The organism is Ruegeria sp. HKCCD6426 (assembly GCF_057221115.1).
This window is the reverse complement of the sequence record NZ_JBWVBF010000009.1, coordinates 115,343-170,543: the sequence shown is the minus strand read 5'-3', so window position 1 is coordinate 170,543 and position 55,201 is coordinate 115,343. Positions and strand designations below refer to the sequence as shown.

The following is a 55,201-nucleotide window of genomic DNA, read 5'->3' as shown; positions in this document are numbered from 1 at the left end:
AAATCGCCCTGATGACTGACAGCGAACTGCACCTGAACATCGTCGAAGTGCGCAAGCCCGAGCTTGACGCGCAGCTGGTTGCCGAGTCCATCGCTCAGCAGCTGGAGCGTCGGGTTTCGTTCCGTCGCGCGATGAAGCGGTCTGTTCAGAACGCCATGCGCATGGGCTCTCTGGGTATCCGGGTGAACGTCGCTGGCCGTCTGGGCGGCGCTGAGATCGCACGGACCGAGTGGTACCGCGAAGGCCGCGTGCCTTTGCACACCCTGCGTGCCGACATCGATTACGCACATGCCGAAGCGATGACCCCCTACGGGATCATCGGGATCAAGGTCTGGATCTTCAAAGGTGAGATCATGGAGCACGATCCGCAGGCACGTGACCGTAAAGCACAGGAACTCCAGGACGGCCCTGCACCTCGTGGTGCTGGTGGCGGTCGTCGCTAAGGAGGGAAAGATATGCTTCAACCAAAGCGTACTAAATTCCGCAAGATGCACAAAGGCCGGATCAAGGGTGAAGCCAAGGGCGGCTCTGATCTGAACTTTGGCACCTACGGTCTGAAAGCACTGCAGCCCGAGCGCGTCACTGCGCGTCAGATCGAAGCTGCACGTCGTGCCATGACCCGTCACATGAAACGTCAAGGTCGCGTTTGGATTCGGATCTTCCCGGATACTCCAGTGACCTCGAAGCCTACCGAAGTCCGTATGGGTAAAGGTAAAGGCTCCGTTGACTTCTGGGCAGCGAAAGTGAAGCCCGGACGCGTGATGTTCGAGATTGATGGCGTCAATGACGACATCGCCCGCGAGGCCCTGCGCCTGGCCGCGATGAAGCTGCCGATCAAAACCCGCGTCGTGGTTCGCGAAGACTGGTAAACGTTTGGGGGTGACCCCGTTCGCCAAAAGAAAAGCCCCCGCCGGGAAACCGGCGGGGGTTTTGTTTAAGCGGCGCTGCCCCCGGCGCGGCAGGCCGCGACTCGCAAAAAGTCCCCTCTCGCCTCGGACACAAGGCTGAGATAAGAGAGCACCATGTCACAGATTGAATCACTCTTTGTTACCCGGCTCTATCGCTCAGCTTTGTCCGAGTTCGATCCCAAGATCGACGCGGAGGAACTGGAAAGCTCATGCCTTGTCATCGCCGAGGACGATGAGGCCGGTCAGGACTGGTGCGAACAGAATGGCTATCCCGGTTATACCAGTTATGCCTCGCTGACCGATCTGCCCTGGCGGTTCCCGATCTTTGCCGATCTGGTCAAAGTGCTGGATCAGCATGTGGCCGCCTTTGCCGAGGACCTCGAGTTCGACCTTGATGATCGGCAACTGAAGCTCGAAGATTTGTGGATCAACATTCTGCCAGAAGGCGGAATGCATGCCAGCCACCTTCACCCGCACAGTGTAATCTCTGGTACAACCTATGTGGCTATGCCCGAAGGCGCCAGCGCGCTGAAACTGGAAGATCCCCGCTCAGCCCGCATGATGGCCGCGCCGGTGCGCCGGAAAGAGGCGCGGCGCGAGTTGCAGCCGTTCATCTATATGAAGCCCAAGGTGGGGGATGTCCTGCTGTGGGAAAGCTGGCTGCGCCACGAAGTGCCGATGAACATGGCAGAAGACGAGCGGATTAGTGTCAGCTTTAACTATCGCTGGGACTGACACGGTCGCCTTTGCGATCACGATTCAAGACTTTACGCGAATATTCCTTGCAATGTGCCGGAACATCAACGATGTGAGGCACGCTTTCGTTTTTCTTTTTCGACCACTGTCTTCCGGTTCTTCGGCGTTCAGTCTTTCGATCCAGACCGACAACGCCGAGCTGTCGCAATTCCGCGGGCAGCATTTCTTAGGAGACTATGGATATGGCCAATGGCACCGTAAAATGGTTCAACTCGACTAAAGGTTTTGGCTTCATCGCACCGGAGACCGGTGGCAAAGACGTGTTTGTACACATCTCTGCTGTCGAGCGCTCGGGTCTGACCGGCCTGGCCGACGACCAGAAAGTAACATTCGACATTGAGCCCGGCCGTGACGGTCGCGAGTCGGCTGTGAATATCGCTCTGGCGTAAGTCACTCAGACTTAGACAGTTGAAGACGCGGTCTCGTGCAAACGAGGCCGCGTTTTGCGTTTTCAAATAAAATCCAAAGAACTCCGGACAGTGTTACGACACTCCTCTGGCTGAATTTGTCAAATCTCAATCTGAGGGAATCTGAAGCCAACTCATATCCAATACTGTATTCCTTGTGGATCAAGGAGGTATTCAGCATGAAAGAAGCAGAAAGGGTGGTTCGCCAATTCCATGAAAGTTGGGGCATGCGGGATCCTGATCGTGGCGCGGAAGTGATCGCCGAAGATTGCCAGTTCGAAGATGTTGCTCGCGAAGAAAAGCAACTTGGCAAGCAGGCATATAAAGAGGATTACGAGCGTTGGCGAATGGCATTCCCAGATGGAGAATGCATCGTGGATAATGTGATTGTCAGCGAATGCGGTGAATGGGCAATCGTAGAGTTCCACAATACCGGAACCCACACCGGTGTTCTGCACTCGAGCGTCGGAGTTTTCGAACCAACCGGAAAGCGATACGAAGTTCGCTACTGCTCAGTAATGCGCGTGATAGGTGGCATGGTTGTTGAGGGGCGAGACTATTACGACAGCGCCACTATCGCACGGCATCTAGGCTTGGTGAAGTAACCAACGAGTAGCGTGTTGGGGTAGGCGGAAGATTCCTAAACTTTCCCTTGCCACCCACCCCCGAACCCCTTATAGAGCGGCATCTTGCGTTCCCCCGGCTGAGTCGGGGGATTCGTATGTCTATCATTCATCCACCAGGTCAAAGGTGACCCTGTAAGGGGCCTTCTGGTGTTTTGAGCAAAGGAAAAAGGCGATGAACGCCCAAGAACTGCGTGACAAGACCCCGGACCAGCTCCGCGAGGAACTGGCCAACCTGAAGAAAGAAAGCTTTAACCTGCGCTTTCAACAGGCAACCGGTCAGCTGGAAAGCACCGCCGGCATCAAAGCGGCCCGCCGCAACGCTGCCCGCGTCAAAACCATTCTGAACGAAAAGGCCGCTGCTGCGGCATCCGAGGAGTAATCAGATGCCCAAGCGTATCCTGTCCGGCACCGTAACCAGCGACGCAAACGAACAGACCGTAACCGTTTCGGTTGAACGGCGCTTCAAGCACCCGCTGCTGCACAAAACCGTTCGTAAGTCCAAGAAATACCGGGCTCATGACGAAAAGAACGCCTTCAAGGTCGGCGATACAGTCCGCATCATCGAATGCGCGCCGAAATCGAAGACGAAACGTTGGGAAGTTCTGGAAGCGTAAGCTTCCGGGATTTTTCATTTGTCGAAACCCTGGGGGATTTAACGAGACCAGCCCCCACAGGTCGGGAGAAACCACATGATCCAGATGCAGACCAATCTGGATGTCGCTGACAACTCCGGCGCACGCCGAGTTCAGTGCATCAAGGTTCTGGGTGGTTCCAAGCGTAAATACGCCTCCGTCGGCGACATCATTGTCGTCTCGGTGAAGGAAGCCATCCCACGCGGCCGCGTGAAGAAAGGTGACGTCCGCAAGGCCGTCGTCGTGCGCACCGCAAAAGAAGTCCGTCGTGAAGACGGCACCGCGATCCGGTTCGATCGCAACGCCGCCGTCATCCTGAACAACAACAATGAGCCGATCGGTACCCGTATCTTTGGCCCCGTGGTTCGCGAACTGCGCGGCAAGAACTTCATGAAGATCATCTCGCTCGCTCCGGAGGTGCTGTAATCATGGCTGCTAAACTCCGCAAAGGCGACAAGGTCGTCGTGCTGGCCGGCAAGGACAAGGGCAAAGAGGGAACTATCACCTCGGTTGACCCGAAAGCCGGTAAAGCTGTTGTTGATGGCGTGAATATCGCTATCCGTCACACGCGCCAGACCCAGAACTCGCAAGGTGGTCGCCTGCCTCAGGCAAACCCGATCGAGCTGTCGAACCTGGCTCTGCTGGACAAAAACGGCAAAGCAACCCGCGTTGGCTTCCGCATGGAAGGTGACAAGAAGGTGCGTTTCGCCAAGACCACGGGGGACGTGATCGATGCTTGATAACGCAACCTATACCCCGCGTCTGAAAGCTCAGTACGCTGAAACCATCCGTGCCGCTCTGAAAGAAGAGTTCGGCTACAAGAACGACATGCAGCTGCCAAAGCTGGAAAAAATCGTTCTGAACATCGGTTGTGGTGCAGAAGCTGTCAAAGACTCGAAGAAAGCCAAAGCAGCCGTCGAGGATCTGACTGCGATTGCTGGTCAGAAGGCTGTTGCAACGCTGGCGAAAAAGTCGATCGCGGGCTTCCGCGTCCGTGAAGACATGCCGCTGGGTGCGAAGGTAACCCTGCGCGGTGACCGGATGTACGAATTCCTGGATCGTCTGATCACCATCGCGATGCCGCGTATTCGTGACTTCCGCGGTGTGAAGCCGTCTTTTGATGGTCGTGGCAACTTTGCCATGGGCATGAAAGAGCACATCGTGTTCCCGGAAATCGACTTCGACAAGGTCGACGAGGTCTGGGGCCTGGATATCGTAATCACCACCACAGCGAAAACCGACGCTGAAGGTAAGGCATTGTTGAAAGCGTTCAACATGCCCTTCAACGCCTAAGCGCCGGGAGGATTGAGACATGGCTAAAAAAGCAATGATCGAACGCGAGAAGAAGCGCGAACGCCTGGTGGCCAAATATGCCGCAAAGCGTGCCGAGCTGAAAGAAATCGCGAATGACGAAAGCAAGCCGATGGAAGAGCGTTTCAAAGCGCGTCTGAAACTGGCGAAACTGCCGCGCAACAGCTCGGCAACCCGTCTTCACAACCGCTGCCAGCTCACCGGCCGTCCTCATGCTTACTACCGTAAGCTGAAGGTCAGCCGTATTGCGCTGCGCGAGCTGGGTTCTGCTGGTCAGATCCCCGGCATGGTGAAATCGAGCTGGTAAGGGAGAGACAGATATGAACGATCCTATCGGCGATATGCTCACCCGTATCCGCAACGCGCAAATGCGTGGCAAGTCCACCGTTTCCACTCCGGCTTCCAAGCTGCGTGGTTGGGTTCTGGACGTGCTGGCGGACGAAGGTTACATCCGTGGCTACGAGGCGACGACCGGTGAAAACGGTCATCCGGCCATCGAAATCAGCCTGAAATACTACGAAGGCACTCCTGTTATTCGCGAACTGAAGCGGGTCTCGAAACCCGGTCGCCGCGTGTACATGGGCGTCAATGACATCCCGCAGGTCCGTCAGGGTCTGGGCGTGTCGATTGTCAGCACTCCGAAAGGTGTGATGTCGGACCAGAACGCTCGCTCCAACAATGTTGGCGGCGAAGTGCTCTGCACCGTCTTCTAAGGAGGTCTGTCAATGTCTCGTATTGGTAAAAAACCGGTCGAGCTGCCCAGTGGCGTCACTGCTACTGTGTCTGGCCAGACCATCGAAGTCAAAGGCCCGAAAGGGACCCGCAGCTTCAACGCCACCGACGATGTGACACTCGCTGTCGAAGACAACGTAGTCACCATCACACCCCGTGGCATGTCCAAGCGTGCGCGCCAGCAGTGGGGCATGAGCCGCACTATGGTCGCCAATCTGATTGAAGGCGTGACCAACGGCTTCAAAAAAGAGCTGGAGATCCAGGGTGTTGGTTACCGGGCTCAGATGCAGGGCAACACCCTGAAGCTGAACCTGGGCTACAGCCACGATGTTGATTTCACTGCCCCGGAAGGTGTCACCATCACCGCACCTAAGCAGACCGAGATCGTTGTGGAAGGTATCGACCAGCAGCAGGTGGGCGAAGTCGCGGCCAAAATCCGTGAATGGCGCCGTCCCGAGCCCTATAAGGGCAAAGGCATCCGCTACAAGGGCGAATTCATCTTCCGCAAAGAAGGCAAGAAGAAGTAAGGACGCAAACAATGGCAAACAGCAAAAGAACCCTGTTTCTGAAGCGCCGCCTGCGCGTTCGGAACAAACTTCGCAAGGTCAACGCGGGTCGTCCTCGTCTGTCCGTACACCGTTCGAACAAGAACATCTCTGTTCAGCTGATCGACGACGTGCGTGGCGTGACCCTGGCCTCGGCCTCGAGCCTGGAAAAAGATCTGGGTATCGTTGGCAAGAACAACGTCGAAGCGGCCACCAAAGTGGGCGCGGCTATCGCCGAGCGTGCCAAGAAGGCAGGCGTCGAAGAGGCCTATTTCGATCGTGGCGGCTTCCTGTTCCACGGCAAGGTGAAGGCTCTGGCCGACGCTGCGCGTGAAGGTGGTCTGAAGATCTAAGACTTGAGGGCGGTTTTCGAACCGCCCCGATGATCCGGGGGCCTCGGCAACAGTCGGGGCTCACTTGGATTGAACAAACGGCGTCGATAGCGCCACTTAAGAAAGGGATGCCAAAATGGCAGAACGTGATAACCGCCGGGGCCGTGGTCGTGACCGCGACGAAACTCCGGAATTCGCAGATCGTCTGGTTGCGATCAACCGTGTGTCGAAAACCGTAAAAGGTGGTAAGCGCTTTGGCTTCGCCGCTCTGGTGGTCGTCGGCGATCAGAAAGGCCGCGTCGGCTTTGGCAAGGGTAAAGCGAAAGAAGTACCCGAGGCCATCCGTAAGGCGACCGAACAAGCCAAGCGTCAGATGATCCGCGTGCAACTGCGCGAAGGTCGGACCCTGCACCACGATATCGAAGGCCGTCACGGCGCCGGTAAAGTGGTTATGCGTACCGCACCTGAAGGTACTGGTATCATCGCCGGTGGTCCGATGCGTGCCGTGTTCGAAATGCTGGGCGTCAAGGACGTTGTGTCCAAGTCGCTGGGCTCGCAGAACCCGTACAACATGATCCGCGCAACCATCAACGGCCTGACCAAAGAGCAGAGCCCGCGTTCGGTTGCACAGCGTCGTGGCAAAAAGGTTGCTGACATCCTGCCCAAGCGGGACGAAGCCCCAGCTGCTGCTGAAGCAGAAGCATAAGGAGAGCGACCCATGGCAAAAACGATCGTCGTCAAGCAGATCGGTTCCCCGATCCGTCGTCCCGCCGAACAGCGCGCAACCCTGATCGGTCTGGGCCTGAACAAGATGCACAAAACCCGTGAGCTGGAGGATACTCCCTCGGTCCGCGGCATGGTCAACAAGATCCCGCATCTGGTTGAGATTATCGAAGAACGCGGCTAAGCGCGAATTCTTTGAAAGAAAAGAAGCGCCTCCGATCCAGTCGGGGGCGTTTTTGTTGCGACCGCAGTTTTGCGCATTGTCAGCTCAGAAACAACGGAATGCTATTCGATGAAACTTCTTTGCGCCTTAATAGCTTCTTCTTTTGAGGGCCACGTCCCGTCCACCTATTGTCTTGAACAGCCGGTTCCTGTTCGTTGTATACGAGTAATTGGAGTACGCTTTTCCGTATGCCATTTATGCCATACCCTTTCCTCTGCCGCATAAAGATTCTTGTCATGTTTGCGACGACTGGCGTTGCAAGCGAGATGTCGCGTCGCGGCATCTCGGATGTCAGAGGACGACTATGACTATCGATCGTTCAGTCTCTACAGACTCGGGGCTAATTCAGCTTACCACCGAGCCGCCGCTCTCGGTGTCCTACCTTCCGGGCCAGGGTGACACTCTGGTGATAAGTCTTGCAGGCGTGGGCAGCAAGCGCGGTGAGCAACCGCCGTTAGAGTTCTTCGAAATGGCGTCCCAAAACAGGACACACCACGTTCTTTTTGTATCCGACGCCTCACGCAGTTGGCTGAATGGCCCCGGCTTGGCCGAGAGAATAGTAAGAGTGATCGAAGAGACTGCCCATAGGATAAATGCAAGGCAAATAGTAGCTCTGGGAAATTCCATGGGCGGCACGATGGCACTGCTTTTGGCCCAGATTACACGGATCGACATTGTGGTTGCCATTGTGCCGCAGTTTTCCGCTCATCCGCAACGTGTGCCCGAGGAAACCCGCTGGATGTTCTTTCGGAAAAAGATCACCCACTGGCCCTTCGAAGCTGTCGAAAAACTTCCCACCACTACCACGCAAACCGTCATTCTGCACGGCGGAACGCCTGACGAACGAGTGCATCTCGACCAATTCCCACGCGATCAAAAAGCGGCGCATTTCGTCTTTCCCGAGATAGGGCACCGGCTCGCTTCGCAGTTACACTGTCAAAAAAAGCTCAGCCCAATCATTGAATATGCGATTGCCGGCAAGATGATGAAGCTCCGCCGCGCCGTAGAAGGGGCCGGAGGCATTCCGCGCGATGTAATTGACGCGATACATCAGCAATAAAGGCCATCCGAGTAAAAGCAGACTTTGGGAATCGGACACCTTGCTGATGTCGATATTGCGCCCGTGAGGCAAAGGTCCGGGCAACCCCGCATCGCGTCCGTTAGTTAAATGTCGCATCTTGCACTGTGTTCGCTCTGCCATTCGCCAAACGCATACCGGCTAGACTAAAACTTGCGTTGTTAGCGATACCGCCTAGGCCTATCTCAGCCTTGTCCAAACAAGGAACAAACAAGTGACATCGGGGAATACGCCCCGACATTCGAAAGGAATAGAGATATGGCACACACAGCAACACTGACACATGGCGGCTTCAACCTGACCGCCCGTATTGCAAACCTGATCGAGCGCGTGAAAGAAAACCGCGCCCGGGCGAGCGAATACAACCGCACTTACGCCGAGCTTCAGCGTCTGTCCAAACGCGAGCTGGACGATATCGGGCTTCGCCGCTGCGACATCGCGGACATTGCGCGTCAGCACGCATATTGCTCGTAAATCAGCGCAGCTGATATCCGAACAGTGAGGCGCCGTTTGGCGCCTCTTTTGTATCCTGCATTCTGATCATGAGATGACTGTCGCTAGGTCGGAAGTCACAACAAACCTTGCAACCGATGTCGCAAAGCTGTATCGGGCTCCGGTGGCATTGTGTCCACGAGAATCAAAACCAAGAAATGCCGTGTCTGACCCATCACGCTTCGGGGTCATTTCCGGCGAAGGAGAAGCGATATGAAACTGCACGAATTGCGCGACAATCCTGGCGCCACACCGAAACGCACCCGCGTTGGCCGTGGTCCGGGTTCCGGCAAAGGTAAAATGGGTGGCCGTGGTATCAAGGGTCAGAAATCCCGTTCGGGTGTGGCCATCAACGGTTACGAAGGCGGCCAGATGCCGCTGTACCAACGTCTGCCCAAGCGTGGCTTCAACAAGCCGAACCGCAAGGAATTCGCCGTCATTAACCTGGGCCTGATCCAGAAGTTCGTCGATGCCGGCAAGCTGGACGCCAAGGCTGCGATCACTGAGGACGCACTGGTTGCATCCGGTCTGGTCCGTCGCAAGCTGGATGGTGTCCGCATCCTGGCAAAGGGTGAAATCAGCGCCAAGGTGAACCTGGAGGTCACCGGTGCTTCGAAAGCTGCCGTTGAGGCAGTTGAAAAAGCGGGCGGTTCACTGAAAGTCACAAAAGCTGCTGCGGCAGAGTAAGCGCTTGTGAGCGGGCAAAGACCCGCTTACATAGACTTCAGAGTTTTCCAAGACGCCGTCCGAGCCGGAAAACGGTTCCGGGCGGCGTTTGCATAAGAGAGACCGATTTATGGTATCAGCAGCAGAACAAATGGCAGCCAACACTAGCTGGGCTGCTTTGGGCAAAGCCACCGATCTGCGCAACCGCATCCTGTTCACGCTGGGTTTGTTGATCGTCTACCGTCTGGGCACATTTATTCCGGTGCCGGGGATCGATGGTGCGGCCTTGCGCGAATTCATGGAGCAGGCGGGGCAGGGCATCGGCGGCATGGTTTCGATGTTCACCGGCGGAGCGCTGGGAAGAATGGGTATCTTTGCCCTTGGCATCATGCCCTATATTTCGGCCTCGATCATCGTACAGCTGCTGACGTCGATGGTTCCCGCGCTCGAACAACTCAAAAAAGAGGGCGAGCAGGGGCGCAAGAAAATCAACCAATACACCCGCTTCGGGACTGTGGCTCTGGCCACTGTTCAGGCCTATGGTCTGGCGGTGTCCTTGGAATCGGGCGATCTGGCGACCGATCCTGGCCTCTATTTCCGTATGTCGACCATGATCACTCTGGTCGGTGGTACTATGTTCCTGATGTGGCTGGGTGAACAGATCACCGCGCGCGGCATCGGCAATGGTATCTCGCTGATCATTTTTGTTGGTATCATCGCCGAGGTTCCCGCTGCACTGGCGCAGTTCTTTGCTTCTGGTCGTTCCGGGGCAATCAGCCCGGCTGTGATCGTTGGCGTGATCCTTATGGTGATCGCAGTGATCACTTTCGTGGTCTTCATGGAACGCGCGCTGCGCAAGATCCATATCCAATACCCTCGTCGTCAGGCCGGTATGAAGATTTATGAAGGTGGTTCCAGCCATCTGCCGGTTAAAGTTAACCCCGCGGGCGTTATCCCGGCGATCTTTGCAAGCTCGCTGCTACTGTTGCCTGTGACGATATCGACCTTCTCGTCAGGCGCGACCAACGGTCCGATCATGTCCTGGCTGCTGGCCAATTTCGGCCCGGGACAGCCGCTGTATCTGCTGTTCTTCGCCTCGATGATCGTTTTCTTCGCCTATTTTTACACCTTCAACGTTTCGTTCAAGCCGGACGATGTCGCGGACAACCTGAAGAAGCAGAATGGTTTTGTGCCCGGGATCCGTCCCGGCAAGAAGACCGCCGAGTATCTGGAGTATGTGGTCAACCGCGTTCTGGTTCTGGGTTCGGCTTATCTGGCGGCGGTCTGTCTGCTGCCTGAGATCCTGCGGGGTCAGTTCGCCATCCCGTTCTATTTCGGCGGCACCTCGGTTCTGATTATCGTCTCTGTGACCATGGACACGATCCAACAAGTCCAGAGCCACCTGCTGGCGCATCAATACGAAGGGCTTATTGAAAAGTCCCAGCTGCGCGGCAAAGGCAAGAAACGTGGCAGAAAGGGAGCTGCTCGTCGATGAACATCATTCTTCTTGGCCCCCCGGGGGCCGGCAAAGGTACGCAGGCGCGGCACCTCGTTGAAACACGCGGCATGGTGCAACTGAGCACCGGTGACATGCTGCGCGAAGCCAAAACCTCGGGCACGGAAATGGGCAAGAAGGTTGCCGCGATCATGGATGCCGGAAAACTGGTGACCGACGAGATCGTGATTGGTTTGATCGAAGAGAAACTAACCACCGAAACAGGAGCAGGGTTCATTTTTGACGGGTTCCCGCGTACTTTGGCTCAGGCGGATGCGCTGGCTGCACTGCTTGCTAAACTAGGTCAGTCACTGCACACCGTGATCGAAATGCGTGTGGACGATGACGCGTTGGTCGACCGTATCACTGCGCGTTCGACCTGCTCGGGCTGTGGCGAGGTTTATAACGACAAGACTAAACCGATTCCTGCGGATGGTATTTGCACCAATTGCGGTCAGAGGACAGAGTTCACCCGTCGGGCAGATGACAACGAAGATAGCTTGCGCACACGTCTGATGGAATACTACAAAAAGACGTCTCCTCTGATCGGCTACTACTATGCCAAGGGTGATCTGCGTCCCGTCAATGGGCTTGCCGACATCAAGGAAGTTACGGCTTCGATCGAGGCTATTCTCGGCTAAATTGTATATGGGCTTGACGGCACGGTCAAAAGCCCATATCGACCCACATCCCTTTGGGAATCACTACCGCGTACGGGATTCGTTCCGCGCGCATTTACTACCTCGTACAAATACTGGGCCCGCTGGCGTCACTGCCAAGGTCAAGTGTTGTGAAAAAAGGTTCCGGAGCTACGGAACCGCAACAAAAAGGAAAGTGACACGTGGCACGTATTGCCGGCGTAAACATCCCGACTGCAAAGCGGGTACCTATCGCCCTCACATATATCACCGGTATCGGCAACACCTCGGCTAAAGCGATCTGCGAAGCCGTGGGCATTGAAGCGCACCGTCGCGTCAATGAACTGTCGGATGCCGAAGTTCTGGCCATCCGCGAGCACATCGACGCAAACTTCACCGTTGAAGGTGACCTGCGTCGTGAAGTTCAGATGAACGTTAAGCGCCTGATGGACCTGGGCTGCTACCGCGGTCTGCGTCACCGCCGCAACCTGCCGGTTCGCGGTCAGCGTACCCACACCAATGCTCGTACCCGCAAAGGCCCCGCAAAGGCCATTGCCGGTAAGAAGAAATAAGGGAGGGTCTGACTGATGGCACGTGATAAGACTCGCGTTAAGCGCAAAGAGCGCAAGAACATCGCATCGGGCGTCGCCCATGTGAACTCGACCTTCAACAACACCAAGATCCTGATCTCGGACGTGCAGGGCAACGCCATCGCATGGTCGTCCGCCGGTACCATGGGCTTCAAGGGTTCGCGGAAATCGACTCCCTACGCCGCTCAGATGGCTGCAGAAGACGCAGGCAAGAAGGCTCAGGATCACGGCGTCAAGACGCTGGAAGTCGAAGTTCAGGGCCCCGGTTCAGGTCGTGAATCGGCTCTGCGTGCGCTGGCTGCAGTGGGCTTCAACATCACGTCGATCCGTGATGTGACACCGATTGCTCACAACGGCTGCCGTCCGCCGAAGCGTCGCCGCGTCTAAGCGATTTTGAATTGAGCTGGGGCCAGTGTTTTTGCACGGCCCCAGCACGTCATTTTAAACCTCGGGCGTCTGCACCTTGTTGGTCATGGGGCGCGGACAGGAATGGAGGGATTACATGATCCATAAGAATTGGGCTGAATTGATCAAGCCGACCCAGCTGGATGGTAAGCCGGGCAACGATCCCGCACGTCAGGCGACTCTGGTTGCCGAACCGCTGGAGCGTGGTTTTGGTTTGACTCTGGGCAACGCGCTACGCCGCGTTCTGATGAGCTCGCTGCAAGGCGCAGCCATCACCAGCGTTCAGATCGACAACGTCCTGCACGAGTTCAGCTCGGTCGCGGGCGTGCGTGAAGACGTCACCGACATCATCCTGAACCTCAAGCAGGTTGCCCTGCGCATGGAAGTCGAAGGCCCAAAGCGCCTGTCGATCAATGCCAAAGGTCCCGCAGTTGTCACCGCCGGTGACATTAGCGAAAGCGCCGGCATCGAGGTTCTGAACCGCGATCACGTCATCTGCCACCTGGACGATGGCGCCGACCTGTTCATGGAACTGACCGTCAACACCGGCAAGGGCTATGTCTCGGCTGAGAAGAACAAGCCAGAAGACGCACCCATCGGCCTGATCCCGATCGACGCGATCTATTCGCCGGTCAAGAAGGTTGCCTATGACGTTCAGCCGACCCGTGAAGGTCAGGTTCTGGACTATGACAAGCTGACCCTGAAGATCGACACCGACGGTTCGATCACGCCGGAAGACGCGCTGGCCTTCGCCGCACGTATCCTGCAGGATCAGCTGTCGATCTTCGTCAACTTCGACGAGCCGGAATCGGCTGGCCGCCAGGACGAAGATGATGGTCTGGAGTTCAACCCGCTGCTGCTGAAGAAAGTGGACGAGCTGGAACTGTCGGTCCGTTCGGCAAACTGCCTGAAGAACGACAACATCGTTTACATCGGCGATCTGATCCAGAAGACCGAAGCCGAGATGCTGCGCACCCCGAACTTCGGCCGCAAGTCGCTGAACGAGATCAAGGAAGTGCTGTCCGGCATGGGTCTGCACCTCGGCATGGATGTCGAGGACTGGCCGCCCGACAACATCGAAGATCTGGCCAAGAAATTTGAAGACGCGTTCTAAGCGCGTCTTCCCCAATGCCCGGTCTGCCGGGGACAATAGGGCACTTCCGCCCCAAGGAGAGCCGGTGACACGCATCGCCGGCCAGACAAAGCAAAACGCGAAAGAAGGAACTAGAAAATGCGTCACGCACGTGGTTACCGCCGCCTGAACCGTACTCATGAGCACCGTAAGGCTCTGTTCGCGAACATGGCTGGCTCGCTCATCGAACATGAGCAGATCAAAACAACTCTGCCCAAGGCAAAAGAACTGCGCCCGATCGTTGAAAAACTGATCACGCTCGGCAAGCGCGGCGACCTGCACGCCCGCCGTCAGGCCGCATCGCAGCTGAAAGAAGACAAAGACGTCGCCAAGCTGTTCGAAATTCTGGGCCCCCGCTACGCTGAGCGTCAGGGCGGTTATGTCCGTATCCTGAAAGCTGGTTTCCGTTACGGTGACATGGCTCCGATGGCGATCATCGAATTCGTTGACCGTGATCTGGACGCCAAAGGCGCGGCGGACAAAGCCCGCGTTGCCGCCGAAGAGGCCGCAGACGAAGAATAAGAAAGCCCGGCTTTCTGAATTTGGCCCCCGCGTTTCAGACACGGGGGCTTTTTTGACTCTGAAAGGCGTCATATTTGGATCATTCGCGCTGATCCAAGGAAATGAAACCCCCACTGTCCCGTGCCACGCTGTAAGATAAGCATGGAGGAGACGATGGCGATACTATCTGAGATACCTAATGAACTCACGGGACCATCAGTTTGGTCTGGAAGCGAGATGGTTATGCGGCAAGACGATTGGATTTTCGATCTGACGCCGGACTGTGTAGCCGACCTTGAGCAGGCTGCCCGCCACTACCTTAGCCTGGATCGGGATATCGGTGAAATTACAAAGGCCGATTTCCCGCTGCAACGGCTGGATAGCCACCTGGCGCGGTTGCGCGAAACATTGATCAACGGGGTCGGTTTCGAGGTGATCAGGGGCCTGCCGGTGCAGACATACACTCAGGAAATGGCGGCGGCGATCTTTTGCGGAGTGGGCACCCATCTTGGGTCGGCGCGCTCGCAGAATGCTCAGGGGCACATACTGGGGCATGTTCGCGATACCGGCGCAGATGCGAGTGATCCCAATACCCGGATCTATCAAACCCATGAGCGGCAGACCTTTCATACCGACAGCGCGGGTATCGTAAGTTTGCTGTGCTTGCGAGAGGCGAAGCAAGGCGGCGACTCCCTGCTTGTCAGCGCTGAAACCATCTACAACAGGATGCGAGTAGAATGTCCGGACTTGCTGGAGCGTTTGTTCGACCCAATCGCGACCGACCGCCGTGGCGAGGTGCCGGAAGGGATGCAACCTTTCATGACCATCCCGCCTTTCTGCTGGTATGATGGCAAGCTGACAGTGTTCTACCAGCGGCAATATATCGACAGCGCGCAAAGGTTTCCCGAGGCCATGCGGCTGACGCCGGACCACGTCGCGGCATTGGACCGTTTCGACGCACTGGCCAATGACCCCGACCTCTACCTTTCGATGCGATTGCAACCGGGTGACATGCAGTTTGTCTACAACCATTCTCAATTGCACGACAGAACCGCGTTTACTGACTGGCCCGACCCGGCAGAGAGACGCCATTTGCTGCGCTTGTGGTTATCGCCCGTGGGAGACCGAAAGTTGCCAGAAGTGTTTAAACAACGCTACGGCACAATTGATGTGGGCAATCGGGGGGGATCATAACCAAAGGCACTCGGCTGCACGCACCTCTCGATTAATCACTACGCCTCATTCACCACGAGCTTGCATTACGTTTCCTGTGGACGCATATCCAACTGAGCTTTGCAAGTTGAGGTATCAATGTTTCGCGCGACACTTATCGCTCTTTCTTTTGCATGCGCCACAGTAGCCTCTGCTGAGACCCGTGTGCCGGAATCTCAGGTCGAGATTTCTCTGGGTTTCGCACCAGTCGTAAAACAGGCTGCTCCGGCGGTCGTAAACATTTACGCCAAGATCGTTCGACAGGGTCGGGCAAATACTTTGTTCTCCGATCCGTTCTTTCAGGATTTCTTTGGCAGAGGATTTGGGGCTCCTCGACCGAGAGTTCAGAACTCGCTGGGTTCCGGTGTGATCCTGTCTGACGATGGCTATATCGTGTCCAACTATCACGTCGTCGGCGCCGCGACTGAAATCCAGATTGTCACTACAGATCGGCGTGAGTTCTCCGCGAAGGTGGTTCTGGGCGACAGGGAAAGCGACATTGCGATTCTCCGGCTGGATGAGGCTCAGGATCTGCCCTTCCTGCAACTTCGCGACTCGGATCAGGTTGAAGTTGGTGAGCTGGCTTTGGCCATCGGTAACCCGTTTGGTGTAGGGCAGACGGTGTCTTCGGGCATTATCTCGGGATTGGCGCGCACCGGAACGGCGACTGGAAATGCCCGGGGTTATTTCATCCAGACCGACGCGGCCATCAACCCCGGAAATTCCGGTGGCGCGCTTATCGACGTGAATGGGCAGCTGATCGGGATAAACACCTCGATCCTGACGCGTTCGGGGGGATCGAACGGCATCGGTTTTGCCATTCCAGCCAATCTGGTCGCCGAGTACCTGCAGCAAGCACGGGCTGGAAACGAAAGGTTCGTCAGCCCATGGGCCGGAATGGCAGGGCAGCATATGAGTGCGGACATTGCAGAATCCCTTGGTTTGACGCTGCCGGAAGGGGTCGTGATTTCGGATCTGCACGCGCTTAGTCCGTTAGGTGAGGCAGGGCTGAAAGTTGGCGACGTGGTCACTCATGTCGACGGGAAAGAAGTAAACTCACCGGCCGAGATGAAATTCCGCATGTCTATCGCCGGGGTTGGCGGAACGTCTGTCCTGACACGCCTGCGTGGTGATGCGCGATCCGAGGTTGAGGTCGCGCTGATCCCGGCGCCTGAATCGCCCGCCGCTGAAGAGACGGAATTGGATGCCAGCACTGTCCTGCCCGAATTGGTCGTCGCGCGGATAAACCCGGCTTTGATAACGCGGCTGGGGCTGGGTCTGTCGCAGACAGGTGTCGTCGTGGTCGAGCCCGGCCCCTACGGCGCGCGAGCCGGGTTGCGAACCGGCGATTTGGTGAAGGCCATCAATAGTAAAACAGTCGAGCGACCCGGGGATATAGTGGACGCCCTGACTGAACCGGGTCGACGGGTTCAGATTGAGTTGGAGCGCGACGGACAAGCGGTATCTCTGCGGTTCCGTTTGTAACGATATGAGCGACTTGTTCGATACCGGCGACAGCGCCCCAGCAGTTGCGCCACATCGCCCATTGGCCGACCGATTGCGCCCACAAACGCTTGCTGAAGTCATCGGGCAGGAACAGGTCCTGGGTTCCGAGGCGCCATTGGGGGTGATGCTGGCGGCGGGTAGCCTGTCCAGCCTGATCTTCTGGGGGCCTCCGGGTGTGGGCAAAACCACTATTGCGCGGTTGCTGGCCCGGGAAACCGACCTTCATTTCGTTCAGATCAGCGCGATATTCACTGGCGTACCCGATCTTAAGAAGGTGTTTGAGGCCGCGAAAATCCGCCGTCAGAATGGGCAGGGCACGTTGCTGTTCGTTGACGAGATTCACCGCTTCAACAAAGCTCAGCAGGACGGTTTTTTACCTCATATGGAGGATGGTACTATCCTTCTGGTGGGCGCCACGACCGAAAACCCCTCCTTTGAACTCAACGCCGCTGTCCTTAGCCGTGCTCAGGTGCTGGTGTTGGAGCGACTGAACCTGACCGATTTGGAACGATTGACCCAGCGCGCCGAAAAGGAGTTGGGCAATGCACTGCCTTTGACGGGCCAGGCGCGCGAGGCGCTTCAGGAAATGGCTGACGGTGATGGGCGCGCGTTGCTGAACCTGATCGAGCAGGTCTCAGCGTGGAATGTCAAAGCACCACTGGACCCGGACGCGCTGGCCAAGCGGCTCATGCGGCGCGCGGCGAAATACGACAAGTCCGGGGATGAGCACTACAATCTGATTTCAGCCCTGCACAAATCGGTACGCGGATCCGATCCGGATGCCGCGCTGTACTGGTTCGCCCGGATGCTGACCGGAGGAGAGGATCCAAGGTACCTGGCCCGCCGAATTACCCGGATGGCCGTTGAAGATATCGGGCTCGCCGATCCTCAGGCGCAGTCGATCTGCCTGCACGCCTGGGAAACCTACGAGAGGCTTGGATCACCAGAGGGTGAGCTGGCGCTGGCGCAGGCGGTGGTGTATCTCGCATTGGCGCCCAAGTCGAATGGGGCTTACATCGGTTACAAGGCGGCTATGCGGTTGGCAAAACAGTCCGGCAGCGCGCCTCCGCCAAAGCATATCCTGAACGCGCCGACCTCTTTGATGAAAGACCAGGGATACGGCACAGGCTATGCGTATGACCATGATGCCGAGGACGGGTTTTCCGGCCAGAACTACTTTCCCGAGGACATGGAGCGCCCCGAACTCTATCAACCGGTCGAACGCGGGTTCGAGCGTGAGCTGAAAAAGCGACTGGACTATTTTGCCAAGCTACGGGCACAGCGGAACACTTAATTGCGCTGACTTGACTCTTCGACCGATGCGGGCGACAGACGCGCATGTTTTCAAAAGAGCTGAAACTGACACAATCCGGGCGCTCAAGCCGCGCGGTGCAAGGGGCAATCGCATGAGTGGTGTACAGATGATCACAGTGGCAGAAGGCGACGGTGACCAGCGGCTAGATCGCTGGGTGCGCCGCCTGTTTCCCCATGTCGGCCAAAGCCGCATCGAAAAGATGTGCCGCAAGGGTGAATTGCGCGTCGATGGCGGCCGGGTCAAAGCCTCGACCCGGCTGGAGGTCGGGCAATCCGTGCGCGTCCCACCATTGCCGGATGCTGATCACAAGCCCGTTGAGGTTAAACGGACCATCTCGGATGCAGATACCAGGCTGATCCAGTCCTGCGTGATCTATCGCGACGATCACATTCTGGCTCTGAACAAACCACACGGCCTGCCTGTGCAGGGCGGCAGCGGGCAAACCCGACATGTTGACAGCTTGTCCGAGGCCTTGCGCTTTGGCTTTGACGAGAACCCGCGCCTTGTGCACCGGCTGGACAAGGACACTTCGGGCGTGTTGGTTATGGCTCGCACCCGTGAAGCGGCCAAGGGGCTGACAGCGGCCTTTCGGCATCGCAACACGCGCAAGATCTACTGGGCTTTGGTTGCAGGTGTGCCGACACCCTACTTGGGCGAAATCAAAACCGGGTTGGTCAAGGCCCCGGGCCATGGCAAGCACGGCGAAGGCGAAAAGATGATTCCCGTGCACATGAGCGAGGTCGACGACACTCCGGGGGCGAAACGCGCGCACACACTGTACGCGACGCTGTACCGGGTCGCGGGCAGAGCTGCCTGGGTTGCCATGGAGCCAGTCACTGGGCGAACGCACCAGTTGCGCGCACATATGGCGGCTATTGGCCATCCGATCATCGGGGATGGCAAATACGGCGGCTCGGGTCAGGAAAATCTGGGCGATGGCTGGGGTGCGCAGCTGGGCGGGGTTATCAGCAAAAAGCTGCACCTGCATGCGCGGCGGTTGTCCTTTGAACACCCGGTGACCCGCAAGCCTGTGTCCATTACCGCGCCTTTGCCGGAACATATGAAAGACAGCTGGGACACACTGGGATGGACCGAAGATCTGGCCACCGACGACCCGTTTGAGGAGCTGCGATGAGCGCATCTTTGCGCCTGGTCCTGTTCGACGTTGATGGTACCCTGGTTGATAGCCAGGGCAGTATTATTTCCGCCATGAACGCCTGCTTTGACGCGCTTTCCCTGCCAGCGCCAGATCGTGATGCAACACTTTCGATTGTGGGGTTGTCGCTGCCGCAAGCGATGGAGCGTTTGGCACCGAAACAATCCGCCTTGGTTCAAGCCCAGCTGGTTGACGGTTATAAACAGGCTTATCATGCGCAGCGACTGGAACAGGGGGCGGCCAGTTCGCCGCTCTATCCCGGCGCGCGGGACATTATTGAAACCCTGCACGCCACGCCAGAAATCCTGCTTGGCGTCGCGACGGGTAAATCCCAACGCGGATTAGATGGTCTGCTACAGGTCCATGGGTTGGAGCGATACTTCGTCACCCGGCAGGTTGCGGATCACCACCCGTCCAAACCGCATCCGTCAATGATCGAGGCCGCAATAGCCGAAACAGGAGTTTCCCCGGCAGATGCAGTCATGATCGGCGATACCAGTTTTGACATGGACATGGCCGCGGCGGCAGGGGTTGCTGGCATAGGCGTCAGCTGGGGGTATCACGACCGCTCGGCTCTGCACCGGGCTGCCTGCGTGATCGATACATTCGAAAAACTGCCAGATGCACTGGCCGAACTCTGGAACAAATGACATGAGCGACTGGAAACCAAAACGCTTCTGGACATCTAGTGCGGTCGTTGAGGCCGACGGGGGCTATACAGTCGAGCTGGACGGCCGCAGGGTCAAGACACCAGCCAAATCTGCTCTGACGCTGCCGACCCTGGCCATGGCCGAAGCAGTTGCTGCCGAATGGAAAGCACAGGAAAACGAGGTGGATCCGACCACCATGCCTTTTACGCGGTCCGCAAACGCGGCCATCGACAAGGTGTGTCACCAGCATGCGGAAGTTGCGGACATGTTGGCGGATTACGGCGATTCAGACTTGCTGTGCTATCGCGCGACGCATCCGCAAACCCTGCAGAAAAGGCAGGCCGAGCAATGGGACCCGGCTTTGGACTGGGCTGCCGAAGCACTTGGTGCGCGTTTGTTTTCGGTCGCTGGTGTTCTGCACCGACCGCAACCAGAAGACGCAGTCCAAAACCTGCGATCCCAAGTTCACGCTCTGAATGCGTTTCAGCTTGCCGCATTTCATGATCTCGTTAGCTTGTCGGGCTCGTTGATACTGGGTTTTGCGGCGGCCCGAGACTGGCGAAACCCTGACGAGATCTGGGCCATCTCCCGCTTGGACGAAAACTGGCAGATCGACCAATGGGGCCATGATGACGAGGCGCACTCGGCTGCCGAAATCAAGAAAGCTGCCTTTCTCCATGCCAAAAAGTTCTTTGATCTCTCGGTTTGAGCCTTCGGAATCTGATTTTTCGGCGTGAAATCCGAAGCCTATGCGGTTGACCCATCGATTTCCCTGATCCAGCACTTGACGTTTGTTTATGAATACGCCCAAACTTGGGCCACTAAAGGGGAGAGACCTTTTGGGTAACCTTTCTGGCGCGCGTGTGCCGGATCGAACCGTTCCTTCAGGGATGGAAAATCAGGAAGAGGTAAAAATGAAAAAATCCGTAATCTTGGGCGCGGCAACGATTGCCGGTCTGGCTGCAGGTGCAGCTGCAGCGGGGACCGTTGACGACGTCAAGGCGCGCGGTAAGCTAAACTGCGGTGTGACCACCGGTCTGGTTGGCTTTGCAGCGCCCGACGCAAATGGCGAATGGCAAGGTTTCGACGTTGCCGTATGCCGCGCCGTTGCCGCAGCCGTTCTGGGTGACGCAAGCGCTGTTGAATTTGTTCCGACCACTGGTAAGACCCGCTTTACCGCGCTGGCTTCCGGTGAGATCGACATGCTGGCCCGTAACACAACCTGGACATTCAGCCGCGATGTCGACCTGAAGTTCGAATTCGTTGGTGTGAACTACTATGACGGCCAAGGCTTCATGGTTCCCAAGGCACTGGGCGTAAGCTCGGCCAAGGAACTGGACGGTGCAACCGTTTGTATCCAAACCGGCACAACCACCGAGTTGAACCTGGCGGATTTCTTCCGCTCGAACAACATCAGCTATGAGCCGGTTCCGATCGAAACCAACGCCGAAGCGCAGCAGCAGTATCTGGCTGGCGCATGTGACGTGTACACCACCGACGCATCGGGCCTGGCCGCAACCCGCGCCACGTTCGAAAACCCCGGTGACCACGTCCTGCTGCCCGAAATCATCTCGAAAGAGCCGCTGGGCCCGCTGGTCCGTCACGGCGATCACGAGTGGGGCGACGTTGTCCGCTGGACCCTGAACGCGCTGATCTCGGCGGAAGAGCTGGGTATCACCTCGGCCAATATCGACGAGCTGAGCTCGGGCGCGGGTGACAACCCGGAAGTGAACCGTCTGCTGGGTACCGAAGGTACGCTGGGCGAGATGCTGGGTCTGGACGCTGAATGGGCTGCACGGGCGGTTAAAGCTGGTGGTAACTATGGCGAAGTGTTTGCCAAGAACATCGGTGAAGAAACCCCGATCGGTCTGGCACGCGGCCTGAACGCTCAGTGGACCGATGGCGGTCTGCTGTACTCGCCGCCGTTCCGCTAAAATCCACGGGAAAGGGCGCAGGGCAACCTGCGCCCTTTTTCAAACAATAAGAAACACTCCCGAATAGATTGAGCAGTGATCAACTCTGCCGGCAGAAAATCGGGATGTCACGGGGATATACATAGGTCATGACGACTCTCACTGACCCGCCGAAGGAGCAGTTCCGGCTGTCCATGCTCCTTTACGATACGCGGTACCGATCAGCGACCATTCAGGTCATTGCATTGATCGGTTTCATGCTTTTGGCAGCCTGGATCATTTCCAACACAATTCAAAACCTTGAAGCACTGGGCAAACCGGTTGAGTTTGGTTTTTTTGGGGAACCGGCAAGCTATGACATTAACCAGCGGCTTCTGGAATACACCTCCCGCGATAGCCATTTACGGGCCGCGTTTATCGGATTGCTGAACACGCTGGTTGTCGCGGTTCTGGGTTGTATCACCGCGACGATTGTCGGTGTATTCGTCGGCGTTTTGCGGCTTTCCAACAACTGGTTGATCGCGCGGCTCATGACAGTTTATGTCGAGATGTTCCGCAACGTGCCAGTCTTGCTCTGGATTGTTCTGGCAATGGCCATTCTGATCGAAGGCTTGCCAGCACCCAACGCGTTCCGAGGCGATAACCCAACAGCAACGATGGATTTGTTCAACTCCGTCGCTGTCACCAACCGCGGTGTTTATATCCCGGAATTCCTGTTCTCGCGGAGCTTGGGCGATATCCACCTATTTGGCGCGTCAAGCATACGTTTCGATGTCTCGCTGGATCTGGTCGCATTCTTGGTCGTGTTGGCAGGCAGCATTTTTGCAATGCGGAAGGTTTCCGCCTATGCCGCTGCAAAACAAGAAGCGACCGGTGACCGCCCGACCATTTGGTATATCCAGCTGGGCATTTTGTTCGTGCCGATGTTCATCCTGATGGCCGCTCTCGGGTTCCATCTGGGATACCCCGAGTTGAAAGGGTTTAACTTCCGAGGCGGCACCCATATGCGCAACTCGCTGATCGCGCTGTGGCTGGCCCTGTCGCTCTATACGGCGGCCTTCATCGCCGAGATCGTGCGCGCCGGTATTATGGCTATCTCGAAAGGTCAGACCGAAGCCGCATCCGCGCTGGGACTGCGCCCGGGCCGTACCATGCGTCTGGTGATCCTGCCGCAGGCGCTGCGGGTGATCATCCCTCCGATGATCTCGAACTATCTGAACCTGACCAAGAACTCGTCGCTGGCGATCGCGGTCGGATATATGGACATCACGGGTACGCTGGGCGGCATCACCATGAACCAGACCGGCCGCGAGCTGGAATGTGTTCTACTGTTGATGCTGGTCTATCTGTCCATCTCGCTGAGCATTTCGGCGGTGATGAACTGGTACAACAAACGTGTCAAACTGGTGGAGCGGTAATATGGCTGATGTTTCATTTGTCCGCACGGAAATGCTTCCGGAACAGGCACCGCCTGCCTCGGAAGTTGGTGCAATCGGCTGGGTTCGGCACAACCTGTTTTCAAGCTGGCTCAACTCGATCCTGACGGTCGTTTCGCTTTACGCGATTTGGTACGTGCTGTCCGGGGTTCTGCCATGGACGTTCCAATCCGTTTGGAACGCCAATTCACTGACAGAGTGTCGTGAGATCATGATGGCGACTTGGGGCTCTACCCATGGTCATGCTTGCTGGGCCGTCATCAACGACCGCTGGCTGCAATTGCTGTTCGGCTTTTACCCCAGCCATCTGTACTGGCGCCCGATCCTTGCACTGGTCTTGTTGTTGGTCGCGCTGGCTCCGGTTCTGTACTCGGATCGCGTTCCGACCAAGATGCTGATCATTACCGCGATTTACCCGTTCCTGATGCCGTTCCTGATGTGGGGCGGAACCATCTGGGGCCCAATCTCGGCGGCGCTTGGATTTGTTCTCGGTTGGGTGGCCTACACAATCCTCAGCAAGCAACTGAGCGAGTTGATCGGGATGATCGGTGCCGCGGTGGCTGCAGTGATCTGGTGGCTGGTGCTGTCCGGCTATTTCACCGGTGCAATGGACGCGATCCTGCCTATTGGCATCGAAGCCGTGGAGAGCCGTCAATTCGGTGGCTTTATGCTGGCGATCCTCCTGGGCGTTGTGGCCATCGGTGTCTCGCTGCCAATCGGCATCGTTCTGGCGCTGGGCCGTCAGTCCGACTTGCTGATCGTCAAATACATGTGCGTGGGCTTTATCGAGTTCATCCGTGGCGTGCCGCTGATCACACTGTTGTTTGTGGCGTCGCTGCTGCTGAACCTGTTCCTGCCGCCGGGTACCAATTTTGACATCATTCTGCGAGTGATGATCATGATGACCCTGTTCTCGGCCGCCTATATGGCCGAGGTGATCCGGGGTGGTCTGGCTGCCCTGCCACGGGGTCAGTACGAAGGTGCCGACAGTTTGGGCCTGAACTACTGGCAAGCACAGCGACTGATCATCATGCCGCAAGCCCTGAAAATCTCAATTCCGGGCATCGTGAGCACATTCATCGGGATCTTCAAGGATACGGTTCTGGTGTCGATCATTGGGTTGTTCGACGTTCTTGGCCTAGCCAACGCTATCCGCGCCGACACTGCCTGGAACGGCATCTACTGGGAACTGTTCGCCTTTATCGGCGCACTATTCTTCATCGTCTGCTTCTCCATGTCCCGTTATTCCATGTATCTGGAGCGCAAGCTTCAGACCGGCCACCATTAAGGAGTTCAACGCATGTCTCAACTTGCCGTAGAACGCGAAATCGACCGTTCCAAGATGCAGGTGAGCGACGAAGTCGCCATCGAAATCACGAACATGAACAAGTGGTACGGGGCTTTCCACGTGCTGCGCGATATCAATCTGACCGTCAATCAGGGCGAGCGGATCGTGATCGCGGGGCCGTCGGGGTCGGGTAAATCCACCCTGATCCGCTGCCTGAATGCGCTGGAAGAACACCAGCAGGGCACGATCATCGTGGACGGGACCGAGCTGTCGAATGACCTCAAGAACATCGACAAGATCCGGTCCGAGGTTGGCATGGTGTTCCAGCACTTCAACCTGTTCCCACACCTGACCATTCTGGAAAACTGTACGCTGGCCCCGATCTGGGTGCGCAAGACGCCCAAGAAAGAGGCTGAAGAAACGGCGATGCACTTCCTTGAAAAAGTGAAGATTCCTGAGCAGGCGCTGAAATACCCCGGCCAGTTGTCTGGTGGGCAGCAGCAGCGTGTGGCGATTGCCCGCTCTCTCTGTATGCGTCCGCGGATCATGTTGTTCGATGAACCGACCTCGGCGCTTGACCCGGAGATGATCAAAGAAGTGCTCGACACCATGATCGAGCTGGCTGAAGAGGGCATGACCATGCTCTGCGTGACGCACGAGATGGGCTTTGCCCGCCAGGTCGCGAACCGCGTGATCTTTATGGATGCAGGCCAGATCGTGGAACAGAACGAACCGGAAGAGTTCTTCAACAACCCGCAAAGCGAGCGGACCAAGTTGTTCCTCAGCCAGATTCTTGGGCACTGACGCAAGAACGTTTTCAGGTATTAACAGAAAAGGCGGGGATTACCCCGCCTTTTTTATTCCAGCAATTCGCGTGGAATAACAAAACCCCTTACCTTGCCGCTGTGCCACTGTACTTCGTCCCAGCTCGGTACGTCGAAGCGGCATACGGTGGTCGCACAGGTCGGATAGTCGAAAAACCTCGGATGATCTGGCGCATTTTTCACGATGCGTCCCGCAAAGTTGGCGATACCTGGATTGTGGCCTAGCATCAGCACCGTGGCACCCTGCGCCGTCTGCAGAGTTTTCAGCATTTGCGCCGGGTCCGCGTGATACAGGTCCCGCGTAAACGTGATTTCGGTCGCGCTTAGCTCCATCCTCTCCCAAGTTTCACGTGTTCGGGTTGAACTTGAGCTGAGCACGTCATCGGGCAACCAATTGTGCCCCTGCAACCAACTGCCAATCGCCGCAGCAGATTTTCGACCGCGGGTGTTCAGAGGGCGATCATGATCCTTTAGACCGGGGTGGTTCCAGCTTGATTTAGCGTGGCGGGTCAGGATCAGTGTACGTGTCATGAGCGGTGAAAAGCCTTCATGTGGTGGGCGGACTGCTCGGGCTGCCGTTCAGCGCCGCCGCTGATTGGGCAGGCCAGCCTTGCTGCGCAACCATCTGTCATGCAGCTTTGTCCGGCGTCGGTGTCAAGAAAGCTGTGGCAGGCATCGACGTCGTAAAAACTCACCGCATTCAACGCACCGACGGGGCAGGCCGTTGTGCAGGGCGCTGGGCAGTCAGTACAGGGCGAAACGCTGCTTGCCGCCGGAATGTCAAACTCAGAGCTGAAATGCAGCGCTCCACGGTACGAGATCATCATACCGACTGTTTCGTGCACTAACGCGCCAACGGGGCTTTGGAATGTACGCTCGGATTTCAGCGCCCAGTCGATGAACGGTGTGTAGGGTGGGCCCCCGAAGGGAAAGTGCGCCGTTGCCCCCAGCGCGGCGGCCATGTCTCCCACGACACGGGACGACCAGCGGTCCACGGGGTCTGCCAATCCATCGTTCCACTCGGGTGAGGTTTGGAAAACTGGCCAGAAAGCCTCGGCTGTGCCCAACAGGATCAATGTGCCGCCGTCCAGCTGCTTGGCACCGCTGTTCCTTGGGTGTTGGGCTCCCATCACGATGAGCCCAGTTTTTTGGGCTGCCGTTTCAACGTCCTGGTACGTCACTTTCGCCGGAACGGAAGGGTCAGGCTCCATCCTAGTTGGGTTGGTCGATCGTCCTGCCATTCCAGTCCCACACTCATCTTATCGTGCCCGCCACCGGGTTGCGCCACATAGGTTCCCATTAATTGGTCCCAGATGGACAGAGCAAAGCCATAGTTGCTGTCATGTTCTTTCCTGAGAACCGAATGGTGCACCCGATGCATATCGGGCGTCACAAGAACCCTACGCAACACGGCGTCCACGGCAAGAGGCAGTTTCAGGTTCGAGTGATTGAACAGGGCGGTTCCGTTCAGCAGAATTTCGAACAGGACCACGGCAAATGCACTGGGCCCGAGAACGTAAATCAACCCGATCTTTAGAAGCATGGACAGTGCGATTTCAATGGGATGGAACCTAATGGCGGTGGTGACATCCATATCTCGGTCCGCGTGGTGTACTCTGTGCAAACGCCAAAGTATCGGTACTTTGTGGGTCACAAGATGCTGAAACCAAATTGCGAAATCGAGGACCAGAACGCTTAGAGTGACTTCCAGCCAAGTTGGCCAGTTGAGCCGGTTGAACAAACCCACCCCGTTTTGGGATGCGTCGAGCGCGGCCCCGACAGCCAACAGTGGAAACCCGATTGCCAATGCTCTGAGCAGTACAGCGTTCAGGACCGTAATCGACAGGTTGGTCAACCAGCGCCGCTTCCGTCCGCAGTTTCGTGGCCTGCGGGGCGCCAGTGCCTCAGCGCCTGCAAAGATTACGAAGAGTCCCAAGAACACGCCCAGACGAATGATGGCTTCATTTTCCATACATTCACATTCAGGCATGTTAAAGTTGGGTGCAAGGCCACCCGGATCACTAAAGCGTCAATCGGGTCGGATCAGAGACCCGGCGCCGTGCTCGGTAAACAGCTCAAGCAATACAGCGTTCGGCGCACGCCCATCGAGGATAACAACAGCACGAACGCCGTTGTGCAAGGCGTCCAGCGCTGTTTCGGTCTTAGGGATCATACCACCCGCAATCGTGCCGTCGCGCGTCATCTCGCGGATCTGACCGGCTTTCAACTCGGTCACCACATCTCCGGCTGCATTCTTGACGCCCGAGACATCGGTGAGCAGCAACAGGCGATCCGCTTTCAAAGCCGAGGCAATCGCACCGGCTGCAGTATCGCCATTGACGTTGAAGGTCTCACCGCTCCGGCCTGCGCCGAGTGGAGCGATCACCGGGATTACGTCATGTGCGAACAGATCATGGAGAATTTTGGGGTTCATCTCGGATGGGGTTCCGACAAAGCCCAGCGAAGCATCCGTTTGCTCGCAGGTCATCAGATGGGCGTCCTTGCCGGACAGCCCCACGGCCATACCACCCTGCGCGTTGATCGCGTGAACGATACGCTTGTTCACTAGACCCGAGAGCACCATTTCGACCACTTCCACAGTAGCCTTATCGGTGACGCGTTTGCCATTGACGAATTCAGACTGAATATCCAGTTTGCCCAGCATTGCGTTGATCATCGGACCGCCGCCATGCACGATGACCGGGTTCACCCCGACCTGCCGCATCAAGACGACGTCCCGGGCAAAGCTCTCCATCGCTTCATCGCTGCCCATGGCGTGCCCGCCCAGCTTGATAACGACAATAGCCCCGTCATAGCGCTGCAGATAGGGCAGGGCGCTGTTGAGTGTGGCTGCGGTGGCGATCCAGTCCCGGTTCATGTCTCGTGTCTTCATGGCTAAGGTCCCTTTGACGTTCCGTGTTAGGACCTTTGAGGTGCGCTGCCAAGGGCGAAGCTATTCCAGATGCGCGATGATCGAGCGCAGGGTCGGAATTCCGTCATTTTTCTCGGAGGAAGTCAGCACGATTTCAGGGAAGGCTGCAGGGTGTTTGGACAACGCGCCCCTCACCTGAGTCAGCACTTTTTCCCGATCATGGGCCTTGACCTTGTCAGCCTTCGTCATGACGCATTGAAACGTCACCGCGCTGGTATCCAGCAACTTCATGATCTCATTATCGACCGGTTTCACACCGTGGCGAGAGTCGATCAGGACAAAGGCCCGGCGCAGGGTCTGGCGGCCACTCAGATACTGCTTCAGTAACCTCTGCCATTTCTCCACCACCTTCACAGGTGCATTGGCATAGCCATAGCCCGGCAGATCAACCAGATAGAGTTCCGGTCCTTGAGTAAAGAAATTGATCTCTTGCGTGCGTCCAGGCGTGTTTGATGCGCGTGCAAGCCCCTTGGTGCCGGTCAGAGCGTTGATCAGACTGGATTTGCCCACGTTCGAGCGGCCTGCGAAGCAAACTTCCAGCCGGTCCGGGGCAGGGAGGCCGTTCATAGCGACGACGCCTTTGACAAACTCGGACGGGCCGGCAAACAGTTTGCGCCCGCGCTCCAGCGCGAACTCGTCCTGGTTGTCTGCAAGTGGAAACGGTAGAGTCGTCATAGTAGTTGCACCGTGTCGCCCAAGCCGATTGAGCCGCCCTGAAGAACCTCAGTATAAACGCCAAAGTCCTGATGACCCCAGCTGTTCAAAGCACCCAGTGTATCTGCGTCGCGCTCCCCGGTTTCAGGGTTGGCCGTGGTGGCCAGGCAGCGGGTGATACGTTCGCGTACCCGGAATACGGCCTTGCCGATCCGAATGTCGCGACCGAGCCAGTCAAATTCATCCCACAGGGGTAGCCCGTCAAACCAGATGTTGCCTCGCCAGCGGATTGTTGAAAGTTCCTGACCCAACTTCTGCTCGACCGCACGATGCGACGCCATGTTGCAGAGACTGATCGACGGGAAATCGCTGTCAGTCATACCACGTCCCGGTACCCGGATGATGCGTGCCGAAGCAGCCCGGTCTTCCGGCATCAATGGCTTAACCCATTCCAGAAAAGCCTCCTGCTCCGTATCCGGCGCAAAGCTGAGGTCGGGGCGTTGAGGATGGCTGAGAGTGATCCGATCACCCTGCAACCGAGCCGAAATTGCCATCAGCTGCGGCGCTTTCGCGCCCCGGCTGAAATTGGCGCAAGGCGCCCAATCCGAACCGTCGACCTTGGATGCTTCGTGGGCAATGGCCCAAACGCGATCCCCGGGCATGGTCTGCCCGGGGCTCACGGTTACATCCTTCAGGGTTTCTCGCCCATGGCTTTTGATCGGATGCCGCCACAGGCTGGTGACTTGTCCGTTCATTTGCCGCCCGTCTTAGGGGTCCGCTTGAAGCCGGACTTGATATTGCCAAATACGTCTGGCTTGTAGCCCTGACTTCGCATGATCAGGTACTGCTGAGTAAACGTGATCGTGTTGTTTGCGATCCAGTAGACCACCAGGCCGCTTGCAAAACTGCCAAGCATGAACATGAACACCCACGGCATCCAGGCAAAGATCATCGCCTGCGTCGGGTCGGTTGGCGCCGGGTTCAGCTTTTGCTGCAGCCACATCGAAATACCCAGAAGCAGTGGCAAAATACCAAGGAAGATGGTTGCCATCAGCGTACCTGGCTCGGGGCCGGCCCAAGGCATCCACCCAAAAAAGTTCATGATCGAGGTTGGATCCGGCGCGCTGAGGTCCCGGAACGGGCCGAACCAGGGGGCTTGGCGCAGTTCGATGGTGACGAAGATCACCTTATACAGCGAAAAGAAGATCGGGATTTGCATCAGGATCGGCAAACAGCCAGCGGCCGGGTTCACTTTTTCCTTCTTGTAGAGCTCCATCATGCCCTGCTGCATTTTCTGCCGATCGTCGCCTGCAGCCTCCTTCAGGGCCTCCATCTGTGGTTGGAGTTCTTTCATCTTGGCCATTGAGACATAGGATTTGAAGGCCAGCGGGAACAGGATAGCCTTGATGATCAGCGTCAGGCCGATGATCGACCAGCCCATGTTGCCAATCAGAGCATTGATATTGTGCAGCAGCCAGAAGATTGGCTTGGTCAGGAAGAAGAACCAACCCCAATCGATGCTGTCTATGAATTTCTGCACGCCTTCCGCCTGGTATTCCCGAATGGCTCCCCATTCTTTCGCACCAGCGAACAGGCGAGTTGTCACTTCAGCCGATTTACCCGGGGCTACTTTGAGAGTCGGCAGCACCGTCTCGGTCTGGTAAATTTTACGGCGTGCATCGTATTTGGCAGCGGCCTTGAAGGCTGAGCCGGGGTCCGGGATCAGCGTCGTCATCCAGTAGTGATCGGTAAATCCGATCCAACCGTTTTCTTTGACCTGGTAGACTTCGGCTTGTGCACGTTCGCCCGGATCGATGTCGAAATCGCGCACATCGCCATAGTCAACTTCGGTCAAGGTGCCGTCGGCCATGCCGATGACGCCCTCATGCAGGATGAAAAAGTTCTTAAGGTCCGGCAGGTCGCCATCTTCGCCAATGCCGTGGCGCGCCAGAATCCCATAAGGTGCCATTCCGACCTCGGCCTGGGTCGCGTTTTCAACCGACTGGGTGACCGAGAACATGTAGTCTTCATCTACCGAAATCGTCCGGCGGAAAGTCAGACCATTACCATTGTCCCAGGCCAACGTGACCGGGCTGTCTACTTTCAGTGTGTCGCCCTGATCCAAGGTCCAAAGAGTGTTGGGCCCCGGTACGTCCGTTCCCGAAAGCCCGGCACCCGGCGCCCAGCCATAAAGCGCGTAATAAGCCGATTCCGATCCGACAGGAGACAATAACTCGACGATCGGCGCGCCTTCCTCGATCGAGGTTTTGTAGTCTTTCAGAAACAGCTCGTCGATGCGGCCGCCCGACAGCGACAAACTTCCAGACAGACGCGGAGTGTCGATCTGAACCCGTGGTGCCGATGTCTCAGGTAGTGCGTCTTCGGTGGTGGCCGTCGCTTCGCCTACAGTACCGGTGTCAACGGCACTGGGTGTCTGAACCTCGTCGGTGTCAGCGGCGCTAATTTCTGTTTGCTCGGGCGTCACTGTCGTTTCCGGAGGCGGAAACAGCACGAACCATACCAGGATCACCAGAAAGCTGAGCGCGGTTGCGAGGATGAGATTCTTGTTCTGATCGTCCATCTGGGACAGCCACCTTGAGCATTGAAAGACACCCGGTGGGTTCAACAGAGTGCAGCCCCAAAGGTCAAGCGGAATCGCCCTTCGAATTTCCACTACGCGGCGATCTGCGTGGCAATTTCAGGATTTCCGCCCTATTTGGCGACGGATTTCTGGAACTCCGCTTGCTTTGGCCCGATAGGCGACAATCCAGTCCAGTGTCTTTTCAATTGGCATCGGCCTGCCAATTCCGAAGCCTTGTACATGATTGCTTCCCAATTGGGCCATTAAGGCGTGTTCGCCGGGCGTTTCGACACCTTCTGCAAGTGTTTCAACGTTCAGCCGCTCGGCCATGGTCAAGATAGCGCTGACAAGTTGCTGCTGGCCGGGATCTTGATCGGCCTTGGCGACAAATGTTCGGTCAATTTTTATACGTGAGACGACAAAGCGTTTTATTGAGGCAATGGAAGCATGGCCGGTCCCAAAGTCATCGAGGTCAATATAACACCCCATAGCAGCCATCCCTGTCACGTTGCGCGTAATGACATCATCGGGCCGACGGGAGAACACGGTTTCGAGAATCTCGACCGCCAGTCGATCCGGCGTCAGGTCGAACTGATCCAATTCCCACTTGAGACGGTCGAGAAGACCGGGGTCTCGCAGTTCGTCCGAAGAGAAATTCACTCCGACCCGCGGCACGTGGATCCCGGCATTGCCCCAGGTATTGAGGGCTTTGAAGGCATGATGGCGTATGACCTGACCCAAGCGATCCATCAACTCCGCCTGCTCGGCAAACGGCAGAAACACTTGTGGTCCCATGATCCCCTTGGTCGGGTGTTCCCACCGGGCCAGAGCCTCAAATCCGGTGATCTCGCCCGTATCCGTGGAAATTTGCGGCTGAAACCACGGACGAAGCTCGCCATTATCCAGTGCAGTTTCGAATTCCTTGCGCAGATTGGCCCGTACCAACGATCTGCGGTGTGTTTCCGTCGAATAGGCGCGAATGGTGGATGGCCCGTTTCGTTGCGCCTCGGTTAGGGATGCGACTGTGGCATCCATCCATTCCTCTGCATTGACGCCCGGCACGTTGGATTGCAGGCAGAACCCGATCGAACAGGACACATAAACACTTGTGCCATTCAGCAGGACGGGTTCTTCAATCGCGCTCTGAATTCGGCCTGACATCTGGATACACGCTTCCAAATCAAGTTGTGAAGAGGGGCGAAGCCCGATCAGAAACCGGTTTGAGGTCAGCTGAGTGAAAATATCGTGACTTCGGATCACTGAAAGAACGCGGTCACTGAACTGTTGTGCGACATGATCGGCCGCTGTCTGCCCGTGAAGGTCGAGTAGGCCTGAAAAATTGTCCAGCGCAATGGCAATACAGGCGGCGTTGTCACCTGAGTTTTGCGACGCTTGGTGGATGCCTTGCAATTCTGACCGGAAGATGTCCCGCGCCACGGCACCGCTTGGGCGGCCTCCGGCGTCGGCCAGAATGTGAGTCTTACCGCTCATCGTGCCTGCAACAGCAATGGCCAGAGGCATACCAAGCGCAACGCTGACCAAGGCCAGCTCACCGCCAAACCAGAATGCGGCAAGACAAATAGCGGGCACAAAGGCCAGAGCCTGTGGGCCATTTACGACAGCAAGCAGTGTTTCGCGAAGTCGTTCAAAGGACGAGTTTCTGGACATTAGTTTCTACGGCCTTCGGCTTGGGCGGGGATCGCTCAAACCGACCGTAGGAAACCAATCTGAGTCAGTCGTTAACGCAGTAGTGGAATTTCTTCCGAATTTTCGTCTTTTTGAATCGGATCAAGCGCAAGGCCTGCAAAATCAAACAGCTTGGGGTCCAACAGATGCGAAGGCCGCGCGTTGGTCAGCGCCCGGAACATGACCTGCCGCCGTCCAGGAGCGTTTCTTTCCCACTGATCGAGAATCTGTTTGACCTGCTGACGCTGAAGCCCGTCCTGACTGCCGCACAAGTCACAGGGAATAATGGGATAGTCCATCGCCTTGGCAAACTTTTCACAGTCTGCCTCGGCCACATGGGCGAGCGGGCGAAAAACGAACAGGTCACTTTCTTCGTTAACCAGTTTCGGCGGCATCGTGGCCAAGCGCCCGCCGTGGAAGAGGTTCATGAAGAAGGTCTCGAGAATGTCGTCGCGGTGATGGCCCAGAACCACGGCCGAGCAGCCTTCCTCGCGGGCGATACGGTACAGGTTTCCCCGGCGAAGGCGAGAACACAAGGCGCAATAGGTGCGACCCTGTGGGACCTTATCCATCACAACGGAATAGGTGTCCTGATACTCGATTCGATGCGGCACACCCATGCGTTCCAGAAACTCTGGCAGGACTGTCGCTGGAAATCCGGGTTGCCCCTGATCCAGGTTGCAGGCCAGCAGGTCGACGGGCAACAGACCGCGCCATTTAAGTTCATAGAGAACGGCCAGCAGGGTATAGCTGTCCTTGCCGCCCGACAGGCAGACCAGCCAGCGCGGCGGCTTGGCGTCTTTATCATGCGCGTTTGCGTCCACCATCCCATAGTGTTCAATTGCCTCACGCGTTTGTCGAACGATGCGTTTGCGCAATTTTTTGAACTCGGTGGTCGAAGGCGCACCGGCGAACAGGGGGTGGATATCGTCGGTTTCGTCGAACATGGGCAGGCCCTACAGCGTTTGGGTCAATCGGGCAAGATCAGGTCATTCATCCGGAACCGGATCATAACCATCGCCGCCCCAGGGGTGACAGCGCCCGATACGGCGGGCGGTGAGCCATGCGCCCTTTAGCGCCCCGTGCTTTTCCAAAGCTTCCAGCGCATAGGCTGAACAGGTCGGCTGGTAGCGGCAATTGAAGCCAACCCAAGGGCTGAAGACTAGCCGGTACACCCGGACGGGCAGGGCGAGTATTTTGGCCAAAAGGGTCATTTGCTGCTGCTATGCAATTTGCGCAGGGCATAGCGCAGGTCGTCTTTCAGCGCGTCGAATGGTCGTGCAGCCGTCATGTCCGCGCGACCGATCAGCACGTAATCCCAGCCGTCGCGCCCATGTGTGAGCAGAACGGCTCGCGCAGTCTCGCGCAGGCGTCGCTTGGCCCGGTTGCGGGCGACAGCGTTACCAACCTTTTTGGAGCACGTGAACCCTACGCGAATCCCGCAGGCCTCATCCGGGGCCCGCTTTCGGGCCTGCACCATCATCGACGCTGTCCCTTGTCTGCGCGCGCGCGCAGCTTTCAGGAAATCAGACCGATTCTTCAGAACTTTCAGGGTATCAGGCGCACAAACGGACGCCGCCGGGGGCATATCCCCGGGGTGGTTCTTACCATCCACAGGGGCCTCCGGCGGCGTCATGTTCATAACCTGATCGGTGAGCGGTTTACGCGCTCAGCGATTTGCGGCCGCGGGCGCGGCGAGCATTCAGGATCTTGCGGCCGGCCTTGGTGGCCATGCGCGCGCGGAAACCGTGGCGGCGTTTGCGAACCAGGTTCGAAGGCTGATAGGTGCGTTTCATCGCTCCGTCTCCAATCTTTGGCGGTCGGGTGCAGCGCGGATTCGCCTGCCCGTGGTGTTCGAAGCCCGTCCTCTACTGGTAAGCGCAGACTAAGTCAAACCCTCTGAACCCGGTTTTCGCTCCTTTTGCAACAAATCTGTAACCTGACCTACAAAAAGGTTTCAAAAACCGGGTTTAGCGCCGGAAACACTCACATTCGCTGCCATAATCTTCAAGGCCCCGTGATGCCTCTGTTGCCGAACCGCCGCAAAGCGCATGTTGGGGGCAGAATGAATGAACACAAGCCTGAAAGTCGAATGAGCGAAACGTCTCAGATGCAGCGCGGCGGATTTGCGCGTCACGTACCCCTTCTTGTGATTCTGATCGTTGCGGCGGTCGGTTTCTTTACACTTGGGGACTACCTGACGTTTGAGACCTTGCGAGACAATCGAGAGGCTCTGCTGGCCTGGCGCGACGGGAATTACTGGGCAATGGCCGTGGCATTTGTTGCGATCTACATCGTGATCGTGGCGTTTTCGTTGCCGGGGGCTGCCGTGGCCTCCATGACCGGCGGGTTTCTGTTCGGATTGCTGGCCGGGACCGTATTCAACGTTGTCGCGGCCACGGTTGGCGCGTCTGCCATTTTCCTGGCTGCGCGCTGGGGGTTGGGCGAATCCTTGACGGCCAAGCTGGAGGCGTCGGAAGGGACGGTCAAAAAGCTAAAAGACGGCCTGCGGGAGAACGAGATTTCCGTTCTTTTCCTTCTGCGACTGGTTCCGGTGGTACCGTTCTTCGTTGCAAACCTGATACCCGCCTTGGTCGGAGTAAAGTTCCGCAACTTCCTGTTGACAACCGCGTTGGGAATTATTCCGGGCGGGATTGTGTATACATGGATCGGCGTCGGTCTTGGCGGAGTATTCGATCGAGGTGGTACACCGGATGTTTCGTTGCTGTGGGAGCCCTTTGTGATTGGTCCGATCCTCGGCTTGTGTGCTCTGGCGGCATTGCCGATTGTCATAAAAACTCTGCGGGGCCAAAAGGGCGCATAAATTATGAAAGAGTTGAAAACCGATATCCTGGTGATCGGGGCCGGGTCAGGCGGCCTGTCCGTCGCCGCAGGGGCCAGCCAGATGGGAGCGGATGTCATCCTGTTGGAGGGGCACAAGATGGGCGGCGACTGCCTGAATTTCGGCTGTGTTCCGTCCAAAGCTCTGATCGCTAGTGGCAAGGCGGCCTATGCGCAGTCCCATGCATCCATTTATGGCGTGGCGAATGCCGATGCTAAGGTGGATTACGCCGCTGCCAAGGATCATGTGCATAATGTAATCGCGCAGATCGAACCGATGGACAGTCAGGAGCGGTTCGAGGGCTTCGGCGTCAATGTCATCCGGGAATACGGATCGTTCGTGTCACCGACGCAGGTCAAAGCAGGGGAAAACCTGATCACAGCGCGTCGGATCGTCGTGGCTACCGGGTCGTCGCCATTGGTGCCACCACTGCCGGGTTTGGATCAGGTTCCCTATTACACCAACGAGACTATCTTCGATCTGCGCGACAAACCCGAGCATCTTCTGATCATTGGCGGTGGCCCCATCGGCATGGAGATGGCGCAAGCCCACGCGCGGCTGGGCTGCAAAGTGACTGTCATTGAAGGTATGAAAGCTCTGGGCAAAGACGATCCTGATGCAGCGGCCGTCGTGCTGGAGGCATTGAGGAGCGAAGGTATCGACATCCACGAAGATGCAATGGTGGCCCAAATTAGAGGTGAAGCGGGCGCAATCGATGTCGCAACGGAAAATGGCCAGGTATTCTCGGGCACTCATTTGCTGGTGGCTGTGGGGCGCACCGCCAACGTAGACAATCTGAACCTTGAGGCGGCGGGCATCGAACAGACTCGCACTGGCATCAAGACCGACGATAGCCTGCGTACCTCAAACCGCCGGGTCTATGCGATTGGAGACGTTGCGAGTGGGATGCAATTCACACATGTTGCCGGATATCAGGCTGGGATTATCATCCGGTCAGCGCTGTTTGGCCTGCCGTCCAAAGCCAAAACGGCGCATATCCCCTGGGCAACTTATACGGATCCGGAATTGGCGCAGGTTGGACTGACCGAGGCCCAGGCCCGAGATCAGCTGGGCGACAGAATGGAAATTGCCCGGTTTGATTACCACCACAATGACCGCGCTGTGGCGGAACGGAAGACGAAAGGTTTCATTAAGGTCATGGTCGTAAAGGGGCGACCCGTGGGAGCCACAATCGTAGGTCATCAGGCGGGCGAACTGATCAACTTGTGGTCGCTGGCCTTGGCCAATAACCTAAAGATGGCTCAGATCGCTGCGATGGTATCGCCCTATCCGACGTTCGGAGAGCTTAACAAACGTGTGGCGGGTGGCTATTTCTCGCCAAGGCTGTTTGAGAATCAAACGGTTAAACGAGTGGTCAGGTTTGTCCAACGCTGGATCCCCTGACCGGGAAAGGAGCGCCAATTGAACTCGCTGTCCGGCCGGTTCCTGATCCTGACAACGGTCTTCGTGATGTTGGCCGAAGTCCTGATCTTTGTGCCGTCGATTGCGCGCTTTCGCGAGGACTTCCTGCTGAATCGGCTGGAGCGCGCGCAGATCGCCTCGCTGGCGTTGCTGGCTGATGATATGCTGGCCGATGATCTTGAAGCTGAGCTGCTGGCCAACGCGGGTGTCTATAACGTGGTGCTGCGGCGCGACGAGATTCGGCAGCTCATGCTGTCCTCGCCAATTCCGGATCGGATTGCGAAGACTTACGACCTTAGGGATGCCAGCGCTTGGGTTTTGATCCGCGACGCAACTTCGCGCCTGTTTACACCCGGGAATGAGGTCATTCGTGTAATCGGTGCGCCGGTCAAGGATGCCGGTCTATTGATCGAGGTTACAATGGACAGCGATCCGCTGCGTATGGCGATGACCGACTATGGGTTGCGCATCCTCGGCCTGTCCTTTGTAATCTCGATCATAACAGCATCTTTCCTGTTTCTGGCGGTGCGCGTCGTTCTCGTACGCCCGATCAAAAGCGTTGTGGGATATATGCAGCGCTATGCCAGCGCGCCCGAAGACGCGCGGGGGATCATTTCACCGAATTCCAAGATTACGGAACTGCGCGAGGCCGAAGAGGCGTTGCAGATGCTGCAAACCGATTTGACGCAGGCTTTGAAACAGCGTGAAAGGTTGGCCCAGCTAGGCGGCGCGGTTGCCAAGGTCAGTCACGATTTGCGGAATATCCTGACTTCGGCCCAATTGTTTACCGACCGGATCGAGGCCAGTGACGATCCACTGGTGCGGCGGATGGCCCCAAAGCTGGTCAACTCGATCACGCGGGCTGTCTCGCTGTGTGAAAGTACATTGGCATTCGGCCGCGCCGAAGAGCCGGCGCCAACACTAACCATGGTGCCTCTATACGATGTGGCTGAGGACGTGGTCGCAAGCGAGAAGCTCGCTATCGCTGATGCTTGCGTGGAAATTGTAAGTGACGTGCCTCAGGACCTTGTGGCCCGGGCTGATCCTGAACAGCTGTTCCGTGTCATCCTAAACCTCGTCCGTAACGCCCGGCAGGCATTGGTCGCATCGGGCAAGCCGGGCAAAGTCTCAGTCTCCGCGCATGAAACGGAGACGGATTGGTTCATCGAAATCAGCGACACTGGCCCTGGGTTGCCCCCCAAAGCGCGCGAAAACCTATTTACACCGTTTCAGGGTGGCGTGCGCAAAGGTGGGTCAGGTCTGGGGCTGGCGATTTCGCAGGAATTGGTGCGTGGACATGGCGGCGATCTGATTTTGAAAGACACCGGCCCGCATGGAACGACCTTTGAAATAAGGCTCCCGCGAGGAGACGGGACTTTTTGAAGATTTTTTGCAGAATCAGCTTGCACGCACCCGGACCTGGGTCTACATAGCGCCTCACCAACGCGGACCGATAGCTCAGCTGGATAGAGTACTTGACTACGAATCAAGGGGTCGGGGGTTCGAATCCTCCTCGGTCCGCCACTAATTCAAAAAACGCGCGCAAACTCAATGAGTTGCGCGCGTTTTTGTCTAATTGGGCATGCCGGTTAGACAGCTTTTCCTCATTGGTAATGTTTGCGGCAGGACATCGCTCGGCTGGAAGCCGGTAATTTTTCTCTTTCATGTGTGCATCCCGCATCAGTTTTTACCGATGATCCAGATCTGCTCCCTGACCGATAAATCTGATCATCGTAGTCAAAGCTACAGAAATTTGCCGGTTTCCAGAACGGAGGGAGTAGCGCTTTTTTGCGGTCAACGCCTCGGATGTACCGCTCGATTTCCGCCAAAGATTCGTGCCCGCTCCAAGCCGCGATTTCTTTGCTTCCGGCACCGTTTTCCGCGTGCAAGACCATACGGCTCTTGCGCAAGCCATGTGAGGTTTTGCCTGTTAACCCAGCCTTTCGTGCAGCATTCGCGAACCATTGAGATGCGCCTTTTCAATGAAGGTCCTTGCTGACGGTATGACACTCGAGTCGAGGTGAAACACTATAAACGAAGAAACTGAATTTGGGTCCGATCCAGAGTGCTGCTCGAAACGAACATATGCGCTCATACGTTTTGAACAGAACGCAACAATAAAACTGCTCACTATCATGCCTGCCTACAGAGTGAAGTGCACATCGGCGTTGCTGTGGTCGAAGTGATCAGTGAGATATCAAAACCGGGGTACTGGACCGATCAAGGATCGTACGCCCAGTTCCACCGTGCACCAGCCCACTGCGTAAACGGGCGGTCCCACGGCTACCAATAGCCAAGATATCGGCCTGGGTTTCGCGGCAGTAATTCAGGATTCGGCTGGCGGTCGCCCCCTCGGGTTTCAACGCAGTCACACTAAATTTTTGGCAGTGGTGCGAAAGGTGTTCTTTCAGCTCTTTCAAAGGAGATGCGTTTTCGCTCGCCTGAGTTACGCTCACCACATCCAATTGGTCGATGAATGGCATCAGGTGCAGCAGATCGCACAGAGCTCGTGTCGCTGTCAGCCCGCCGTCCCAGGCAGCAACCACTCTTTTGAGCGGCCCTTTTGCATTCCAGCTCTGCGGTACGACAATAAGCGGTCGCCCGGACCGTGTTACGATATGCTCCGACCGAACATGGGTTCCGGATTCTTCAGTTGTTTCAGAGTACTTCCCAACAATCAAAAGATCATGCAGGCGGGAATGTGAGGCAAGCTTGTCTGAAACGTCCCCCGACTCCACGCGCCAACTCACTGTTCTGGACGCACCGATTTGCTGGTCAAGCGCCTCTTTGGCTTTGATGGGTGCTTCCTCATTAGCACGCTGCACTTGTTTCATAAGCCGTTCGGGCATCCAAGACAGGATCTGATTTTCTTCCATCACCGGCGGCGTCACGTGAATTGCGGTGATCTTTGCACCTGCCTGGTCAGCCAGTGACAAACCAAAGTTGAGAACGGTTTTTGATGTACTGCCATTGCTGTATGCAACGAGAATATCTTTGAGCGGCATGACTTGCCCCTTTACCCAGTAGATTTCGTATAAGAAGGCCCCGCGCCTGTCTGCGCGGGGCCTCAGGCTGCTTACAATATCCCCATCAAGGTGCGCGGCAGGTACAGTGCGATGTCGGGAATGTAAGTAACAAGCAGCACCACAGGCAGGTGACCAATCAACATGAATTTCAGCGTGGGTTTGATGTATTGGTCAATTGTCTGACCCCCTATCGCCCCGGACATGAAGAGGAGTGGGGCACAGGGTGGCGTGACATTGCCCAAACCGAGGTTGGTGCCGACAATGGCCGCAAAGTGGATCGGGTGGATACCAATCTCATTGGTCACAGGCAGCAGAACAATCGCCGCCAAAACAGCACCAGCCGTATCGTCAACCAGCATGCCCAGCATTAGCAGCAACAGGTTGATCATCAACAGAATGACCATCTTGTTGTCCGAGATCGAAAGCATGAAGTCTGCGATATCTTTCGGGATGTTCTCCTGCACCATTGCGCGGCTCATGATAAACAGGAAAAACAGCATCATCATGATGGCCCCAGTGTTGCGCGAGCCTTCGACAAGCGCATCCGTAGTCGTGCGCATATTCAGGCCCTTGTAGATTATGAACCCGACAGGGAGCGTGTAGATCAGGGCAACAGCGGCAGCTTCGGTTGGTGTAAAAATTCCACCATAGATTCCCCCCAGCATGATCCCCGGCATGAGCAAGGCCCAAAATGCACCTTTGGTTGCGCGGAAGATCTTTCCCGCGCGCTGCGGAAGTGAAACCTTGGGCTCGACCTCAAGATCCTTGAACCTGCGCGCCTGAAATCCGTTCATGATCACATAGATCGCCATGATCAGCACACCAGGGATGATGGTGGACAGGAAACAGGCGGCGACTGATAGACCACTCGTAATTGCGAACAGGATCATCGCGACACTCGGAGGGATCAGAATAGCCAGAACTGAGGAACAGGCGACGAGCGAAATGGCGTATGAGCGCGGGTACCCCGCCTCGACCATACGTGGGATCATCATCGATCCGATGGCCGCAATCGCAGAAGACCCGCTTCCGGCAATTGCGCCAAACAAGGCACAGGTCACGATGGTGACAGCACCAAGCCCACCTTTGATCGAGCCAACAAACGAGTTCACAAATCTAACCAGTTGATCCGAAATGCCACTGGCCCCCATCAACGAGCCAGCGATCACGAAGAGCGGCAAAGCCAGCAGCGCAAAGCTGCTTTCCTGTTGGTACGCATAGGGAATGAGGAAGGCGATGTCTCGCCCGGTGATCAGAACAATTACCAACGATGCCAGCCCGAATACAAACGCAACCGGAACCTCAAGCATCAGCAGGACGACAATCAGTATGAGTGCCACAGAAACCGCGAGCATCAGGATTCTCCCATCACGTTTTGTTCGTTAAAATCTCGGATTTTCATGGCATCGCGCATGGTTTGAAGCAGGAAAAACAGCGACATTACGGCAAAACCAAACACCATGCTTGCGACCCAGATTGATCGTGGCCACTGCAGGTAAGTGCTTTTTCGTCCTCGTTCGAATGTGAACCAGCCGTATTGAGCGGCGTAGTACAGCGCGACCAACGTTACGCCCAGGCAGATCAAAGACGTCATCAGACGCACATAGTTTTTCTTCTTTTCGCTCTTAACGACCAGATGCAACGCGCCGCCGCATATATGCGCGCGCGTGCCTGTAACGTAACTGGCGCTCACAAAGTACAGCCAAATTCCCAGCAAAATAGAGGCTTCTTCGATCGCCAAGAATGGGTTGGACATTCCGTACCGCATGATCACGGTGACAAACATCAGTATGGCAAGTGAAAGCGCAAAGAAGATCATTGCTGATTTGAGGATCAACAAGAACCCCCGTTCAAACGCGGTTATTCCCGTAGTTTCGGGTGTCATTTGTTCCCCCCGTTACATGGATTGTTCTGAAAAAAAACTGCCCGGCAATTTGCCGGGCAGTCGGGAGGAGGCATCGTTAGTTGATGCCGGCCGCAGACTTCAGGGCTGCGGTTGTCTCCGGGCCTACGATTTGTTCGAGGAAAGGCCATTCCTGCTCGTAGACAATCTTTTTCACGGCTTCGAGCTGCTCGGGTGAGAACTCAACGACATCAATTCCTGCACCACGAATGTCTTCCAGCGTTTTGTCACTGATGTTCTGGGCCTCGTCCCAGGCCCATCCAACGGCTGTGTCTACCGCGCCTTGGATTTCACTGCGGTCTTCGTCAGACAAACCATCCCACCAGCTTTTATTGACCAGCCAGTAGGCGTGCTCGAAATAGTCCTTGCTGTAGACGTATGCTTCCAACACGTCGCGCATCTGCCAGATTTCCGGCGGTGGACCAAAAGTACGACCGTCCACGGTGCCCAGCTGCAGGGCGGTATACAATTCGGAGAATGGCATCGGAACCGGGCTAAAGCCCAGCAGTTCATAGCGTTTGATGGCGATTTCCAGGCCAGGCACACGAACTTTGATGCCATTGCCTTCTTCCGGCAGGTTCAGCGGTACTTCGCCCACACCTTTGCGGATCGCGTAGCCCCCAAAGTCGACCGGCAGCACGCCGACGAGTTTCATATCGAGGTCAGCCAGGATTTCGTCGTAAACCGGGATAAGTGCGCCGCCAGGCCCATAGAGCTCGCGGGCTTGCTCCCAGCTGTCGACAATGTACCCAGCTGCGAAAATGTTCAGGCGCGGATCGAATTCTGTTGCCGCGAAGGTCATGGTCATTGGGACCGCACCTTGCATGGACTGCTCAAACAAAGACGTCCAGTCGCCGAGGTCTCCACCTGGGTGATACTCGACCTCGTATCCTTCCCCCAGGGCTTCCATGAACTTCTCGGAAGTCGGATGGAAGATGTGCTCAGGCGGCATTGGGTGTGCCAAGGTGAACCGCTCGTCTGCTTGCGCCGGGTTAATGGCCGACAGCATCGTTCCCGTAGCAAACACGGTTGCTACGGCAAACTTAGAAAAATGATTGAAGTTCATAACTCCTCCCAAGTTCTGTTGTCTCAACCGCCCACCACATGCAGGAGGTCCGACAGTGCATAATTTGTCCGACCTTGAGGCGATCCTGACAAACTGGAAGATTTTGGTCTTGGCAAAGAAAATTTATGCCTAACGCCCAATGGTAGTATCTCAATGGGTGGCGTGATGGGAAGAAGTGCACGTGGAAAGTACTAACTTTTTTCCTATTAACAAGCGATTGAGTAAAACTGGGCAGGTGAATCGAGTTGCTGTCGATTGCAGGAGATTGACAAAATAATATTTATGCCGAAGCTGGTAGTTCGATAAAGGCCGAAGACCCATTCCTAAGTCTGGAAAACGACCAAATGGAAGTAACTTTCACTGAATTTAGCTCTACGTAACTTGGAAGAAGAGAGTATGCCCAGCTTGCCCCCGATTTATTCGCTGCGCGCGTTTGAGGCAGCAGCGCGCCTAAACAGTTTCAAGAAGGCGGCAGACGAATTGAACTTAACGTCAGCGGCGATAGCTCATCAGGTCAAAAACCTTGAGCAAGGTTTGGGCGTTGAAATGTTCCAACGGCATTCACGAGGGGTTGAGCTTAACGAAGCTGGACAAAAGTACCTCGAAATCGCTCAATCGTTGCTTGGTGACTTCAAACGAAAGACGCAAATATTCAAGGCGCAGTATGAGGCACAACCGATGCGAATTGGAGCTTTGCATGTTGTTTCTGAAAGGCTGGTATTGCCGCTTGTCCAAAGGTTTCTGAACCATTTTCCGGACGTCAAAGCCGAACTCATCGCAGATTTGATAGAACCAGACTTCCGAACCGGCAATCTTGATATCATGATTTGGCATGGTGAGACGCCTCCTGACGAGTTCGTCACAATGCGCTTTTTGTCCGAAAGGTTGACGCCAGTTTGCTCACCCGAATTGCTGCGCGAATACCCCGATGGGATGACACTTGATGACCTTCTTAGTGTGCCAGCACTGTATGATCTCTACTGGGACGAGGACTGGAACTATTGGCTGTCAGAAGTTGGTGGCCCTGAGCTTAAGAATTCTCTCGGTTTTTCGTTGTACTCCGCATTGATACAAACCGCCATCGACGGGGGCGGAGTCGCGATCGGTCATACAGGTTTGTTGGACAAAGAGATTTCTTCTGGACGGTTAGTAAAACCCTTCGAGCAGGAGATAGAGGCTCCGAAAAGCTATTTCGTCCTAACATCCGAAGAAAACCTCAATAAACCGAATGTACGAGTTTTTTGGGATTGGGTTAGATCAGAAAAGGAGAAAGTTGCTAAGCAATGAGGTGGGGTGGTGATACCAACTTTTCCGACCAATTTTCTACGGCGCTAATATGAGCTTGTAACGCTAATCGACTTGAGCGTTGGCTATGCTGTGTTTGTATGCAATTCGTCCAGGAGGAGAGTTAATACCTTCTCAAAGGCAGGCGACCTGCGAAATGACGAAGTGTACTTGGCTACAAGTTTCCGAGGAAGCTTCAGTGAGCCTTCGAAAGGGCGAACGAGGGCTCCACTTTCCAAGAGTTCGCGCACCAGCAATTCGTGCGCCATCAATACTCCCCCGCCATGGCGGGTTTCCTCCAAGGCTACGGAAAATAGAGAATGGGTCGTTCCTGATTGAACCACGGAGTTGCCTTCCGGCTGGCTGTTCAACCAAAATTGCCAATCATCTGTCCAGGATTCGTCAATCAAAAGGGTCTCATTCGAAAGATCAGTGATTGAATGCAGACGTGCCGCAACCGCAGGAGCGCATACGGGAAAAATGATATCTTCCGAGATGGGAATTTCGTTTTCTCTCAACACCGTACCGCTATAAAAGAGTGTCAAATCAAACGGCTCCCGAGCGAGGTTTGGTGGGGCTTCAAGTGCAACCACTGAAACGGAAATCTCCGGAGCGACAAGGCGTAGTTTCCCGAGCCGAGGAGCCAACCAAAGTTGCGCAACCGATGGCAAGGCGGCAACTTTGACTTTCAACGGTTGTGCAGTTGCACGCAACTCTTGCACGACGTCGCCAAGCTGATCGAATGCTTTGCTAAATCCGGGTAAGAGTTTTTCTGCCAAAGGCGTGAGAGTTATGCCTCGCGCGTTCCTGACAAACAACTGAGCCCCGGCCCAAGCCTCGAGCGATTTGACGTGCTGAGTGATTGCACCTGGAGTAACGGATAGCTCGTCTGCAGCCGCAGCAAAGCTCCTCAATCGGGCAGCGGCTTCAAATGCGCGCAGGGCATTCAGGTGCGGTCCTTTTGGGCGGCGGGGAGAAAGTGACATTGGTTTAGCCTTAGTTTTTCTGCGCCAAAAAAATAGCAATACTGATTTGCTTTGGCCAGACAAACTGCGGATTTTTATTCAATCGAAACCCCTCTGGAGGAAATCCAATGTCGCAACATTTTTCGACCCCCATCGTGGTGACCGATCCTGTTGTTGCAGAAGCGCTGGTTAACGAAAAACAGCGTCAGCAAGATCAGATCGAACTGATCGCTTCAGAAAACATCGTCAGCCGTGCGGTTCTGGATGTCCTCGGACACGAGATGACCAACAAGACACTGGAAGGCTATCCCGGAAACCGCTTTCATGGCGGTGGACAGTTTGTCGACATCGTCGAGCAGGCTGCAATTGATCGTGCGAAAGAGCTGTTCGGCTGCGACTATGCTAACGTTCAACCTCATTCGGGCAGCCAGGCCAATCTGGCGGTCTTCTTCTTGCTGCTCAAGCCGGGCGACAAGGTTTTGTCGCTGGATCTGGCGGCCGGTGGCCATCTGAGCCACGGACTGAAAGCCAACCTGTCCGGACGCTGGTTCGAACCGCACCACTATGGTGTTGATGCTGAAACCGAAGTTATCGATTACGACGCGCTTGAGGATCTGGCTAAAGAAATCCAGCCCAAACTGCTCATTACTGGTGGTTCCGCCTACCCACGTGAGATCGACTTTGATCGCATGGGTCAGATCGCCAAAAATGTAGGCGCTTTTTTCCATGTGGATATGGCGCACATTGCAGGCCTCGTCGCAGCAGGTGTGCACCCGTCACCTTTCCCTTACGCCGACATCGTTACCTGTACAACCACCAAAACACTGCGTGGTCCTCGCGGAGGGCTGATCCTCACCAATAACGAGGAGTGGTTCAAAAAGCTGCAATCGGCCGTTTTCCCGGGCGTACAAGGTTCGATTCACAGTCAAGTACTCGCGGCTAAAGCGGTTTGCCTCGCCGAAGCGTTAACTGATGAGTTCAAAGAATACGGTGTGCAGGTCAAGGCCAACGCAGCCAAACTTGCGGATACTCTACAGGGCCGTGGGCTGCGCATTGTGTCGGGCGGTACCGATACTCATTTGGTGCTGGTTGACCTTAGCCCTAAAGGCATCACCGGCAAACGCGCTGAAGTTGTCTTGGAAAAGGCCAACATCACTGCAAATAAGAACGCAATTCCAAATGACAGTCCGCGTCCGCCCGAATGGGTTGGGTTGCGGTTGGGAGTGAGTGCGGCCACCACTCGCGGCATGAAAGAGACCGAGTTTGAAGAACTTGGTAACTTGATTGCAGACCTCATTGAGGCAGAAGCCGCCGGCGACACCGATGGAACGGTCTCGCGCTGCAAAGCCACCGTTGCGGATTTGTGCGCGACTTTTCCCACTTACGTCGGTTGATGCACTCCCAGGTGGTCTGAAGTTCGGACCACACACCTGCCCCGTCGCATACTCCCTTGCGATGGGGCAATTCCCTCAATCTCTAATGTGTGAAATTTCGGGGCCTAAATCGTCATGGAATATAGCTTGAAATCACGACTTCTATCAGGAGACCCCGTGCTGTGGGTCAATTCCAACAGAATATCGTTTCAGGACGTTCCAAACGACGTTGCTCATCCCCAAAAGGTGGCAGAAGCGGTCGCCAATTGGAAACGATTTGCTCCGTTACTTGAAAACTGCTTTCCGGAGTTGAAAACCAGCAGGGGTATTTTGGCATCTGATTTGGTAGAGTTAACAGCACAAGATTGCGAATTTGGGTTCTCGAAAGGTCGGTATTTTCTCAAAACTGACAACAACTTGCCTGTGGCAGGTTCGATAAAGGCTCGAGGCGGAATCTATGAGGTATGTCAGTACGCATTATCGCTGGCGCTCAAACTGAATTTGATGTCGCCCTGTGATCCGATTGAGCATCTCGCTAACGACACTATCAAGTCTGTTTTCGGCAAATACACTATTGCTGTTGGCTCGACTGGAAACCTTGGACTTAGCATTGGTGTTGTCGCGCGCGCGCTTGGGTTTCGTGCCGTTGTTCACATGTCTTCGGATGCGAAACCATGGAAGGTTGCGCGGCTGCGGAACTACGATGTGCAAGTTGTACAACACAAAGCCGACTATGGTACCGCGGTTTCCGAAGCCCGCGCCGAAGCAGACAATGACCCCAATACCTATTTTGTTGATGATGAGAGATCCGAATTACTCTTCTACGGTTATTCTGCGGCAGCGTCAGAGCTGCGTGAACAGTTAGAGAGTAAATGTATTCGGATAGATCGAAACACGCCTTTGTTTCTCTATCTTCCTTGTGGGATCGGAGGGGCACCAGGCGGCATAGCCTACGGGGTCGCACAGGAATTTGGGTTACACGCCCACAGCTTTTTCGCCGAACCTGCTCAGTCCCCTTGCGCTTTGGTTCAACTAGCGTCGGGTTTAGAAAAGCCTGTATCCGTCTATGACATCGGCCTGACAAACAAGACTGAAGCTGATGGAATGGCTGTTGCCGAAGTCAGCCGGTTTGTGGCGCACGTTATGCGGCCATTGCTGAGCGGTGTATACACGGTGCGCGATAGTGACCTTTTCCGCTGGTTGAGGGTTGCGTGGGAAAAAACCGGGCAAAAACTGGAACCATCTGCTGCAGCTGGTCTGGGCGGCCCCGCAATTGTTCTGGGCTCTGATGAAGGTCAGAAATACCTGAAAGAAAACTGTTTAAGCCCAGTGATGTGTAACGCAGTTCACGTGATTTGGGCGACTGGCGGCAGCTTGGTGCCGGACCAGGAATTCTCCAAGTTTCTATACAAGGCAGATACGCCTCTGGAAAACTCTCTCAACGATCCCTGAGCCAAACACCTATCCGAGGTACGCTATGTTGCATCAGACCGAGATCATTGCCGACCCAAATGATTATTGGGGAGAGCACAGCGGCAGCGCCAAAGACATGGTCTTTGTCGTTCAGGACTGCAACTCCATGTATGCCGTGAAAGCATGTTTAGAGCTGCTTAAACTCACGAATAGGTTTGCATCAGAAAAGAAGTACCGAATAGAAGTTGTTCGCAGCGTGGAGAGTGCGTTTTCCTTGCGTTCCAACCTGTCAACGCGAACAGTCATTTTGTTTGGCGGTCTAAGCAAACCCTGGCTGCCAAGTGAAATCGGCACACGGTTATTGAGAACCCACTTACCTTGCACAGATCGCATCGGGCTCGTTGGAGGTGCGGTCTTGCTTGCGGCTCAGGTGCCTTTCCTTCGAAACTACAGCTTCTGTATCCACGCCAAATTTTTTGAGGCGGCTGATGAAGAGGCAATACAGATAGCGCCGGAAGATGTGCCAGCCTTCCGCCATGGCAAGGTGCATTCCGCGACCGGTGAACTTGCGGCGTTGCGCATGATCGGATCTATGGTCGCTGATGACTGCGGTGAGTTTCTCGCGCAGCAAGTTCTGAGCCACATCGGTCTGACTTTATTTTCCTACGCGAACCGATCGGAAACAGAAAACTACTACCTTCGACTTGCGAAAGGAAACTCAACCCTTTGCCGCGCCATCGCGTTGATGAAACAAACCGTGGAAGAACCGCTTTGCTTTGAAAGCCTTTCGCACTCATTGGAGGCGTCACCCCGCCAGGTTCAGCGCAAGTTTCAAAGGTTTTTTGGGGAAACGCCGACATCCGTCTATCTGAACATACGTTTGGAGCGCGCTTACCACCTCCTCAAATTCACAGACCTGTCGATCGAAGAAGTATCGATCGCAACAGGTTTCACGTCGCGATCGAGCTTCAACCTGCGATTTCGGAGGAGGTACGAAACAACACCAATTCGTTGTCGGGCAAGCAGATACAGATAGTGGGGCTCGTATCCTCACAGAAAAAATCTCGCAGCGGACTGACGACACCCAACTTCCCAATCACGGATAATAAAATGATAGAACGTTTTGAAACCAGCCAACGCATGAGCAAAGTCGTAAAGCACAACGGGGTGCTATATCTCTGCGGTCAGGTCGGAAGTGGTGACACGGTGGCAGAACAGACAAAAGATTGTCTGTCTCGCGTTGACGCTCTTCTTGAAAAATACGGCTCATCCCGCAAGCACATGCTGCAAGCCATTGTCTGGTTAGCTGACATGGCCGACTTCAATGAAATGAATGACGTATGGGATGCGTGGGTTCCAGCGGGTCATGCGCCGGCTCGGGCCTGCGGCGAGGCCAAACTTGCGCGTCCGCAGCTCCGCGTCGAAGTGATCGTCACTGCTGTTGAAGCAGAGTAATTCAGCCAATTCGGGTCAGTGAAAGCTCAAGCGAATGAAAGTCATCGTACTCGGTGCGGGTGTCATCGGCGTCACCACAGCATATTATCTGGCAAAGCAGGGCGTTGATGTCACGGTCATTGACCGGCAGCGGGAAGCCGGTCTTGAAACAAGCTTTGCAAATGCTGGTGAGCTTTCATACGGAATGTCCTCCCCATGGGCCGCGCCGGGAATTCCCAAGAAAGCCATGAAATGGTTGGTCATGCGGCACCGGCCTTTGACAATCTGGCCCTTGCTCAGCCCGTCTATGTGGGCATGGGGATTGCAGATGCTGCGCAATAGCAACGAGGAATCCTATCGCATCAACAAAAGCCGCATGGTGCGGGTGTCGAGCTATAGCAGAGACGCGCTGACGGATCTGTTGAAAGACGTTCCAATCGATTTCGACCAGCGAAACCTCGGAACACTGCAACTGTTCCGGACCAAAAAACAGCTTGAGGCGTCAAAGGTTGATCAGGACGTACTTCGCGAATTTGACTCACCATTTGAAGTTCTGGATCGCGATGCCTGTATCGCCGCAGAACCGGGCTTGGCCAATGTCGCGGAGAAATTTGTAGGCGGTCTGCAGTTAACATCCGACCGCACCGGCGATTGCCGGAAATTCACCGCAGCCCTTGCGGCCGAAGCCGAGAAAATGGGTGCCAAGTTTCGGTACAATGAAACGATCAAGGGCTTCGAAACCCGAAACGATCAGATTTCATCCGTTCTGACCGAGAAGGACTCGTTTGAGGGTGATGGATTTGTCTGCTGCCTCGGCCCCTATTCCGCCGTCTTGCTGAAAGAACTGGACATTCATCTGCCGATCTATCCGGTGAAAGGCTATTCCATAACTCTGCCAGTGAAAGACTCGGCCGCAGCGCCGCAATCCACCATCATGGATGAGACCTATAAGGTCGCGTTGACACGGCTTGGCGACCGCATTCGCGTTGCTGGTCAGGCGGAAATCATCGGGTTCAACAAAAAGCTGGGCAAACACGCGACCGATGCGGTGCGCTATGTCGTCAATGATCTTTTCCCCGATGGCGGCGATCAGACAAAAATTGAAAATTGGACCGGGCTGCGTCCAATGACTCCGGACGGAACACCCGTATTGGGGCGCACTGAGTTCAAAAACCTTTTTCTGAACACTGGGCACGGAACTCTTGGATGGACAATGGCCTGTGGATCAAGTCGCGCGGTTGCGGACTTGGTCGTTGAACGCCAGCCTGACATTTCGTTCGAGGGGCTTGAGGCAAACCGATATGCATGAAATTGTCCTGAACTTTTTCCCCAGAGTTTCATCAGGCAACGGCAGTTGAAGATGGAAAGGAAACGGCGGCTGCTTGGAGTTTTGGTTGTTGCAGTCAGTGTCGCGGCAGCCAATTACTTCTACTACCGAGACAATTACCCGACCGCTTTCTTTTGCAAGTTCGGCCATTTGGCGGGCCTGCAGTTTGAGAAGGGGGAGTGCGAAAGGCACTCACCGTCTCGCTGAGTTGAAACCGGATCCAGTGTTTCCGCAACCTTGAGATCTGTCGACCAATTGCAGTGTAAATTTCGACTGCCGGTCAACTTGAACGCCAATAAATCAGCGACGGGTAACAGTGCCTAACTTACGAAACATATCCAACAGCGATCCGCGGTGTCTTGGTGCTGCTATTCGTCGTCAGGCATTTTATTCTGAAGTTGCGTCAGCTGCGAGACGCTGATTATACGCAAACTTGACTGAAAAAGCCGTTCACTTCGGTGCTCTTAAACCCGTTCAAAGACAAAACCGTTCTTAGATAAATTTCGGTCGCCTGCACCATTTCTTCCAGCTCAACATATTCATCCGTACTGTGCGCCTGTGCCAGATCCCCTGGGCCACAGATGACACAAGGAAACCCAAGGTTGGGAGCGTCGGTGCCACCAGGAAACGCGGTGATCTCGGGGTCGGTTTTAAGTGTTGCTTTGGCTGCGCCCGAAATTGCCTCGACGAGAGGTGAGGTCAACGGCACGTCCAGCGCTCGGGCCAGCAGGGTTGGACCGATAACTTCAGCCTGGAAATCTGGAATAGTCTTGCTCAACTCGGCCAAACGGGCACGATAGTCATTCAGAATATCATCGATGTCCTCGCCGGGTAGGAAGCGGCGATCCACCTCCATTTCACACTGATCTGGAATCCCAGAGGCGAATGTTCCACCACGGATGACGTTCATTGAAAACCGACCGCTACCGCACAAAGGATGAGATGGTCCTTTTTCTTGAAGCTCTGCGTTTAACCCCGACAGATGTTGAATGACTGCGCCCATATGCTCGACAGCGTTGACACCTTTCTCTGGCCGCGACGAATGTGTAGCCACACCGCGGGTGTAAATCTTGGCACATAGCTGGCCTTTGTGTGTCGGACAAATCGCCAGCTTCGATGGTTCTCCGATAATTCCAAAGTCCGCACTGGGGCCATTTTCACCCATCTCGGCAGAACCGGTCAGCAAATGCTCTTCATCGACGATTCCGGCGATAATCAAATCGCCCGGCAACTTGATGTCGTTCTCGCGCAGCATGCTGACGACTTCGATATAGCAGGCAAATGCGGCTTTCATGTCGCAAGATCCACGGCCCTTGATCCGGCCATCTTTCAGCTCTGCGTCAAACGCCGCCTCGTAACCTTCCGTTCCGACCGTATCCATGTGAGCGGCAAGCATGATGGTCGGTCCGCCGCCGGTTCCCTTCAGCCGACCCCAAACGTTCGGGCGACCCGGTGCAACCTGGCGCCACCCCGTCTCCATGCCCAGAGTGCGAAATCTGGACAGCAGATCATCTGACATCTCTTGTTCGCGGAAACCTTCCTGGGCGGCTTCATCAAATGGATTAACGCTTCGAATTCTGACCAGTTCAATAAGCGTTTGGGCAAGACGATCCCTGTCTGGAGTCATTGTGTCCTCAGATTGCAGCGCGTGTCTTTCCAACACGCGGATTGATTCGACCGCCATCGGCAAGCGCTATGACCATCATGATTTCATCAGGCCGGGGGCTGTCGGGAACAGCAATGCTGATTGCATCAAAATGATCGAACGACCAGGCATCATCTTTGTGGCCCAGCGGCACGTCCAATACTGTGCCAGCGGTCGCAATCTTTGCCGCTGATGGGATCAGTGCGGCTCCGCCACCAATTGGATCGCGCATGGCCTTTCCCAGCTTTGGGTGCAACATGGCGTGACCATGCTCGATATCACCGTTCACGCCTACGATAGCAGCCTTACCGTAAGATACTGCGGCCCGCGGCAAGTGGGGCAGGGCGGCCTGAACCAACCTTTCCCCAAGCAAGCCCCCGAACTCGAAGAGTTGGCTTAGATCATCCTGGAACGTGCCGGCGAAAGGGTTTGAGATCACACCCGCTGCCGCCACGCGCGTGACTTCGTCTGCATTAGGTTTCCCAGCTTCAGAGACTACGGTTTCCGCGTAAACAGCCAGCTTGCGAATTTCCATCACATACCCTCCCATGCGCACATCAATAGATGCCGTACACTTCTTCTTCACCCTTCGCCTTAAGCTCACCGGATTTTACGGCTTCGACCACTTCACGAAGATCTTTCAAGAAGTCATCAGCGATTTCGTGGTGATGGCAAGACAGCATCAGCAGAATGGCATCCGGTTTGCTACCGATGTTGATCGCCCATCCGCGATCCATCAGCCCATCCGCAATGGCAAGAATGTTCAGCCCGTCCGCCTTGAAGGCAAAGTGCGGCCCTTGGGGTGTTCCCAGGATTTCCAGCTCATCGATCGCGTTGATCCCGTTGCAGAACGCTTCGCGACCTTTGATAACGTTGCCGGTCACGCGCAGGAAACCCTCGCGGCCAAGATAGTTGAACACGGCCCAGGCCGAAGCAATCGGACCCGAATTGCGCGAGCCAGCGGTGTTCTTCGAATAGTAATCGCCCGCGTTCCAATTCGCGACCTCGAAACCCTGCCAGTTGACTAATTCCGCATCACGCAGAACCAGGATCGAACACCCGCGATAGCTATACCCGTATTTGTGGAAGTCGGCCGACATCGAGGTCACACCGGGTACAGAGAAGTCAAAGTTCGGGACGTCGTAACCCAGGTCTTTTGCGAACGGCAGCATGAAGCCACCGATACATGCGTCGACATGCATCCACAAATCGTGTTCCTGGGCGATTGCCGCGATCTCTTCAATCGGGTCAACAACGCCCAGAGGGAATGGCGGACAGGAGCCCACCAACATGATCGTGTTTTTATTGATGGCCGCTTTCATGCCAGCCACGTCAGCCCTGTAGTCGGGGCTTTTGTCCATCTGGATGACCTCGATCCCAAGGAAATGGCTCAGCTTGTTGAAAACGGCATAGGCCGACTGCGGCACGATGATATTGGGTTCCGTAATCCCTTTAAGCTCACGCGCACGGTCGCGCGCAGTTTTAAGTGCCAAAATGATGGATTCCGATCCACCTGTCGTGATAGTTGCCGCTGCATTTTCAGGGGCATGAAACAGCTCTTTCACCATCTCAATCACTTCGGTTTCGTATTTCCGAACCGATGGATGCAACCCAGTCTGGTGAACGACGTTGTCGCCGATATGTTTCACGAAAGCGTCTTTGGCAACTTCCGCCACATCACTTCCGCCATAGTAGGAGGCCGTCAGGTTTTTGAGAGAGAACCAATCCCAATCTCCAACCCGCGCCGCGTCCATCGCGTCGAGGATATCCTTGGCAGGTTTGCCAATTTGCGGGAAACCAATTTGATTACGGTGTTGAGACATGCGCTGCCCTCTTGATGATGTATCCATGAGTGGCTCTATTTGGTTGGTAGTCGCCAGAATCGTCAAACCGGAAGATTTTGGTCTTGGCCAAGTTTTTTTCAGCTTGAAAGAACCCTACGTTTTTCTTGCTTATTGGGGTCTGCGACTAATCTCCTCTGGTTTGGTTTGACTATTGATAGGTGAACCGCCGCTGATCGGACTGCGCCATGGCTACGAGATATTGGGATTTCTATTTCATCGACCTGCTTAATCACATTGCTATGAAGTGCTCGCGTCGACTTTCAGCGGTGATTTTCGCTTCAATTCTCAATCCATCGTTTTCGAAGTTTACGG

The 55,201-nt window shown here is 55.7% G+C and carries 64 protein-coding genes and 1 tRNA gene (1 of these 65 only partly in view); 45 read left to right on the top strand and 20 right to left on the bottom strand.

Annotated features, from left to right (window positions below; genetic code table 11):
* From rpsC to AC2TDA_RS20845, 35 genes are all read left to right on the top strand, one after another.
* Window positions 1-443 carry the 3' portion of a 30S ribosomal protein S3 gene (gene rpsC / locus AC2TDA_RS21015; RefSeq protein ID WP_299667503.1) on the top strand. It extends 268 nt beyond the left edge of the window, so only the last 443 of its 711 coding nucleotides appear in the window; its start codon lies beyond the left edge, outside the window; it ends in the stop codon at window positions 441-443.
* A 12-nt stretch (window positions 444-455) separates the two neighbouring features.
* The gene (gene rplP, locus AC2TDA_RS21010; RefSeq protein WP_170498041.1) at window positions 456-869 is read left to right on the top strand and encodes a 50S ribosomal protein L16; all 414 of its coding nucleotides are present in this window, start codon (window positions 456-458) and stop codon (window positions 867-869) included.
* Between the two features lie 153 nt (window positions 870-1,022).
* Window positions 1,023-1,643 carry a 2OG-Fe(II) oxygenase family protein gene (locus AC2TDA_RS21005; protein WP_480880710.1) on the top strand — a complete coding sequence of 207 codons (621 nt, stop codon included), beginning with the start codon at window positions 1,023-1,025 and terminating at the stop codon, window positions 1,641-1,643.
* Window positions 1,644-1,846: 203 nt separating this feature from the next.
* Window positions 1,847-2,053 (top strand): cold-shock protein, encoded by a 207-nt coding sequence (locus AC2TDA_RS21000; RefSeq protein WP_176867043.1) that lies wholly within the window; start codon window positions 1,847-1,849, stop codon window positions 2,051-2,053.
* 197 nt (window positions 2,054-2,250) lie between these two features.
* A complete protein-coding gene (locus AC2TDA_RS20995; protein ID WP_480880709.1) occupies window positions 2,251-2,676 on the top strand; it encodes an ester cyclase in 426 nt (141 codons plus the stop codon).
* A gap of 193 nt (window positions 2,677-2,869) precedes the next feature.
* Window positions 2,870-3,076 (top strand): 50S ribosomal protein L29, encoded by a 207-nt coding sequence (gene rpmC, locus AC2TDA_RS20990; RefSeq protein WP_037311745.1) that lies wholly within the window; start codon window positions 2,870-2,872, stop codon window positions 3,074-3,076.
* Window positions 3,077-3,080: 4 nt separating this feature from the next.
* Window positions 3,081-3,311, top strand: coding sequence for a 30S ribosomal protein S17 (rpsQ, locus tag AC2TDA_RS20985; RefSeq protein ID WP_085823139.1), 231 nt, complete (start codon window positions 3,081-3,083; stop codon window positions 3,309-3,311).
* A gap of 75 nt (window positions 3,312-3,386) precedes the next feature.
* On the top strand, window positions 3,387-3,755 hold the full coding sequence (gene rplN / locus AC2TDA_RS20980) for a 50S ribosomal protein L14 (protein ID WP_039523372.1): 369 nt from the start codon (window positions 3,387-3,389) through the stop codon (window positions 3,753-3,755).
* A 2-nt stretch (window positions 3,756-3,757) separates the two neighbouring features.
* On the top strand, window positions 3,758-4,069 hold the full coding sequence (gene rplX, locus AC2TDA_RS20975) for a 50S ribosomal protein L24 (protein WP_480850378.1): 312 nt from the start codon (window positions 3,758-3,760) through the stop codon (window positions 4,067-4,069).
* Entirely contained in the window at window positions 4,062-4,622 is a 561-nt protein-coding gene (rplE, locus tag AC2TDA_RS20970) for a 50S ribosomal protein L5 (protein WP_480850380.1), read from the top strand. Before rplX ends, rplE begins: the two co-directional genes overlap by 8 nt.
* A 19-nt stretch (window positions 4,623-4,641) precedes the next feature.
* Window positions 4,642-4,947 (top strand): 30S ribosomal protein S14, encoded by a 306-nt coding sequence (rpsN, locus tag AC2TDA_RS20965; protein WP_010437098.1) that lies wholly within the window; start codon window positions 4,642-4,644, stop codon window positions 4,945-4,947.
* A 13-nt stretch (window positions 4,948-4,960) separates the two neighbouring features.
* The gene (rpsH, locus tag AC2TDA_RS20960) at window positions 4,961-5,353 is read left to right on the top strand and encodes a 30S ribosomal protein S8 (RefSeq protein ID WP_008757119.1); all 393 of its coding nucleotides are present in this window, start codon (window positions 4,961-4,963) and stop codon (window positions 5,351-5,353) included.
* A gap of 12 nt (window positions 5,354-5,365) precedes the next feature.
* Entirely contained in the window at window positions 5,366-5,899 is a 534-nt protein-coding gene (gene rplF / locus AC2TDA_RS20955) for a 50S ribosomal protein L6 (protein ID WP_480850382.1), read from the top strand.
* Between the two features lie 11 nt (window positions 5,900-5,910).
* A complete protein-coding gene (rplR, locus tag AC2TDA_RS20950; RefSeq protein ID WP_037311722.1) occupies window positions 5,911-6,270 on the top strand; it encodes a 50S ribosomal protein L18 in 360 nt (119 codons plus the stop codon).
* 115 nt (window positions 6,271-6,385) lie between these two features.
* A complete protein-coding gene (gene rpsE, locus AC2TDA_RS20945) occupies window positions 6,386-6,955 on the top strand; it encodes a 30S ribosomal protein S5 (protein WP_037311720.1) in 570 nt (189 codons plus the stop codon).
* Window positions 6,956-6,967: 12 nt separating this feature from the next.
* On the top strand, window positions 6,968-7,156 hold the full coding sequence (gene rpmD, locus AC2TDA_RS20940; protein WP_008757946.1) for a 50S ribosomal protein L30: 189 nt from the start codon (window positions 6,968-6,970) through the stop codon (window positions 7,154-7,156).
* A 343-nt stretch (window positions 7,157-7,499) separates the two neighbouring features.
* A complete protein-coding gene (locus AC2TDA_RS20935; RefSeq protein WP_480880708.1) occupies window positions 7,500-8,255 on the top strand; it encodes an alpha/beta fold hydrolase in 756 nt (251 codons plus the stop codon).
* Window positions 8,256-8,531: 276 nt separating this feature from the next.
* On the top strand, window positions 8,532-8,747 hold the full coding sequence (locus AC2TDA_RS20930; RefSeq protein ID WP_480850387.1) for a DUF1127 domain-containing protein: 216 nt from the start codon (window positions 8,532-8,534) through the stop codon (window positions 8,745-8,747).
* Window positions 8,748-8,978: 231 nt separating this feature from the next.
* Window positions 8,979-9,452, top strand: a complete 474-nt coding sequence (gene rplO / locus AC2TDA_RS20925) for a 50S ribosomal protein L15 (RefSeq protein WP_480850388.1) — start codon at window positions 8,979-8,981, stop codon at window positions 9,450-9,452.
* Between the two features lie 109 nt (window positions 9,453-9,561).
* Window positions 9,562-10,926, top strand: a complete 1,365-nt coding sequence (gene secY, locus AC2TDA_RS20920) for a preprotein translocase subunit SecY (protein WP_480850389.1) — start codon at window positions 9,562-9,564, stop codon at window positions 10,924-10,926.
* On the top strand, window positions 10,923-11,567 hold the full coding sequence (locus AC2TDA_RS20915) for an adenylate kinase (protein ID WP_480880707.1): 645 nt from the start codon (window positions 10,923-10,925) through the stop codon (window positions 11,565-11,567). Before secY ends, AC2TDA_RS20915 begins: the two co-directional genes overlap by 4 nt.
* Window positions 11,568-11,767: 200 nt before the next feature.
* Window positions 11,768-12,136, top strand: coding sequence for a 30S ribosomal protein S13 (gene rpsM, locus AC2TDA_RS20910; protein ID WP_008757392.1), 369 nt, complete (start codon window positions 11,768-11,770; stop codon window positions 12,134-12,136).
* 15 nt (window positions 12,137-12,151) lie between these two features.
* A complete protein-coding gene (rpsK, locus tag AC2TDA_RS20905; protein ID WP_058283499.1) occupies window positions 12,152-12,541 on the top strand; it encodes a 30S ribosomal protein S11 in 390 nt (129 codons plus the stop codon).
* A 115-nt stretch (window positions 12,542-12,656) separates the two neighbouring features.
* Window positions 12,657-13,673, top strand: coding sequence for a DNA-directed RNA polymerase subunit alpha (locus AC2TDA_RS20900; RefSeq protein ID WP_120633992.1), 1,017 nt, complete (start codon window positions 12,657-12,659; stop codon window positions 13,671-13,673).
* Between the two features lie 117 nt (window positions 13,674-13,790).
* Window positions 13,791-14,213: a 50S ribosomal protein L17 gene (gene rplQ / locus AC2TDA_RS20895; protein WP_480850390.1), complete on the top strand. Its 423-nt coding sequence runs from the start codon at window positions 13,791-13,793 to the stop codon at window positions 14,211-14,213.
* 153 nt (window positions 14,214-14,366) lie between these two features.
* Window positions 14,367-15,386, top strand: coding sequence for a TauD/TfdA family dioxygenase (locus AC2TDA_RS20890; RefSeq protein WP_480880706.1), 1,020 nt, complete (start codon window positions 14,367-14,369; stop codon window positions 15,384-15,386).
* A 117-nt stretch (window positions 15,387-15,503) separates the two neighbouring features.
* Window positions 15,504-16,889, top strand: a complete 1,386-nt coding sequence (locus tag AC2TDA_RS20885) for a trypsin-like peptidase domain-containing protein (RefSeq protein WP_480880705.1) — start codon at window positions 15,504-15,506, stop codon at window positions 16,887-16,889.
* 4 nt (window positions 16,890-16,893) lie between these two features.
* On the top strand, window positions 16,894-18,204 hold the full coding sequence (locus tag AC2TDA_RS20880) for a replication-associated recombination protein A (RefSeq protein WP_480880703.1): 1,311 nt from the start codon (window positions 16,894-16,896) through the stop codon (window positions 18,202-18,204).
* A 112-nt stretch (window positions 18,205-18,316) separates the two neighbouring features.
* A complete protein-coding gene (locus tag AC2TDA_RS20875; protein ID WP_480880701.1) occupies window positions 18,317-19,360 on the top strand; it encodes an RluA family pseudouridine synthase in 1,044 nt (347 codons plus the stop codon).
* On the top strand, window positions 19,357-20,031 hold the full coding sequence (locus AC2TDA_RS20870; RefSeq protein ID WP_480850399.1) for an HAD-IA family hydrolase: 675 nt from the start codon (window positions 19,357-19,359) through the stop codon (window positions 20,029-20,031). The genes AC2TDA_RS20875 and AC2TDA_RS20870 overlap by 4 nt, the downstream gene beginning before the upstream one ends.
* Before the next feature lies 1 nt (window position 20,032).
* Window positions 20,033-20,740 (top strand): ATP12 family chaperone protein, encoded by a 708-nt coding sequence (locus AC2TDA_RS20865; RefSeq protein WP_480880699.1) that lies wholly within the window; start codon window positions 20,033-20,035, stop codon window positions 20,738-20,740.
* Window positions 20,741-20,945: 205 nt separating this feature from the next.
* On the top strand, window positions 20,946-21,965 hold the full coding sequence (locus tag AC2TDA_RS20860) for an amino acid ABC transporter substrate-binding protein (protein ID WP_480850402.1): 1,020 nt from the start codon (window positions 20,946-20,948) through the stop codon (window positions 21,963-21,965).
* A gap of 128 nt (window positions 21,966-22,093) precedes the next feature.
* Entirely contained in the window at window positions 22,094-23,362 is a 1,269-nt protein-coding gene (locus tag AC2TDA_RS20855; protein WP_480850404.1) for an amino acid ABC transporter permease, read from the top strand.
* Window position 23,363: 1 nt separating this feature from the next.
* Window positions 23,364-24,668, top strand: coding sequence for an amino acid ABC transporter permease (locus AC2TDA_RS20850; protein ID WP_480880697.1), 1,305 nt, complete (start codon window positions 23,364-23,366; stop codon window positions 24,666-24,668).
* Window positions 24,669-24,680: 12 nt separating this feature from the next.
* The gene (locus tag AC2TDA_RS20845) at window positions 24,681-25,472 is read left to right on the top strand and encodes an amino acid ABC transporter ATP-binding protein (RefSeq protein WP_480850407.1); all 792 of its coding nucleotides are present in this window, start codon (window positions 24,681-24,683) and stop codon (window positions 25,470-25,472) included.
* A gap of 53 nt (window positions 25,473-25,525) precedes the next feature.
* Here AC2TDA_RS20845 and AC2TDA_RS20840 read toward each other — a convergent pair whose 3' ends face one another.
* From AC2TDA_RS20840 to rpmH, 12 genes are all read right to left on the bottom strand, one after another.
* Window positions 25,526-26,023 (bottom strand): SixA phosphatase family protein, encoded by a 498-nt coding sequence (locus tag AC2TDA_RS20840; protein WP_480850408.1) that lies wholly within the window; start codon window positions 26,021-26,023, stop codon window positions 25,526-25,528.
* A complete protein-coding gene (locus AC2TDA_RS20835; RefSeq protein ID WP_480880696.1) occupies window positions 26,020-26,622 on the bottom strand; it encodes a ferredoxin in 603 nt (200 codons plus the stop codon). Before AC2TDA_RS20835 ends, AC2TDA_RS20840 begins: the two co-directional genes overlap by 4 nt.
* 47 nt (window positions 26,623-26,669) lie before the next feature.
* Window positions 26,670-27,464, bottom strand: a complete 795-nt coding sequence (locus tag AC2TDA_RS20830) for a sterol desaturase family protein (RefSeq protein ID WP_480880694.1) — start codon at window positions 27,462-27,464, stop codon at window positions 26,670-26,672.
* A 57-nt stretch (window positions 27,465-27,521) separates the two neighbouring features.
* On the bottom strand, window positions 27,522-28,385 hold the full coding sequence (argB, locus tag AC2TDA_RS20825) for an acetylglutamate kinase (protein WP_480850414.1): 864 nt from the start codon (window positions 28,383-28,385) through the stop codon (window positions 27,522-27,524).
* A 60-nt stretch (window positions 28,386-28,445) separates the two neighbouring features.
* Window positions 28,446-29,099, bottom strand: a complete 654-nt coding sequence (gene yihA / locus AC2TDA_RS20820) for a ribosome biogenesis GTP-binding protein YihA/YsxC (RefSeq protein ID WP_480880693.1) — start codon at window positions 29,097-29,099, stop codon at window positions 28,446-28,448.
* Window positions 29,096-29,833 carry an MOSC domain-containing protein gene (locus AC2TDA_RS20815; RefSeq protein ID WP_480880692.1) on the bottom strand — a complete coding sequence of 246 codons (738 nt, stop codon included), beginning with the start codon at window positions 29,831-29,833 and terminating at the stop codon, window positions 29,096-29,098. Before AC2TDA_RS20815 ends, yihA begins: the two co-directional genes overlap by 4 nt.
* The gene (yidC, locus tag AC2TDA_RS20810; RefSeq protein WP_480880691.1) at window positions 29,830-31,659 is read right to left on the bottom strand and encodes a membrane protein insertase YidC; all 1,830 of its coding nucleotides are present in this window, start codon (window positions 31,657-31,659) and stop codon (window positions 29,830-29,832) included. Before yidC ends, AC2TDA_RS20815 begins: the two co-directional genes overlap by 4 nt.
* A gap of 117 nt (window positions 31,660-31,776) precedes the next feature.
* Window positions 31,777-33,327, bottom strand: coding sequence for a putative bifunctional diguanylate cyclase/phosphodiesterase (locus AC2TDA_RS20805; RefSeq protein WP_480880690.1), 1,551 nt, complete (start codon window positions 33,325-33,327; stop codon window positions 31,777-31,779).
* 71 nt (window positions 33,328-33,398) lie between these two features.
* Window positions 33,399-34,292, bottom strand: coding sequence for a tRNA 2-thiocytidine(32) synthetase TtcA (ttcA, locus tag AC2TDA_RS20800; protein ID WP_480880688.1), 894 nt, complete (start codon window positions 34,290-34,292; stop codon window positions 33,399-33,401).
* 42 nt (window positions 34,293-34,334) lie between these two features.
* The gene (gene yidD / locus AC2TDA_RS20795; protein WP_480880686.1) at window positions 34,335-34,559 is read right to left on the bottom strand and encodes a membrane protein insertion efficiency factor YidD; all 225 of its coding nucleotides are present in this window, start codon (window positions 34,557-34,559) and stop codon (window positions 34,335-34,337) included.
* A complete protein-coding gene (rnpA, locus tag AC2TDA_RS20790) occupies window positions 34,556-34,981 on the bottom strand; it encodes a ribonuclease P protein component (RefSeq protein WP_480850425.1) in 426 nt (141 codons plus the stop codon). Before rnpA ends, yidD begins: the two co-directional genes overlap by 4 nt.
* A gap of 25 nt (window positions 34,982-35,006) precedes the next feature.
* Complete coding sequence (gene rpmH, locus AC2TDA_RS20785; protein WP_005980833.1) at window positions 35,007-35,141, bottom strand: 50S ribosomal protein L34; 135 nt, start codon at window positions 35,139-35,141, stop codon at window positions 35,007-35,009.
* A 296-nt stretch (window positions 35,142-35,437) separates the two neighbouring features.
* Here rpmH and AC2TDA_RS20780 point away from each other — a divergent pair, with 296 nt between their 5' ends.
* The 4 genes from AC2TDA_RS20780 (at window position 35,438) to AC2TDA_RS20765 (ending at window position 39,133) form a co-directional block, all read left to right on the top strand.
* Window positions 35,438-36,169 (top strand): TVP38/TMEM64 family protein, encoded by a 732-nt coding sequence (locus AC2TDA_RS20780; RefSeq protein ID WP_480850495.1) that lies wholly within the window; start codon window positions 35,438-35,440, stop codon window positions 36,167-36,169.
* Between the two features lie 3 nt (window positions 36,170-36,172).
* A complete protein-coding gene (locus AC2TDA_RS20775; RefSeq protein ID WP_480880684.1) occupies window positions 36,173-37,591 on the top strand; it encodes a dihydrolipoyl dehydrogenase family protein in 1,419 nt (472 codons plus the stop codon).
* 18 nt (window positions 37,592-37,609) lie between these two features.
* Window positions 37,610-38,992 (top strand): ATP-binding protein, encoded by a 1,383-nt coding sequence (locus AC2TDA_RS20770; protein WP_480880682.1) that lies wholly within the window; start codon window positions 37,610-37,612, stop codon window positions 38,990-38,992.
* 64 nt (window positions 38,993-39,056) lie between these two features.
* Window positions 39,057-39,133, top strand: a tRNA-Arg gene (locus tag AC2TDA_RS20765).
* 662 nt (window positions 39,134-39,795) lie between these two features.
* Here the strand turns inward: AC2TDA_RS20765 and AC2TDA_RS20760 are convergent.
* The 4 genes from AC2TDA_RS20760 to dctP form a co-directional block, all read right to left on the bottom strand.
* Complete coding sequence (locus AC2TDA_RS20760) at window positions 39,796-40,614, bottom strand: universal stress protein (protein ID WP_480880681.1); 819 nt, start codon at window positions 40,612-40,614, stop codon at window positions 39,796-39,798.
* 71 nt (window positions 40,615-40,685) lie between these two features.
* Window positions 40,686-41,990, bottom strand: a complete 1,305-nt coding sequence (locus AC2TDA_RS20755) for a TRAP transporter large permease (RefSeq protein WP_480629702.1) — start codon at window positions 41,988-41,990, stop codon at window positions 40,686-40,688.
* Complete coding sequence (locus AC2TDA_RS20750) at window positions 41,990-42,520, bottom strand: TRAP transporter small permease (RefSeq protein ID WP_480880679.1); 531 nt, start codon at window positions 42,518-42,520, stop codon at window positions 41,990-41,992. The genes AC2TDA_RS20755 and AC2TDA_RS20750 overlap by 1 nt, the downstream gene beginning before the upstream one ends.
* Window positions 42,521-42,596: 76 nt before the next feature.
* Window positions 42,597-43,604, bottom strand: a complete 1,008-nt coding sequence (gene dctP, locus AC2TDA_RS20745; RefSeq protein WP_480850435.1) for a TRAP transporter substrate-binding protein DctP — start codon at window positions 43,602-43,604, stop codon at window positions 42,597-42,599.
* A 396-nt stretch (window positions 43,605-44,000) separates the two neighbouring features.
* Between dctP and AC2TDA_RS20740 the strand changes: the two genes are divergently transcribed.
* Window positions 44,001-44,891, top strand: a complete 891-nt coding sequence (locus tag AC2TDA_RS20740) for a LysR substrate-binding domain-containing protein (RefSeq protein WP_480880677.1) — start codon at window positions 44,001-44,003, stop codon at window positions 44,889-44,891.
* An 83-nt stretch (window positions 44,892-44,974) separates the two neighbouring features.
* Here AC2TDA_RS20740 and AC2TDA_RS20735 read toward each other — a convergent pair whose 3' ends face one another.
* Entirely contained in the window at window positions 44,975-45,913 is a 939-nt protein-coding gene (locus AC2TDA_RS20735) for a LysR family transcriptional regulator (protein ID WP_480880675.1), read from the bottom strand.
* Window positions 45,914-45,981: 68 nt separating this feature from the next.
* Here AC2TDA_RS20735 and AC2TDA_RS20730 point away from each other — a divergent pair, with 68 nt between their 5' ends.
* From AC2TDA_RS20730 to AC2TDA_RS20710, 5 genes are all read left to right on the top strand, one after another.
* Window positions 45,982-47,247: a serine hydroxymethyltransferase gene (locus tag AC2TDA_RS20730; protein ID WP_480880674.1), complete on the top strand. Its 1,266-nt coding sequence runs from the start codon at window positions 45,982-45,984 to the stop codon at window positions 47,245-47,247.
* 114 nt (window positions 47,248-47,361) lie between these two features.
* Window positions 47,362-48,678, top strand: coding sequence for a D-serine ammonia-lyase (gene dsdA / locus AC2TDA_RS20725; RefSeq protein WP_480850440.1), 1,317 nt, complete (start codon window positions 47,362-47,364; stop codon window positions 48,676-48,678).
* 25 nt (window positions 48,679-48,703) lie between these two features.
* Window positions 48,704-49,675 (top strand): helix-turn-helix domain-containing protein, encoded by a 972-nt coding sequence (locus AC2TDA_RS20720; protein ID WP_480880672.1) that lies wholly within the window; start codon window positions 48,704-48,706, stop codon window positions 49,673-49,675.
* A gap of 74 nt (window positions 49,676-49,749) precedes the next feature.
* Window positions 49,750-50,094 (top strand): RidA family protein, encoded by a 345-nt coding sequence (locus AC2TDA_RS20715; protein WP_480880671.1) that lies wholly within the window; start codon window positions 49,750-49,752, stop codon window positions 50,092-50,094.
* Between the two features lie 34 nt (window positions 50,095-50,128).
* A complete protein-coding gene (locus AC2TDA_RS20710; RefSeq protein WP_480880669.1) occupies window positions 50,129-51,382 on the top strand; it encodes a D-amino acid dehydrogenase in 1,254 nt (417 codons plus the stop codon).
* A 439-nt stretch (window positions 51,383-51,821) separates the two neighbouring features.
* Here AC2TDA_RS20710 and AC2TDA_RS20705 read toward each other — a convergent pair whose 3' ends face one another.
* The 3 genes from AC2TDA_RS20705 to AC2TDA_RS20695 are packed head-to-tail and all read right to left on the bottom strand — an operon-like array spanning window position 51,822 to window position 54,868.
* Complete coding sequence (locus AC2TDA_RS20705; RefSeq protein WP_480880668.1) at window positions 51,822-53,027, bottom strand: M20 family metallopeptidase; 1,206 nt, start codon at window positions 53,025-53,027, stop codon at window positions 51,822-51,824.
* Between the two features lie 7 nt (window positions 53,028-53,034).
* Window positions 53,035-53,580 carry an amino acid synthesis family protein gene (locus AC2TDA_RS20700; RefSeq protein ID WP_480850449.1) on the bottom strand — a complete coding sequence of 182 codons (546 nt, stop codon included), beginning with the start codon at window positions 53,578-53,580 and terminating at the stop codon, window positions 53,035-53,037.
* A gap of 22 nt (window positions 53,581-53,602) precedes the next feature.
* Window positions 53,603-54,868 carry a pyridoxal phosphate-dependent decarboxylase family protein gene (locus AC2TDA_RS20695; RefSeq protein ID WP_480880667.1) on the bottom strand — a complete coding sequence of 422 codons (1,266 nt, stop codon included), beginning with the start codon at window positions 54,866-54,868 and terminating at the stop codon, window positions 53,603-53,605.
* Window positions 54,869-55,201 lie beyond the last annotated feature (333 nt).

Coding starts and splice junctions, on each gene's coding strand:
- AC2TDA_RS20715 (WP_480880671.1), top strand. CDS start 49,750: ATGATAGAACGTTTTGAAACCAGCCAACGCATGAGCAAAGTCGTAAAG.
- rplX (WP_480850378.1), top strand. CDS start 3,758: ATGGCTGCTAAACTCCGCAAAGGCGACAAGGTCGTCGTGCTGGCCGGC.
- AC2TDA_RS20700 (WP_480850449.1), bottom strand. CDS start 53,580: ATGGAAATTCGCAAGCTGGCTGTTTACGCGGAAACCGTAGTCTCTGAA.
- AC2TDA_RS21000 (WP_176867043.1), top strand. CDS start 1,847: ATGGCCAATGGCACCGTAAAATGGTTCAACTCGACTAAAGGTTTTGGC.
- AC2TDA_RS20720 (WP_480880672.1), top strand. CDS start 48,704: ATGTTGCATCAGACCGAGATCATTGCCGACCCAAATGATTATTGGGGA.
- rpsQ (WP_085823139.1), top strand. CDS start 3,081: ATGCCCAAGCGTATCCTGTCCGGCACCGTAACCAGCGACGCAAACGAA.
- AC2TDA_RS20755 (WP_480629702.1), bottom strand. CDS start 41,990: ATGCTCGCGGTTTCTGTGGCACTCATACTGATTGTCGTCCTGCTGATG.
- AC2TDA_RS20750 (WP_480880679.1), bottom strand. CDS start 42,520: ATGACACCCGAAACTACGGGAATAACCGCGTTTGAACGGGGGTTCTTG.
- AC2TDA_RS20880 (WP_480880703.1), top strand. CDS start 16,894: ATGAGCGACTTGTTCGATACCGGCGACAGCGCCCCAGCAGTTGCGCCA.
- AC2TDA_RS20705 (WP_480880668.1), bottom strand. CDS start 53,027: ATGACTCCAGACAGGGATCGTCTTGCCCAAACGCTTATTGAACTGGTC.
- AC2TDA_RS21005 (WP_480880710.1), top strand. CDS start 1,023: ATGTCACAGATTGAATCACTCTTTGTTACCCGGCTCTATCGCTCAGCT.
- AC2TDA_RS20890 (WP_480880706.1), top strand. CDS start 14,367: ATGGCGATACTATCTGAGATACCTAATGAACTCACGGGACCATCAGTT.
- AC2TDA_RS20915 (WP_480880707.1), top strand. CDS start 10,923: ATGAACATCATTCTTCTTGGCCCCCCGGGGGCCGGCAAAGGTACGCAG.
- rnpA (WP_480850425.1), bottom strand. CDS start 34,981: ATGACGCCGCCGGAGGCCCCTGTGGATGGTAAGAACCACCCCGGGGAT.
- AC2TDA_RS20815 (WP_480880692.1), bottom strand. CDS start 29,833: ATGAACGGACAAGTCACCAGCCTGTGGCGGCATCCGATCAAAAGCCAT.
- AC2TDA_RS20885 (WP_480880705.1), top strand. CDS start 15,504: ATGTTTCGCGCGACACTTATCGCTCTTTCTTTTGCATGCGCCACAGTA.
- secY (WP_480850389.1), top strand. CDS start 9,562: ATGGTATCAGCAGCAGAACAAATGGCAGCCAACACTAGCTGGGCTGCT.
- AC2TDA_RS20760 (WP_480880681.1), bottom strand. CDS start 40,614: ATGCCGCTCAAAGATATTCTCGTTGCATACAGCAATGGCAGTACATCA.
- rpmC (WP_037311745.1), top strand. CDS start 2,870: ATGAACGCCCAAGAACTGCGTGACAAGACCCCGGACCAGCTCCGCGAG.
- rpmH (WP_005980833.1), bottom strand. CDS start 35,141: ATGAAACGCACCTATCAGCCTTCGAACCTGGTTCGCAAACGCCGCCAC.
- yidC (WP_480880691.1), bottom strand. CDS start 31,659: ATGGACGATCAGAACAAGAATCTCATCCTCGCAACCGCGCTCAGCTTT.
- AC2TDA_RS20730 (WP_480880674.1), top strand. CDS start 45,982: ATGTCGCAACATTTTTCGACCCCCATCGTGGTGACCGATCCTGTTGTT.
- AC2TDA_RS20845 (WP_480850407.1), top strand. CDS start 24,681: ATGTCTCAACTTGCCGTAGAACGCGAAATCGACCGTTCCAAGATGCAG.
- argB (WP_480850414.1), bottom strand. CDS start 28,385: ATGAAGACACGAGACATGAACCGGGACTGGATCGCCACCGCAGCCACA.
- rpsE (WP_037311720.1), top strand. CDS start 6,386: ATGGCAGAACGTGATAACCGCCGGGGCCGTGGTCGTGACCGCGACGAA.
- AC2TDA_RS20930 (WP_480850387.1), top strand. CDS start 8,532: ATGGCACACACAGCAACACTGACACATGGCGGCTTCAACCTGACCGCC.
- rplQ (WP_480850390.1), top strand. CDS start 13,791: ATGCGTCACGCACGTGGTTACCGCCGCCTGAACCGTACTCATGAGCAC.
- AC2TDA_RS20835 (WP_480880696.1), bottom strand. CDS start 26,622: ATGGGAGCCCAACACCCAAGGAACAGCGGTGCCAAGCAGCTGGACGGC.
- rplP (WP_170498041.1), top strand. CDS start 456: ATGCTTCAACCAAAGCGTACTAAATTCCGCAAGATGCACAAAGGCCGG.
- AC2TDA_RS20710 (WP_480880669.1), top strand. CDS start 50,129: ATGAAAGTCATCGTACTCGGTGCGGGTGTCATCGGCGTCACCACAGCA.
- AC2TDA_RS20865 (WP_480880699.1), top strand. CDS start 20,033: ATGAGCGACTGGAAACCAAAACGCTTCTGGACATCTAGTGCGGTCGTT.
- AC2TDA_RS20860 (WP_480850402.1), top strand. CDS start 20,946: ATGAAAAAATCCGTAATCTTGGGCGCGGCAACGATTGCCGGTCTGGCT.
- AC2TDA_RS20740 (WP_480880677.1), top strand. CDS start 44,001: ATGCCCAGCTTGCCCCCGATTTATTCGCTGCGCGCGTTTGAGGCAGCA.
- AC2TDA_RS20805 (WP_480880690.1), bottom strand. CDS start 33,327: ATGTCCAGAAACTCGTCCTTTGAACGACTTCGCGAAACACTGCTTGCT.
- rpmD (WP_008757946.1), top strand. CDS start 6,968: ATGGCAAAAACGATCGTCGTCAAGCAGATCGGTTCCCCGATCCGTCGT.
- rplN (WP_039523372.1), top strand. CDS start 3,387: ATGATCCAGATGCAGACCAATCTGGATGTCGCTGACAACTCCGGCGCA.
- AC2TDA_RS20995 (WP_480880709.1), top strand. CDS start 2,251: ATGAAAGAAGCAGAAAGGGTGGTTCGCCAATTCCATGAAAGTTGGGGC.
- AC2TDA_RS20780 (WP_480850495.1), top strand. CDS start 35,438: ATGAGCGAAACGTCTCAGATGCAGCGCGGCGGATTTGCGCGTCACGTA.
- yidD (WP_480880686.1), bottom strand. CDS start 34,559: ATGACCCTTTTGGCCAAAATACTCGCCCTGCCCGTCCGGGTGTACCGG.
- yihA (WP_480880693.1), bottom strand. CDS start 29,099: ATGACGACTCTACCGTTTCCACTTGCAGACAACCAGGACGAGTTCGCG.
- dctP (WP_480850435.1), bottom strand. CDS start 43,604: ATGAACTTCAATCATTTTTCTAAGTTTGCCGTAGCAACCGTGTTTGCT.
- AC2TDA_RS20935 (WP_480880708.1), top strand. CDS start 7,500: ATGACTATCGATCGTTCAGTCTCTACAGACTCGGGGCTAATTCAGCTT.
- AC2TDA_RS20840 (WP_480850408.1), bottom strand. CDS start 26,023: ATGACACGTACACTGATCCTGACCCGCCACGCTAAATCAAGCTGGAAC.
- AC2TDA_RS20695 (WP_480880667.1), bottom strand. CDS start 54,868: ATGTCTCAACACCGTAATCAAATTGGTTTCCCGCAAATTGGCAAACCT.
- rplE (WP_480850380.1), top strand. CDS start 4,062: ATGCTTGATAACGCAACCTATACCCCGCGTCTGAAAGCTCAGTACGCT.
- AC2TDA_RS20830 (WP_480880694.1), bottom strand. CDS start 27,464: ATGGAAAATGAAGCCATCATTCGTCTGGGCGTGTTCTTGGGACTCTTC.
- dsdA (WP_480850440.1), top strand. CDS start 47,362: ATGGAATATAGCTTGAAATCACGACTTCTATCAGGAGACCCCGTGCTG.
- rpsN (WP_010437098.1), top strand. CDS start 4,642: ATGGCTAAAAAAGCAATGATCGAACGCGAGAAGAAGCGCGAACGCCTG.
- rpsH (WP_008757119.1), top strand. CDS start 4,961: ATGAACGATCCTATCGGCGATATGCTCACCCGTATCCGCAACGCGCAA.
- ttcA (WP_480880688.1), bottom strand. CDS start 34,292: ATGTTCGACGAAACCGACGATATCCACCCCCTGTTCGCCGGTGCGCCT.
- rplR (WP_037311722.1), top strand. CDS start 5,911: ATGGCAAACAGCAAAAGAACCCTGTTTCTGAAGCGCCGCCTGCGCGTT.
- AC2TDA_RS20875 (WP_480880701.1), top strand. CDS start 18,317: ATGAGTGGTGTACAGATGATCACAGTGGCAGAAGGCGACGGTGACCAG.
- AC2TDA_RS20870 (WP_480850399.1), top strand. CDS start 19,357: ATGAGCGCATCTTTGCGCCTGGTCCTGTTCGACGTTGATGGTACCCTG.
- AC2TDA_RS20855 (WP_480850404.1), top strand. CDS start 22,094: ATGACGACTCTCACTGACCCGCCGAAGGAGCAGTTCCGGCTGTCCATG.
- AC2TDA_RS20900 (WP_120633992.1), top strand. CDS start 12,657: ATGATCCATAAGAATTGGGCTGAATTGATCAAGCCGACCCAGCTGGAT.
- rplO (WP_480850388.1), top strand. CDS start 8,979: ATGAAACTGCACGAATTGCGCGACAATCCTGGCGCCACACCGAAACGC.
- rplF (WP_480850382.1), top strand. CDS start 5,366: ATGTCTCGTATTGGTAAAAAACCGGTCGAGCTGCCCAGTGGCGTCACT.
- AC2TDA_RS20775 (WP_480880684.1), top strand. CDS start 36,173: ATGAAAGAGTTGAAAACCGATATCCTGGTGATCGGGGCCGGGTCAGGC.
- AC2TDA_RS20850 (WP_480880697.1), top strand. CDS start 23,364: ATGGCTGATGTTTCATTTGTCCGCACGGAAATGCTTCCGGAACAGGCA.
- rpsK (WP_058283499.1), top strand. CDS start 12,152: ATGGCACGTGATAAGACTCGCGTTAAGCGCAAAGAGCGCAAGAACATC.